The organism is Sphingomonas sp. LM7 (genome assembly GCF_002002925.1).
Lineage (GTDB): Bacteria > Pseudomonadota > Alphaproteobacteria > Sphingomonadales > Sphingomonadaceae > Sphingomonas.
This window is the reverse complement of sequence record NZ_CP019511.1, coordinates 793848-851518: the sequence shown is the minus strand read 5'-3', so window position 1 is coordinate 851518 and position 57671 is coordinate 793848. Positions and strand designations below refer to the sequence as shown.

Annotated in this window: 48 protein-coding genes and 3 tRNA genes (2 of these 51 cut by a window edge); 32 read left to right on the top strand and 19 right to left on the bottom strand. The window is 65.2% G+C overall.

Annotated elements, in window-relative coordinates; translation table 11 throughout:
* Together BXU08_RS03875 and dapA are read right to left on the bottom strand one after the other, a co-directional pair.
* Positions 1-2018 carry the 5' portion of a TonB-dependent receptor gene (locus BXU08_RS03875; RefSeq protein WP_150125405.1) on the bottom strand. 295 nt of this gene lie to the left of the window's left edge, so the window shows 2018 of its 2313 coding nt (coding positions 1-2018); it begins with the start codon at positions 2016-2018; its stop codon lies off the left edge, out of view.
* Between the two features lie 212 nt (positions 2019-2230).
* On the bottom strand, positions 2231-3112 hold the full coding sequence (gene dapA / locus BXU08_RS03870) for a 4-hydroxy-tetrahydrodipicolinate synthase (protein ID WP_077508884.1): 882 nt from the start codon (positions 3110-3112) through the stop codon (positions 2231-2233).
* A gap of 71 nt (positions 3113-3183) precedes the next feature.
* Here dapA and BXU08_RS03865 point away from each other — a divergent pair, with 71 nt between their 5' ends.
* From BXU08_RS03865 to BXU08_RS03850, 4 genes are all read left to right on the top strand, one after another.
* On the top strand, positions 3184-5190 hold the full coding sequence (locus tag BXU08_RS03865) for a lytic transglycosylase domain-containing protein (protein ID WP_077511980.1): 2007 nt from the start codon (positions 3184-3186) through the stop codon (positions 5188-5190).
* 31 nt (positions 5191-5221) lie between these two features.
* Positions 5222-5698, top strand: a complete 477-nt coding sequence (gene greB / locus BXU08_RS03860; protein WP_077508883.1) for a transcription elongation factor GreB — start codon at positions 5222-5224, stop codon at positions 5696-5698.
* Between the two features lie 109 nt (positions 5699-5807).
* Positions 5808-6086 carry an acylphosphatase gene (locus BXU08_RS03855; protein ID WP_077508882.1) on the top strand — a complete coding sequence of 93 codons (279 nt, stop codon included), beginning with the start codon at positions 5808-5810 and terminating at the stop codon, positions 6084-6086.
* Between the two features lie 105 nt (positions 6087-6191).
* Positions 6192-6575, top strand: coding sequence for a DoxX family protein (locus BXU08_RS03850; RefSeq protein ID WP_077508881.1), 384 nt, complete (start codon positions 6192-6194; stop codon positions 6573-6575).
* Between the two features lie 43 nt (positions 6576-6618).
* On the opposite strand, the gene BXU08_RS03845 is transcribed toward BXU08_RS03850, so the two are convergent.
* Both BXU08_RS03845 and ettA read right to left on the bottom strand, forming a co-directional pair.
* Positions 6619-7065, bottom strand: coding sequence for a ribose-phosphate pyrophosphokinase (locus BXU08_RS03845; protein ID WP_077508880.1), 447 nt, complete (start codon positions 7063-7065; stop codon positions 6619-6621).
* Between the two features lie 25 nt (positions 7066-7090).
* On the bottom strand, positions 7091-8770 hold the full coding sequence (gene ettA, locus BXU08_RS03840) for an energy-dependent translational throttle protein EttA (RefSeq protein ID WP_077508879.1): 1680 nt from the start codon (positions 8768-8770) through the stop codon (positions 7091-7093).
* A 170-nt stretch (positions 8771-8940) separates the two neighbouring features.
* On the opposite strand from ettA, the gene BXU08_RS03835 reads away from it, so the two are divergent.
* The 4 genes from BXU08_RS03835 to BXU08_RS03820 all read left to right on the top strand — a co-directional run bounded on the left by BXU08_RS03835 (position 8941) and on the right by BXU08_RS03820 (position 12441).
* Entirely contained in the window at positions 8941-9180 is a 240-nt protein-coding gene (locus tag BXU08_RS03835; RefSeq protein WP_077508878.1) for an MbtH family NRPS accessory protein, read from the top strand.
* Between the two features lie 42 nt (positions 9181-9222).
* On the top strand, positions 9223-10590 hold the full coding sequence (locus BXU08_RS03830) for a M28 family peptidase (protein WP_077508877.1): 1368 nt from the start codon (positions 9223-9225) through the stop codon (positions 10588-10590).
* 163 nt (positions 10591-10753) lie between these two features.
* A complete protein-coding gene (locus BXU08_RS03825; protein WP_077508876.1) occupies positions 10754-10987 on the top strand; it encodes a hypothetical protein in 234 nt (77 codons plus the stop codon).
* Positions 10988-11115: 128 nt separating this feature from the next.
* Positions 11116-12441, top strand: a complete 1326-nt coding sequence (locus BXU08_RS03820; RefSeq protein WP_253190499.1) for a dicarboxylate/amino acid:cation symporter — start codon at positions 11116-11118, stop codon at positions 12439-12441.
* A gap of 45 nt (positions 12442-12486) precedes the next feature.
* Here the strand turns inward: BXU08_RS03820 and BXU08_RS03815 are convergent, their stop codons facing one another.
* From BXU08_RS03815 to BXU08_RS03795, 5 genes are all read right to left on the bottom strand, one after another.
* Positions 12487-13035: an acyltransferase gene (locus BXU08_RS03815; RefSeq protein ID WP_077508874.1), complete on the bottom strand. Its 549-nt coding sequence runs from the start codon at positions 13033-13035 to the stop codon at positions 12487-12489.
* Between the two features lie 25 nt (positions 13036-13060).
* Positions 13061-13137 (bottom strand) — tRNA-Pro (locus BXU08_RS03810).
* A 69-nt stretch (positions 13138-13206) separates the two neighbouring features.
* Positions 13207-13282, bottom strand: a tRNA-Ile gene (locus BXU08_RS03805).
* Positions 13273-14331: a polysaccharide deacetylase family protein gene (locus BXU08_RS03800; protein WP_077508873.1), complete on the bottom strand. Its 1059-nt coding sequence runs from the start codon at positions 14329-14331 to the stop codon at positions 13273-13275. Before BXU08_RS03800 ends, BXU08_RS03805 begins: the two co-directional genes overlap by 10 nt.
* A gap of 7 nt (positions 14332-14338) precedes the next feature.
* Positions 14339-16027 (bottom strand): HAMP domain-containing sensor histidine kinase, encoded by a 1689-nt coding sequence (locus BXU08_RS03795; RefSeq protein ID WP_171982412.1) that lies wholly within the window; start codon positions 16025-16027, stop codon positions 14339-14341.
* 181 nt (positions 16028-16208) lie between these two features.
* On the opposite strand from BXU08_RS03795, the gene BXU08_RS03790 reads away from it, so the two are divergent.
* Positions 16209-16676, top strand: a complete 468-nt coding sequence (locus BXU08_RS03790; RefSeq protein WP_077511976.1) for an Lrp/AsnC family transcriptional regulator — start codon at positions 16209-16211, stop codon at positions 16674-16676.
* Between the two features lie 66 nt (positions 16677-16742).
* Here the strand turns inward: BXU08_RS03790 and BXU08_RS03785 are convergent, their stop codons facing one another.
* On the bottom strand, positions 16743-18002 hold the full coding sequence (locus BXU08_RS03785; RefSeq protein ID WP_077508872.1) for a tetratricopeptide repeat protein: 1260 nt from the start codon (positions 18000-18002) through the stop codon (positions 16743-16745).
* A gap of 205 nt (positions 18003-18207) precedes the next feature.
* On the opposite strand from BXU08_RS03785, the gene BXU08_RS03780 reads away from it, so the two are divergent.
* The 8 genes from BXU08_RS03780 (at position 18208) to BXU08_RS03745 (ending at position 28051) form a co-directional block, all read left to right on the top strand.
* Positions 18208-18813, top strand: coding sequence for a hypothetical protein (locus BXU08_RS03780; protein ID WP_077508871.1), 606 nt, complete (start codon positions 18208-18210; stop codon positions 18811-18813).
* Positions 18814-18964: 151 nt separating this feature from the next.
* On the top strand, positions 18965-21709 hold the full coding sequence (gene gyrA, locus BXU08_RS03775; RefSeq protein ID WP_077508870.1) for a DNA gyrase subunit A: 2745 nt from the start codon (positions 18965-18967) through the stop codon (positions 21707-21709).
* Between the two features lie 155 nt (positions 21710-21864).
* A complete protein-coding gene (locus BXU08_RS03770; protein WP_077508869.1) occupies positions 21865-22212 on the top strand; it encodes a DUF952 domain-containing protein in 348 nt (115 codons plus the stop codon).
* A 52-nt stretch (positions 22213-22264) separates the two neighbouring features.
* Positions 22265-22684: a hypothetical protein gene (locus BXU08_RS03765; protein WP_077508868.1), complete on the top strand. Its 420-nt coding sequence runs from the start codon at positions 22265-22267 to the stop codon at positions 22682-22684.
* Positions 22685-22735: 51 nt separating this feature from the next.
* On the top strand, positions 22736-24709 hold the full coding sequence (locus tag BXU08_RS03760) for a TonB-dependent receptor domain-containing protein (protein WP_077508867.1): 1974 nt from the start codon (positions 22736-22738) through the stop codon (positions 24707-24709).
* Positions 24709-26034, top strand: coding sequence for a PepSY domain-containing protein (locus BXU08_RS03755; RefSeq protein ID WP_077508866.1), 1326 nt, complete (start codon positions 24709-24711; stop codon positions 26032-26034). The genes BXU08_RS03760 and BXU08_RS03755 overlap by 1 nt, the downstream gene beginning before the upstream one ends.
* Positions 26035-26076: 42 nt before the next feature.
* Positions 26077-26151 (top strand) — tRNA-Glu (locus BXU08_RS03750).
* A 319-nt stretch (positions 26152-26470) separates the two neighbouring features.
* Positions 26471-28051 (top strand): LA2681 family HEPN domain-containing protein, encoded by a 1581-nt coding sequence (locus BXU08_RS03745; RefSeq protein ID WP_216352898.1) that lies wholly within the window; start codon positions 26471-26473, stop codon positions 28049-28051.
* 23 nt (positions 28052-28074) lie between these two features.
* Here BXU08_RS03745 and BXU08_RS03740 read toward each other — a convergent pair whose 3' ends face one another.
* From BXU08_RS03740 to traA, 5 genes are all read right to left on the bottom strand, one after another.
* Entirely contained in the window at positions 28075-34176 is a 6102-nt protein-coding gene (locus BXU08_RS03740; protein ID WP_077508865.1) for a hypothetical protein, read from the bottom strand.
* A 17-nt stretch (positions 34177-34193) separates the two neighbouring features.
* Complete coding sequence (locus BXU08_RS03735; RefSeq protein ID WP_077508864.1) at positions 34194-35048, bottom strand: hypothetical protein; 855 nt, start codon at positions 35046-35048, stop codon at positions 34194-34196.
* Positions 35049-35114: 66 nt separating this feature from the next.
* A complete protein-coding gene (locus tag BXU08_RS03730; protein WP_077508863.1) occupies positions 35115-36467 on the bottom strand; it encodes a hypothetical protein in 1353 nt (450 codons plus the stop codon).
* Positions 36468-36863: 396 nt separating this feature from the next.
* Positions 36864-37481: a DUF6118 family protein gene (locus BXU08_RS03725; protein WP_077508862.1), complete on the bottom strand. Its 618-nt coding sequence runs from the start codon at positions 37479-37481 to the stop codon at positions 36864-36866.
* A 10-nt stretch (positions 37482-37491) separates the two neighbouring features.
* Positions 37492-40398 (bottom strand): Ti-type conjugative transfer relaxase TraA, encoded by a 2907-nt coding sequence (gene traA, locus BXU08_RS03720; RefSeq protein ID WP_077508861.1) that lies wholly within the window; start codon positions 40396-40398, stop codon positions 37492-37494.
* 200 nt (positions 40399-40598) lie between these two features.
* Here traA and BXU08_RS03715 point away from each other — a divergent pair, with 200 nt between their 5' ends.
* The 3 genes from BXU08_RS03715 (at position 40599) to BXU08_RS03705 (ending at position 41713) form a co-directional block, all read left to right on the top strand.
* The gene (locus tag BXU08_RS03715) at positions 40599-40889 is read left to right on the top strand and encodes a conjugal transfer protein TraD (RefSeq protein ID WP_366926573.1); all 291 of its coding nucleotides are present in this window, start codon (positions 40599-40601) and stop codon (positions 40887-40889) included.
* A 19-nt stretch (positions 40890-40908) separates the two neighbouring features.
* Positions 40909-41133 carry a conjugal transfer protein TraD gene (locus BXU08_RS03710; RefSeq protein WP_077508859.1) on the top strand — a complete coding sequence of 75 codons (225 nt, stop codon included), beginning with the start codon at positions 40909-40911 and terminating at the stop codon, positions 41131-41133.
* Positions 41134-41215: 82 nt separating this feature from the next.
* Positions 41216-41713 (top strand): MucR family transcriptional regulator, encoded by a 498-nt coding sequence (locus BXU08_RS03705; RefSeq protein WP_077508858.1) that lies wholly within the window; start codon positions 41216-41218, stop codon positions 41711-41713.
* Positions 41714-41756: 43 nt separating this feature from the next.
* Here BXU08_RS03705 and BXU08_RS03700 read toward each other — a convergent pair whose 3' ends face one another.
* A complete protein-coding gene (locus BXU08_RS03700) occupies positions 41757-42074 on the bottom strand; it encodes a DUF736 family protein (RefSeq protein WP_077508857.1) in 318 nt (105 codons plus the stop codon).
* A gap of 542 nt (positions 42075-42616) precedes the next feature.
* Here BXU08_RS03700 and BXU08_RS03695 point away from each other — a divergent pair.
* On the top strand, positions 42617-43717 hold the full coding sequence (locus BXU08_RS03695; RefSeq protein ID WP_077508856.1) for an IS110 family transposase: 1101 nt from the start codon (positions 42617-42619) through the stop codon (positions 43715-43717).
* Between the two features lie 218 nt (positions 43718-43935).
* On the opposite strand, the gene BXU08_RS03690 is transcribed toward BXU08_RS03695, so the two are convergent.
* The 3 genes from BXU08_RS03690 to BXU08_RS03680 all read right to left on the bottom strand — a co-directional run bounded on the left by BXU08_RS03690 (position 43936) and on the right by BXU08_RS03680 (position 46978).
* Positions 43936-44865 carry a HEPN domain-containing protein gene (locus BXU08_RS03690; protein WP_077508855.1) on the bottom strand — a complete coding sequence of 310 codons (930 nt, stop codon included), beginning with the start codon at positions 44863-44865 and terminating at the stop codon, positions 43936-43938.
* 73 nt (positions 44866-44938) lie between these two features.
* A complete protein-coding gene (locus BXU08_RS03685; protein ID WP_077508854.1) occupies positions 44939-45178 on the bottom strand; it encodes a sigma factor-like helix-turn-helix DNA-binding protein in 240 nt (79 codons plus the stop codon).
* A 54-nt stretch (positions 45179-45232) separates the two neighbouring features.
* Positions 45233-46978 (bottom strand): ParB N-terminal domain-containing protein, encoded by a 1746-nt coding sequence (locus tag BXU08_RS03680; protein ID WP_077508853.1) that lies wholly within the window; start codon positions 46976-46978, stop codon positions 45233-45235.
* Positions 46979-47722: 744 nt separating this feature from the next.
* Here BXU08_RS03680 and BXU08_RS03675 point away from each other — a divergent pair.
* From BXU08_RS03675 to BXU08_RS03625, 11 genes are all read left to right on the top strand, one after another.
* Entirely contained in the window at positions 47723-47938 is a 216-nt protein-coding gene (locus tag BXU08_RS03675; RefSeq protein ID WP_077511972.1) for an AlpA family transcriptional regulator, read from the top strand.
* A 150-nt stretch (positions 47939-48088) separates the two neighbouring features.
* Entirely contained in the window at positions 48089-48325 is a 237-nt protein-coding gene (locus BXU08_RS03670; protein WP_077508852.1) for a DUF1810 family protein, read from the top strand.
* Between the two features lie 1587 nt (positions 48326-49912).
* Complete coding sequence (locus BXU08_RS03665; RefSeq protein WP_077511970.1) at positions 49913-50125, top strand: AlpA family transcriptional regulator; 213 nt, start codon at positions 49913-49915, stop codon at positions 50123-50125.
* Positions 50126-50322: 197 nt separating this feature from the next.
* Positions 50323-50739 (top strand): arsenate reductase (glutaredoxin), encoded by a 417-nt coding sequence (gene arsC, locus BXU08_RS03660; protein ID WP_077508851.1) that lies wholly within the window; start codon positions 50323-50325, stop codon positions 50737-50739.
* Positions 50736-51281: a GNAT family N-acetyltransferase gene (locus BXU08_RS03655; RefSeq protein ID WP_077508850.1), complete on the top strand. Its 546-nt coding sequence runs from the start codon at positions 50736-50738 to the stop codon at positions 51279-51281. The genes arsC and BXU08_RS03655 overlap by 4 nt, the downstream gene beginning before the upstream one ends.
* Positions 51278-52249, top strand: coding sequence for an arsenic resistance protein (locus tag BXU08_RS03650; RefSeq protein ID WP_150125403.1), 972 nt, complete (start codon positions 51278-51280; stop codon positions 52247-52249). Before BXU08_RS03655 ends, BXU08_RS03650 begins: the two co-directional genes overlap by 4 nt.
* Complete coding sequence (gene arsH / locus BXU08_RS03645) at positions 52246-52998, top strand: arsenical resistance protein ArsH (protein WP_077508848.1); 753 nt, start codon at positions 52246-52248, stop codon at positions 52996-52998. The genes BXU08_RS03650 and arsH overlap by 4 nt, the downstream gene beginning before the upstream one ends.
* A gap of 50 nt (positions 52999-53048) precedes the next feature.
* Complete coding sequence (locus tag BXU08_RS03640; protein WP_077508847.1) at positions 53049-53402, top strand: helix-turn-helix transcriptional regulator; 354 nt, start codon at positions 53049-53051, stop codon at positions 53400-53402.
* 454 nt (positions 53403-53856) lie between these two features.
* Positions 53857-55656 carry a bifunctional diguanylate cyclase/phosphodiesterase gene (locus tag BXU08_RS03635; protein WP_253190498.1) on the top strand — a complete coding sequence of 600 codons (1800 nt, stop codon included), beginning with the start codon at positions 53857-53859 and terminating at the stop codon, positions 55654-55656.
* 127 nt (positions 55657-55783) lie between these two features.
* On the top strand, positions 55784-57322 hold the full coding sequence (locus tag BXU08_RS03630) for an EAL domain-containing protein (protein ID WP_171982410.1): 1539 nt from the start codon (positions 55784-55786) through the stop codon (positions 57320-57322).
* 134 nt (positions 57323-57456) lie between these two features.
* Positions 57457-57671, top strand: partial view of a S8 family peptidase gene (locus BXU08_RS03625; protein ID WP_077508845.1) — the beginning only. It continues 2716 nt past the right edge of the window; the window shows 215 of its 2931 coding nt (coding positions 1-215); it begins with the start codon at positions 57457-57459; its stop codon lies off the right edge, out of view.

The window sequence follows — 57671 nt, the reverse complement described above, 5'->3', positions numbered from 1 at the left end:
GCGGCGACGTTGAGGTTGTACTCGGGCGCATTGGGCAGGCGATTGCCATCGATCCGGGCGAAGGTGCCGCGGCCGGGGATCACCACGGTGGGATCGTTGACGGTGCAAACGACGATACCGCCGAGTACACAGACCTGCGCCAGGGCAGCCTGATCGTCGATCTCGGTGTGGAGCCAGCTGCCGCCGAGCGAGAGCGCGAAATTCTCGACAGGGTGCAGGTCGAGCTCGGCCTCGACGCCATATGCCTTGGCCTTGTCGGCGTTGAGCAGCACGCCGTTGCCGTTCACGTCATTGGCGTTCAGCTGGATGTCGTCGACGGTGTAGTAGAACCCGCTCAGCCCGAAACGGACGCGATTGTCGAGCAAGGTGCCCTTCACGCCAGCCTCCCACGACAGGATCGTCTCCGAATCCGCAGTGGTGAAGTCCGAGTTGAACACTGCCGAGCGGCCCTGGATCGTCGGGCCGCGGAAGCCGCTGGCGACGCGGGCATAGACGCTGACATCGTCGCTGAGCTTGTAGAGCGCGCTTACGTCCCAGCTCTCCTTGGTGTCCTCGAGCTCGACGAAGCGGCGGCCGGTATAGGTCACTGCGCCGGTGCCGGTGTCGGCGGTCTTGAGCAGGCGGGTCGACTTGCTGTCGTTGGTGATGCGCGCACCGCCGGTGAGCGTCAGGTTCGGGACGATTTCATAGCTCAGCTGCCCGAACGCCGCCCACGACGTGTTGACGTTGTGCAGCCGCACCCAGTTATTGGGGTTGTTGCTGTTGGCGTTGGCGGGATCGAACGGCGCAGTGAGGAAGACGCGGCGCTGGTAGAAATCGGTGATGTCGCGCGAGTCGAAATAATAGCCGCCGAACTGCCAATTGAACCGGCCGGTGCCCGGGCTGGCGAGGCGCAGCTCCTGGCTAAACTGGTCGAGATCGCGGACATTGCCCTGCGACTGGCCATAGAAGGGCGCACCGGCGAACAGCGGCGCAGCGCCGCCATCGGTGTCGCCGCGGCTGAAGCCCTTGGTGGTTTCCCATGCCGAGATCGAAGTCAGCACCGCGCCGCCCAGATCGTAGCTGGCGCGCAGCGACGTCCCGTAGGTGTCATAGGCCTGCGGATTGTCCATCGCCTCGTCATACGAAACGCGATCACGCGGCTCGTTCTCAACGCTGTTCGAGCCCTTCACCAGTGCGCCGCGGTGGAAGAGGGTCGAGGTGCCCTTGTACCAGCGGCCATGGCCGGAAAGGTCGAATGTCAGCCGGTCGGTGGGGGTGAAGCGGAGCTGCAGGCGTAGGTTGCGATCGTCGAAGCCGCCCATCGCGTTGAAGCTGCCGCGGGTGCCGTCGAAGCTCGGGCCGGTATAGGTGTTGTCGACCCAGTCGTCGCGGTGCTGGTAGAGGCCGGAAACGCGGAACGACAGGACGTCGTCGACGATCGGGCCGCCGAAGCCGGCATCGATGTTGGAGCTGCCATATTCGCCGACCGACATCGCGGCGCGGCCCTGGAAGGTGTCGCTCGGGCGGATCGTGTCGAACTTGACGATGCCGGCGGTGGTGTTGCGGCCAAACAGCGAGCCCTGCGGGCCGCGCAGCACTTCAACGCGGTCGAGATCATAGACCGGGTTCGACTTGAGCACGACATGCTCGAGCACGACGTCGTCCTGGATGATCGACACGGGCTGCGAGGCGCCGAGATAGAAGTCGATATTGCCGAGGCCGCGGATGTAATAGCGCGGGAAGATGCGGCCCGTGGTGGTCTCGGCATAGAGGCCGGGGACGCGGCCAGCGAGCGCGAGCGTATCGTCGCCTGCGGCCTGGAAATCGCGCAGCGAGTCGCCCTGGAGCACCGCGACCGACACCGGCACGTCGACCAGCCGCTCCTCGCGGCGCTGCGCGGTGACGACGATGTCGCCGGCTTCGGCCTGGGTGTCGCTGGCGACGTCGGTGTCTTGCGCGAAAGCGGCGCCGGCATAGAGAAGCGCGACGACGGCCGCCCCCGAACGAAGGGCGCGGCGGGCAAATACGGTTTTCATCAATTCCCCAATCTTGTTCTTGATTTCGTCGACGCACGCAGCCGTCGCCAGGCGCTCAGGGCGCATGACGGGCTGGCGTTCGCGAAAAGGGCTGTGTTCCCTGAGCGGGCGGCTAGGCCCCGATTGTGATCGGATTGTGACAAAACATTGCTGTTGACGCACAGCAAGATGCAGAATTTGCAAGCAATGTTACGTGACAGAAAAGCCCGCGATCAGATCAGCCCGGCATGCGCCAATGCGGCGTCGACCGCGGTGCGGCTCGCCTCGGAGGCTTCGGTCATCGGCAGGCGCAGTTCGCCGGGGAAACCCGGGCGAACCTTGCCGAGAGCATACTTCACCGGGCCAGGCGAGGCATCGGTAAACATCGCGAGGTGGAGCGGATAGAGCAGGTCGTGGAGCTCGAGCGCGCGAGCATTGTCACCGGCGGCCCAGGCGGCCTGGAACTCGGCGCACAGCCGCGGCGCGACATTGGCGCTGACCGAGATGCAACCGGTGCCGCCCATCGCGTTGAACGCGAGCGCTGTCTCGTCATTGCCCGAAAGCTGGATGAAATCGGCGCCGCAGCCGGCGCGCTGCTCGGAGACCCGCCCAAGTTGCCCGGTGGCGTCCTTGACGCCGAGGAAGCGGTCCGGAAACGCCTTGGCGATCCGCGCCATCGTCGCGGAATGGATGTCGGTCACGGTGCGGCCGGGGACGTTATAGAGGACGATCGGCAGATCGGTCGCGTTCGCGACTGCCTCGAAGTGGCGGAAGATGCCTTCCTGGCTGGGGCGGTTGTAATAAGGCGGCACCATCAGCACCGCGTCCGCGCCCGAAGCCTTGGCGGCGTGGACGTTGCCGATCGCTACCTGGGTGTCGTTCGACCCGGCACCGGCGAGCACGGGCACCCTGCCCTTCGCCTGATCGGCGCACACCCGCACGACTTCGAAATGCTCGTCCTTGGTCAGCGTCGCCGCCTCGCCGGTGGTGCCGCAAGGAACCAGCGCCGCCGAGCCTTCGGCAATCTGCCATTCAACAAGGTCGCGATACGCTTGCTCTGCAAAGCTGCCGTTAAGGAACGGCGTTACCAGCGCAGGGATCGACCCGGAGAACATGGCGTGAAAATCTTCCTCAATTCCCGAGAACGGGACTGGCAGATAGTCGGCGAGTCCGTATGATGTCCAGCATGCTCGGTTCGGTTATCAAGAGCGCTGTATTGCTCGCTGGCGTGTCGGGGGTCGCGGTTTCGACGCAACTCACGCAGGATCAACTTCGGTCGGTGACGGGGGCGCTGCAGAATGCGGTCTCGCCGGTCCAGCCGGCTTATGCGCAAGGAGATCCGGTCTCCTACGCGCTGACCGAGTGGAAGCGGCTGCAACAGTCCGACAACTGGCCGTTTTCCGACTATGCCAATTTCATGCTCGCGCATCCCGGCTGGCCCGGCGAGACGAGCCGGCGCGCGGCGGCGGAGACCTCGCTCGACAGCGGCAGCTTCGCGCCCGGGCTGGTGGTGCGCTTCTTCGAGCGCTTCGCACCGCTGACCCCCGCCGGGCATCTCCGCTACGCCGAGGCGCTGGCCGCGTCGGGCAGGCGCGGCGATGCCGACGAGCAGGCGCGGAAAGCGTGGCGCGCGGGCACGCTGCGCACCTCCGACGAGAGCAAGCTGCTGGGTAGTTTCCTGTCGGCACTGTCCCCAGCGGATCACGACGCGCGCGTGGACATGCTGCTGTGGAAGGGTTCTACCAGCGTCGCGCAACGCCAGCTGGCATTCGTCTCGCCGAGCAAGCGCCCGATTTTCGAGGCGCGGATCGCCTTTCGCACCAAGGCCATCGACGCCGCGCTCAAGGGCGCGAACGTAATGGACATCGGCCGCAGCGATCCGGGCTATATCGCCGATCGCGCGCGGTGGCTGCGCGACACCGGCCAGAGCCCCGCGATGCGGTCGTATCTCGCGCAACGGCCACGGCTGACCTCTTATCCCGGCGACGGCGAGGCATGGTACGAAGTGCTGCTGATGGCGGCGCGCGGTGCCTCGGCCGACGGGCAGCACAGCCTCGCGTACCAGATCGCCAGCCAGGTCGACGATGCCTTCCCGCCGAGCACGGTCATCGCCGAACTGCCGCTGGGCGAGCGCGACGATTATACCAGCCTGACCTGGCTCGCCGGCACGACGGCCTATTACAACCTCGCCCGTCCGCGCGACGCGACGGGGATGTTCGAACGCTATTCGAAGGGTTCGAAGACCCCGACCACGCAGTCCAAAGGCCTGTATTGGGCCGGACGCGCCGCCGAAGCGTCGGGCGACCAGGCCGCGGCGCAAGCCTATCTGACGCGGGCGGCGGGCTTCTCCGACCTGTATTACGGTCAGCTTGCCGCCGAACGCACCGGGCTTTCGCTGAAGGCGCCGCCGCCGCTGGACACGCGCAGAGCCGATCCGGTGGCACGCGATGCGTTTTACCGGCGCGAGACGGTGCGCGCGGTGCAACTGCTCGGCACGATGGGCGACCGCGTTTCGCAAGGATTGTTCATCCGCCAGATCGCGCGCGACGCGACCACGGACAACGATCACGTCCTCGCCGCCGAGCTCAGCCGGACGATCGGCCGGCCCGATCTGGGCGTCATGGTCGGGCGCAGCGCGCTCGAAAACGGGTTGTCCGACTATACTGCGGCCGGCTTCCCCTCGGTAAAGGTGCCCGAGGGGCAGCGCGATTACTGGACGATGATACATGCGATCGCGCGGCAGGAGAGCCAGTTCGACCGCGCCGCGGTGAGTCATGCCGGTGCGCGCGGGCTGATGCAGTTGATGCCGGGCACCGCCGCGGAGACCGCGGGCAAGCTGGGGCTGAGCTACAACCGGGAATCGCTGACCACCGACACCGACTATAATATTCAGCTGGGCTCGAGCTATTTCCAGCGCGTATTCAACATCTACGGCAGCTATCCGCTCGCGGTGGCGGCGTACAATGCCGGGCCGGGCAATGTGAACAAGTGGATCCGCGCAAATGGCGATCCGCGGCTGCCGGGCGGCGACATGCTCAAATGGATCGAGCAGATCCCGATTTTCGAGACCAAGAATTATGTCCAGCGCGTGCTGGAGAATGCGGTGGTCTACGATCTGATGAATCCGCAATTCGCGCGCTCGCGCGGGCCGGCGAACATGAGCTGGTATCTGGGGAAGAACCGGCCGGGGTGACGACAGTGCGGAGGGGCGGTACTCCAGCACAATGGACCGCCCCAACTACATCACCCCCGCGGGCTATTCCGCCCTCAAGGCCGAATATGACGCGCTGTTCGGCGGCGAACGGCCCAAGCTGGTCGAGACGATCGCCTGGGCAGCGGGCAATGGCGACCGTTCGGAGAACGGCGATTACATCTACGGCCGCAAACGGCTGCGCGAGATCGACCGGCGGCTGGGCTGGCTCTCCAAGCGGATGAAGGCTGCCAAGGTGGTCGATCCATCGGCCCAAGAAGATCGCAGCCGGGTGTTCTTCGGCGCGACCGTGACGATCGCCGACGAGGACGACAATCACCGCGTGCTAACGCTGGTCGGCGATGACGAGACCGATGCCGGCAAGGGACTGATCGGCTGGAACGCCCCGCTTTCGCGCGCGCTGCGCGGTGCGGCGATCGGCGACCTTCGCCGCGTCACCTTGCCCGGTGGCGAACGTGAATATGAAGTAATTGCCGTAACCTACCCCTGAATCGTGCCCCGGATACGGCGAATCGAATCGCTGTGCCGCTCGCCTTTAGACGCGCCGTGCTAGACAGGCGACGGGGGCCCGCGTTCGGGTCCGGGTAAGCGTGGGGATTATGGTCACACAGCGCATATTGGTTTCCGGCCGCGTCCAAGGCGTCGGCTTTCGCGACTGGGTGGTGCGCACGGCACAGCGCAGCGGCCTGACCGGCTGGGTGCGCAACGTGAAGGACGGCCGGGTCGAGATACTCGTCTCAGGCGAAGACGAGACCGTCGCGAAGCTGGTCGAGGGATGCCATGAAGGCTCGCCGCTCGCGCGGGTCGAGCATGTCGAGGCATTCTCCGCTGAGGGCGAAAAACAGGCCAAGGGCTTCACCAAACGCTTCACCGCCTGATGCGGGAAACACAGGGTTTCGCGACCACCAGTTGATTCCCCGGCCGGGGCATGAAAGGTTCCACCTTCGAAACGGCGCGATCACGCGCGTGAACAGGAGGAACGCATGCCCATTCCCGCAAGCTGGTCCGGTCCGTTGCTCAGCGTGCTCCGCATCGTCGCGGGTCTCGCCTTCCTGCACCACGGCACGTCGAAATTCTTCAGTTTGCCGCCGTTTCCGATGCCGCTGACGCCGCTGCTCCAGGCCGCTGGCGCGATCGAACTGATCGGCGGTGCGCTGCTGGTGATCGGACTGTTCACGCGACCGGTGGCGTTCATCGCCTCGGGCATGTCCGCGGTCGGTTATTTCATGGTGCACGCCCCGAACGGCTTCTACCCCTCGGTCAATGGCGGTGAGGCGATCCTGCTCTATGCCTTCATCTTCCTTTATCTGGCCGCGGCAGGCGCAGGGCCGTGGAGCGTGGATGCGGCGCGGACACGAACGGCCTGACCTGGGGCAGGAGGCGCGCATTGCGCGCGTCTCCCGCTGTGCACTAGTCCCGCCACTCCTTGGCCTGCCAATGATCGAACGCCTGCGCCTGCAATCGCGCAACCAGCGCAGCAGCTTCCGGCCCGCTCCATTCGCCGGTGTAGCCATGGGCATCGCGCGCACCCACCCACCAGCCCTGTCCCGGAAGCCGATCGGTCTCGCGGACGACCAGAACTGCCAGTTCCGGCTCTTCCACAATCGCCGCAGCCGCATCTATTGCGTCGAGCGTCTTGCATACCGCGCGCATCTTGGGACGGGTGAAGCGGTGGCCCAGCCCGCTTAACAGCTCGGAGTAGCTGACGGCGCGCCGTTCGCGCGCAGCCGCAATCAGCAGGGCGCGCACCCGGACACTATCGGCGAGTGATCCGGCGCCTTCCGCATCAGACGCCAGCCCTTCGGCGACGAGCCAGCGGCCCAGCGTGTTGCCGAAGCCGGGTGCCTTGCGAGCCATCAGAACGCAGGCACCCGGATCGGCATCAGCGCGTCAGCTTCTTGTACGACAGCGCGGTCGGACGGTCGGCGGCGTCGCCGAGGCGGCGGCGCTTGTCTTCCTCATAGGATTCGAAGTTTCCTTCGAACCATTCGACATGGCTGTTGCCTTCGAAGGCGAGGATGTGGGTGGCAAGGCGATCGAGGAAGAAGCGATCGTGGCTGATCACCACCGCGCAACCTGCGAAATTCTCGATAGCTTCTTCCAGCGCGCCCAGCGTCTCGACGTCGAGATCGTTGGTCGGTTCGTCGAGCAGCAGGACGTTACCGCCGCGCTTGAGCATCTTGGCGATGTTGACGCGGTTGCGTTCACCGCCCGAGAGCTTGCCGACATTCTTCTGCTGGTCGGCGCCCTTGAAATTGAACGCGCCGACATAGGCGCGGGTCGAGGCGTCGTGGCCGTTGACCTTCATGTAATCCAGCCCGTCGGAGATTTCCTCCCAGACGTTCTTCTTCGGATCGAGGTGATCGCGGCTCTGGTCGACATAGCCGAGGCGGACGGTCGAGCCCATCTCGATCGTCCCGCTGTCCGGAGTTTCCTGACCGGTGATCATCTTGAACAGCGTCGACTTGCCGGCGCCGTTGGGGCCGATCACGCCGACGATGCCGCCCGCGGGCAGCGTGAACGACAGGTTCTCGAAGAGGAGCTTGTCGCCGTACGCCTTGGAGATGTTCTCGACTTCGATGACCTTGCCGCCAAGGCGCTCGGGCACCTGAATGACGATCTGGGCGCCGCTCGGCTTGCGATTCTTCTGCGTTTCAACCAGCTGCTCGAACTTGGCGATACGCGCCTTGGACTTGGTCTGGCGCGCCTTGGCGCCTTGGCGAATCCATTCCAGCTCGTTCTTGATGGCGGTCTGGCGGCTCGATTCCTCGCGCTCCTCCTGCTCGAGGCGCTTCGACTTCTTCTCGAGATAGGTCGAGTAATTGCCCTCGTACGGGAAATATTTGCCGCGATCGATTTCGAGGATCCAGCCGACGACGTTATCGAGGAAATAGCGATCGTGGGTGATCATCAGCACCGCGCCGGCATATTCCTTGAGGTGATTCTCGAGCCACTGGACGCTCTCGGCGTCGAGGTGGTTGGTCGGTTCGTCGAGCAGCAGGATCGACGGCTTCTGGATCAGCAGCCGGGTGAGCGCGATGCGGCGCTTCTCACCGCCCGAGAGGTTCTCGACCGGCCAGTCCGACGGCGGACAGCGCAGCGCTTCCATCGCGACTTCGAGCTGGTTGTCGAGCGTCCAGCCGTCGACCGCGTCGATCTTGGCCTGGAGATCGCCCATCTCCTCCATCAGCGCGTCGAAATCGGTGTCGTCCTTGGGATCGCCCATCTCGGCCGAGATCGCGTTGAAGCGGTCGACGAGGTCGGCGGTGGCGCGGGCGCCTTCCTTGACGTTCTCGAGAACATTCTTGGTCGGGTCGAGCTGGGGCTCCTGCTCGAGATAGCCGACGGTGATGTACTCGCCGGGCCATGCCTCGCCCGTGAAATCCTTGTCGACGCCCGCCATGATCTTCATCAGCGTCGATTTGCCGGCGCCGTTGGGCCCGACGATGCCGATCTTGGCGCCCTGATAGAATTGCAGGTTGATGTTCGACAGCACCGGCTTGGGGGCGCCGGGGAAGGTCTTGGTCATGTCCTTCATGACGAAGGCGTATTGGGCGGCCACGATAGGGTCTCCGATGGGTATCTGAAGTGCAGGAAAGTTGGGCGCGCATGTAGCGATCAGCCGCCCGCTTGGCAACGCGGCGGCTGGTCAGCGACCGAAACGCCTGGTCGGATCGACAAGATGGCCGGCGCCCGGCACGATGCTATCCAACCGTAGCGAAGGAGCATGCCATGTCCCGGGACGAGCCAGAGGATACCACCATCTACCTCGCGGTGGTGAACTCCGAAGAACAATATTCGATTTGGCCCGAGGAACGCGAGTTGCCGGTCGGCTGGAGCGCCGCCGGCAAGTCGGGCAGCAAGGCCGAGGTGCTCGCGTGGATCCAGGAAGTATGGACCGACATGCGGCCGCTCAGCCTGCGCAAGAAGATGGAAGAAGCCGAGGCGCTGAGACGCTCCCAAAGCGACTAGACGCATTGGCAAACGATATGGGTATGGCTAGCACCTCCGCCCATGACCAAGCGCATCCTGCTCGCGGCGGCCGCCGCGCTCGCCCTGCCCCTCCCCTCGCTGGCCCAGACCGCGCCCGACGTGGCGGCGCTGCGCGACGCGGCGCTCCAGGACGACCTCGCCTGGGAGATCACCGAAGGGCTGACCACCGAGATCGGCGCGCGGCTGGCCGCGACCGAAGACGAGGCGCGCGCACGCAAATGGGCGATCGCCAAGCTGACCGCACTCGGCTTCCGCAACGTCCGCAACGAGCCGTTCAAGATGCCGGTGTGGGTCCGCGGCGATGAAAAGGCCGAAGTCGTTGGGCCGATGGCGCAAAAGCTCACGCTGGCCGCGCTCGGCAATTCGGGATCGACCGGGGCGAAGGGCATCGAAGCGGAGGTCGTATATTTCGCCAGCTTCGCCGAACTCCAGGCGGCACCTGCGGACAGCCTAAACGGCAAGATCGCGTTCATCGACCATGCGATGACGGTGACTCAGGACGGATCGAGCTATGGCGTGTTCGGCGCTGCCCGGCGCACCGGGCCAAGCGTCGCCGCGAGCAAGGGCGCAGTCGCGACGCTGATCCGCTCGATCGGCACCGACTATCATCGCAACCCGCACACCGGCGGCACCAACTGGGCCGCGGGCGTCAAGCCGATCCCCGCCGCGGCACTCGCGCTGCCCGACGCCGAACAGCTCGGGCGGCTGCTCAAGCGCGGGCCGGTGCGGCTCAAGCTGCTGATCACGCCGCAATTCAAGGGCGAAGGCGTATCGGGCAATGTCATCGCCGAAGTGCCGGGCAGCGATCCGAGCGCGGGCATCATCCTGGTCGCCTGTCATCTCGACAGCTGGGACCTCGCCACCGGCGCAATCGACGACGCATCGGGTTGCGGCATCGTCACCGCCGCAGCGAAGCGGATCATGGACGCCGGCCAGCCGCGCCGCACGATCCGGGTGCTCTGGGCCGGCGCCGAGGAGCCCGGCGTATTCGGCGGCAAGGCGTATTTCGAAGCACATAAGGGCGAGCGCCACGTCCTCGCCTCCGAATCGGATTTCGGCGCCGACCGGATCTGGAAGTTCGACGCGACCCTGCCTGCAAGCGGCAAGCCAGTCGTCGATCGGCTGGCGGCGGCACTCGCCCCGATCGGCGTTGGCCGCGGCGGCGATCCGGCTACCGGCGGCGCCGATGTCGCGGCGGTGATCCGCGCCGGCGCGTCCGGGATTGATCTGGCGCAATCGGGATTGCGCTATTTCGACTACCACCACACTCCGGACGACACGCTCGACAAGGTCGATCCGGTCCAGCTACGCCAGAATGTGGCGGCGTGGACGACGATGCTGGCGGTTACTGCCAACGCGCCTGAGGCGATCGGGCCGGTTGCTCCCTGACCCGCGGCGCTCGCATGTCCGAATTCAGGCAAAAAAATGGCAGAAATTTTGCGACGCGGCACATTTGCGATTGACGCAAGCGCAACGACCGCTATTCCAGCGTTTCGCGTCGGGCATTCGGGCCGGGTGCGAAACGTTTAATGTTCCACAGGAGCAAACCCACATGAAGAAGATCCTCATTGTTGCTGCGACCGCCGGCCTGATGTCGCTCGCGGCTTGCAGCGGTGGCACCACCAACACCACTGCCGAGAACGTTGCTGAGAGCCACGAGGCGAACGCAGCGATCTACGAAGAAGCTGCTGACAACACCAGCAACGCAGTTGTCGAGAACGTCCTCGAGAACGCAGCTGCAGTCGAAGAGAACAAGGCCGACGCCGCTGAGGCGAACGCGCATTGATCTCTTCTCCGGTCCCAAGGGACCGGGGGCTGAAGGTTAGAAAGGGCGCTCCCGAAAGGGGGCGCCCTTTTCCGTTTGGGGGACGATCGCGACCGGCGTAGAAACGGCGCGACGATGGAGGGATGAGAATGGGGCCGGTCCTGGCGAGCGATGGGCGCAAGCAGCCATTCTGGCGCCTGCTCTATTTCTGGGTGTTGATCGGCATCATCGCCGGCGTGACCGTGGGTGCACTGTTCCCGGTATTCGGCGCGAGCCTGCAGCCCCTTGGCGACGGCTTCATCAGCCTGGTCAAGATGATCATCCCGCCGGTGATCTTCCTCACCGTGGTGACCGGCATCGCCGGATCGCGCCAGCTCGCCGCACTCGGCCGCGTCGTACTCAAGGCATTCGCCTATTTCCTGTTCTTCTCGACGCTGGCGCTGATCGTCGGCCTCATCGTCGCGAACCTGGTCCAGCCGGGCGCCGGGATGAATATCGATCCGACGACGCTCAACGCCGCGGCCGTCCACGGCTTCGAGGAGAAGGCACACGAGACGACGGTTACCGGCTTCCTGCTCTCGGTGATCCCCACCACCTTGGTCTCGGCCTTCACCAGCGGCTCGATCCTGCAGGTGCTGTTCGTAGCGGTGCTGTTCGGCGTGTCGCTGACGCTGGTCGGCGAGCCTGCACGCCCGGTGACCGACATGCTCGAGCGTATCGCGCTTGTGGTTTTCCGGCTGGTGACGATAGTGATGTGGGCGGCACCGGTGGGCGCGTTCGGGGCGATGGCGTTTACCATCGGCAAATACGGGCTTGGCAGCCTGCTCAGCCTCGGCGCGCTGGTCGGCACTTTCTACCTCACAGCAGCGATCTTCGTGCTGGTGATCCTGGGGGCGGTCGCGGCGCTCAACGGCTTCTCGATCCTCAAGCTGCTCCGTTACCTCAAGGCCGAATTGCTGCTGGTGCTCGGCACTTCCTCGTCCGAAGCTGCCCTGCCTGCGCTCATCCAGAAGATGGAGCGCGCCGGGTGCGACAAGGAAGTCGTCGGCGTCGTCGTGCCCACCGGCTATTCGTTCAACCTCGACGGCACCAACATTTATATGACGCTGGCGGCGCTGTTCATCGCGCAGGCGACAGGCGTCCAGCTGACGCTGGGCGAGCAGGTTGCATTGCTGGGCGTGGCGATGCTGAGCTCGAAGGGGGCGGCGGGCGTGACGGGATCGGGCTTCATCACTCTGGCCGCGACGCTGGCGATCGTGCCCAAGGTGCCGATCGCGGGCATGGCGCTGATCCTGGGTGTCGACCGGTTCATGAGCGAGTGCCGCAGCCTGACCAACTTCATCGGCAACGCAGTCGCGACGATCGTGGTAGCCCGCTGGGAAGGCGCGCTCGACCGTGACCAGCTCGCCCGCGCACTCAACGGCGTGCCCGACGAGTTCCCGGCTGCGCCGCCGGTGGAGAGCGACCCAGACTGAATGGCCAAGAGTTTTGGGAAATCCGTCGAATGGGCAAAATAGCCCTTATTCGGCCCGCTGACCTGGCTGGCTGACACCAGGGTTTCCAGAGCCCGGGCGAACCTGTTTCATCACCCGCGCCGGAATGCCGCCGACGATGCTGTTTGCCGGAACGTCCTTCGTGACCACTGCACCCGCCGCGACAATAGACCCCTTCCCGATGCGGACCCCCGCAAGGACCGTGGCCTTGGCACCGATCCAGACATCGGACTCGATCACGACCGGATGGCGGGACACAGGCTGGCGCTTGATCGGCACATCCGGATCGTCGAAGCCATGTTCGGTCGTCAGGATCGAAACGCCATGTGCGATCGAAACGTCATCGCCGATGGTGATGCCGCCCGAGCAGGAGATGTTGCAGCTCCGGTTGATCGAGACGTTGTCGCCAAGCTCAAGACCATCAACATCTTCGAGAAACACGTCGGGGAAAACGTTGAGGCCGATATGCCGCTTCCCCAGCATTACGTTCAACAGCACGCGCCGGATCTTGACGAACGTCTGCGATTCTCCACGCAAGGTGAGAAGGTACAGACGATAGGCGATCCGGCGTTTCACGCAGCGACGCTCCGCGCAATGGGAATGGTCGGGGAGACAGGATTCGAACCTGCGACATCCTGCTCCCAAAGCAGGCGCGCTACCGGACTGCGCCACTCCCCGACGATGGGCCGCTTAGAGCCTCCCGGCCCGACGCACAAGGCGCGTCGCAAACTATCCGGGGATTGCCGCTGGTGGGCCCGGCAGGACTCGAACCCGCAACCTAGCCGTTATGAGCGGCCAGCTCTAACCGTTGAGCTACAGGCCCCCAGCGCCCGGGGCAGTAGCGGAGGTTGGGGGCGTGCTGCAAGCCGCGTCGAGGATCTCGGCGAGCGACGCCGGCGCCACGTCGAGCTGCACCAGCAGCGCGAACATCGCGTCCCACCAGCGCCAGAACGCCGCCAGGTCCGCCGCGTCGCGGACATAGGGCGTGTGGCCAGGCTCGACCGAGGGCGAGTGGAAACTGAAATTGAGCAGCCGCAGCCCCTCTCCTACCGCGACGCGCACCGCTTCGAGCGCTTCTTCGAGCGGCATGTCCTCCGGCGTGAGCGCGACGCGCGAGAGCAGCTTGAGCCGGGACGCCACGCCGCGGCCGCGTGGCACCCGTCCAAGCCGGGCGTGAAGGCCGGCACCTCCGCGGCGGAGCACCCCGGTGAAGATGGTGGTCAGCGGCAGCTCGACGATCGAATCCGCGGGCCCGGTGTGGAAGGCGTGATTGGGGATGGCGGCGAAATCGGGACCGCCTTCGCCGGAATAGTCATAGCCCGATCGCATCGAAGTATCGGCGCGATAGCCGAGCCGCGCCAACGTGCCGAGCGTATTGGGACCGATGCCGTACCGCCCGGCGCGATAGACCAGCGGTCGCGCGCCGAACGCCGCAGCAATCGCATCGGTCAGCACGGCAAGCTTTCGCTCTTCCAGCCCGGCAGGCAGGTTGCCGGTGAAGCTGTTGCGAACGCAGAGCTCCTCATCGAATGGCGGGTTGACCCAGGGGTGGAGCTGGGTGCCGATCGCGGAACGGCCATCGTCCATCAGGCTGCCCAATATCTCGATCGAGCGCGGGCAAGTCGCGATCGGGTGATCGACCAGCCAGGTGAGCGGGACGCCGTGCGCGGCGAAGCGGGCATGCGCGTCGGGCATCGCCGCCATATGGCTGGTGCCGCGTGCGTCGCGGCGGAACGGAGCGCCCCAGTCGAATTCCTCTTCGGTATCGACGAAGATCGTGAAGCGCGTGCGGAAGCTGTCGGGCCATTGCACGCGCGCGGCGGGCACGGGCGCAGGCGGGCGATAGCCGCTGCCGGTAACCGGGTCCCCCACCCTCAGCTCAGATCGCCTGTCCCACCTGGCTGGTTACGGCGGCGGGAAGCCGCAAAGTCAAGGTCGCGGGCCCGATCACCAGGCTGCCCCCCAGCTCGCGGGCGAGATTGCGCGACAGCCGCAGCGCGAAGCCGGTGCCGAGCAGCGTAGAATCCTCACGCTCATCATCGATGCCGAGCACCGAATCGCCCGGATAGTCCGCCAGCGCCTTGGGCCGGTCGATCGAGACGGCTACGCGCCGCTCGCTCTCGGTCACCATGTTGACGCCGATCCGCTCGCCGAGGCCGCTGGCCGAGACCAAAGTCGCCATCAGCCGCGAAAGCAGCCGTTCCACTGCGCGGCGATCGCCGGTGACGGTGATGTCTTCGGCGGGCAGCGCGATCATCGAGCCGCGAAGCTCGAGCAACTGCGCAAGATCGTCGCTGATCGTGACGAGCAGCGGGCGCAGCGCCACCTGCCCCGGCGTCAGCGCGAGCGCGTCGCTCTCGATCCGGGCGGCGAGGTCGAGATCGTCGATCGCGCCCAGCAATTCTCGCGCCTCGCTTCGGATTACGTTCGCGCGCTGGCGATAGACGTCGGAGACCGGGCCGAGCATCTGCGTCTCAATCATCTCGGCGAAACCGGCGATCGCATTGGTCGGCGTGCGCAGTTCGTGGACCAGCTGGCGCAGCGATTCGGCCGGCGAGCCGGTCGGCGCACGCATCGGCTCGGCGCGCTCGTCGGTGCGTGGGCGCCGCGCCGTGCCGCGATAGCCGGTGAATCGGCCATTGGCCGGATCGAATACCGGCACCGCCGAGATCAGCCAGTCGCCCGCGGCGTCCGAATTGCCCTCTATCATCATCCGCGCAGTCGAGAAGCCGGCGCGGCGGCGAAACGCGCCGGCGGCGACGCCATCGACCTGCGAGCCGTCGGTCACCCCGCTCAGGTCCAGCGAAAGCCCGATCACCGGCGCGCGGCTGACGCCATCCACCCAGCGGATCATGCCCTTCTCGTCGGTTTCGAAGCGGAATTCCTCCGCGGGCGGCGGCGCGGACGGGACGATTGGCCCGGTCTCCTCGCGATGTCGCCAGAACGCATCGATCCGGGCGACGACTTCGGCGATCTCGAACGGACCATCGCCCTCGGCAGGCGGCGCGACCGGCTGCGCCGCCGCAGTGATCCTGTCGCTATGGTCCATGTCGGGGTTGTGCGCGTCGGGGGACGGTTCCGCAATCGATCCGGCGGATCTATCCACAACTTCCGTCAACGCTTCGCCGCGTTCGGCCACGCCGTCAGGCAGGACGAAATCGACCGAGCCAAAGCTTTCGAGCGCACGCTGCACCGGCGGACCTAGGTCGCGGCGGTTGCGCAGCACGCTGCGCGCGGCGGGGGCAAGGTCGGGAAGCAGCTGGATCCATTCCGACGATGTGAGCTGCGCGCTACGCAGCACCGGGACCGCGATCGAGATGTTGTCCTGCGCAAACAGCCGCACCAGCGGCGCAGGCGGGTTGGCGAATTCGAGCGCGCGGGCGCTGGCGGCACGGACCGGCGGGGGCACGTCCCCCCGGATCGCACGCAGCGTCGCCATCGCGCGCGTGGCAGGCGGAACCCGGCGGCGGCCGATCAGGTCGACGAGTTGCCGCCATGCCGAATGCACGCCATAGGGCGTGGTCAGATCGGCGGCGAGAACCGTCTCCAGGGTATCGTCGAAGCGCACGCGCCAGCCATTGTCCCAACGACGCGGAAGCGCGTCTTCAATATTTATTAACGTTCAAAGGCGTCGCTCGAAACATGCCATTTCGGCACGTCGCATTGTGGGACAATTGCGTTGCGTTGAAATTATCTTATAGTCTAGCAACCCAATCATGCAACGAATCCACAACGAAAGTGACGACCTCATGCGATTCGACGAAATCGACGTGCGGATCCTCGGGCTGCTCCAAGATAATGGCCGGATGACCAATGTCGAGCTGGCGGAGCGCGTCGGCTTGACTGCGCCGCCCTGCCTGCGCCGCGTGCGTGCGCTCGAGCAGCAAGGCGCGATCAGCGGCTATCATGCCGCGCTGGATCCCGCCGCGCTCGGCTATAACCTTACCGTGTTCGCGATGGTCAGCCTGAAGAGCCAGGCGGAGAGCGACCTGCGCGCGTTCGAGCAACTGGTGGCCGACATTCCCGAAGTCCGCGAATGCCACATGCTCAATGGCGAGATCGACTTCATCCTAAAGATCGTCGCCCCGGACCTGCAGAGCTTCCAGCAGATCCTGACGACTCAGCTTACCACCGCGCCCAATGTCGAGCATGTGAAGACGTCGCTGACGATCCGCACCTCGAAGGCACTGCCGGGCGTCCCCGTCCCAGAAATGTAAGAACCGGAATATGAAAAGGGGCGGCACGACGGCCGCCCCTTTCTTTTTCCGTTCTGCGCCCGCGGCTCAGGCGAGCGGCGGGAAATCCACCGACGCCTGCCACAGCAGCGCCGTGTTGGCATAGGCGCCCTTGACTGCCTGGAACGCAGTGCGCGCCTCATCCTTGCGGCCCAGCGCGCGCAGCGCGACGCCGCGGTTGAGGTTCACTTCATCGGCATCGACGCTGCCCTTCTGGAGCGCCACGTCGTAGAGCTCGACGGCGCGGGCGTAATTGCCCGACGCGAGGAACGCGTCGCCGGTCTGCTGCGCGGTGCGGCCGTCCTTGGCGGCAGCCGACTGCTTGGCGAGTGTCTCCAGCGAGCCCTCCGACTTAACGGCCGCCTGCGAGGCGGTGTAGGTCCGTCCGACATCGGCGTCGCCCGCCGGGATCTTGCCCGACTTGCGGCCTTCGTCGATCACCGAAACGGCTTCCCAAGGCAGGCCGGCCTGCTGCGCGGCGAAGCCGTAATCGGCATAGTCGCCGCGATCTGCCAGCGCGTTGGTGGCGCGCATCAGGCGGTACAGGTTGAGCTTGTCGGTCTTGCCGGCGCCCGCCGGGCTGGCGAGGCGCGTGATCTGGATCGCCCAGCGCCAGTTCTGCGCGGTGGGATATTCGGCGATGAAGCGCTTGAGCCAATCGGCCGTCGCCACACGATCGCCGGTGGCGTTCACCTTCGGGATCGCGAACTTGTACCAGTCGGCCGGCGGCTTGCGCCCGGCGGCCTTGGTCGCTTCGATCGCGCGGCTCACTTCGGCGATCGCCTCTGCCGGCTTGCCGGTGGCCGAATAGGCATTGGCGAGCAGCACGGGCAGGTCGCTCTCGGTCGAGCCGAGCTCGCGCGCCTTGAGCAGCGGCGCGATAGCCTCGGAGGCCTTGCGCTGCTTGATCAGCTCGGCGCCGACCATGTAATTGTAGATCGCGCCATAGACCTTGATGCGGTCGGGCGGGGTCTTGGGGCTGCTCGCGAGAATGCTGAGCGCCTTCATCTGGCCGGTCTCGTTCTTGCGCTCGAGCTCGAGCAGAAGGCGGAGATAGGCCGAGTAATATTTCTCGTCGTCATTCTTGGCGACGGCCTCGGCGGCGCTGATCTGGGTGTCGGCGGTCGCGAGGTCCTTTGCCTTGAGCGCGACATCGGCTGCGGCAGCCGGCTTGCGGAACTCCTCGCTGACCTTCAGCTCGGGCGCCGCGGCCTGCTTGTCCTTCTGCGCGAAGGCGGGGGCGCTGCCCAGCGCGGAAGCGCCCAGCGTCAGCACAGTGGCCATCGCGAGCTTCGAAACGAACGTCATTTACTACTCTCCTCGTGGGAACGGCAGACGATTTGGGGGTCCTGTAAATGCCCGCCGCGCGCCGTTCAAGCGGACGCGTTCGATGAGCCGGATGCCAAGCGCGCCCTGAACGACGATTGAACGCGGTTCATCGTTCCAGCGCTGGCGTTCGTCGCGCAAAATCGCTTAAGCTGTCGATGGTATTATTCGGGGGGAATTTTTCTTCATGTTGACGATGTTCGCGCTGATGCTTCAGACGCCCACGCTCGAAGCCGACACTGCCAAGGCCGCGATGAAGTGCGCCCAGGTCGTCGCGATCGCAGGCGCGAACGTGGATTCGCCGATGCGCCTGACTTCGCAATTCACCCATCTGTCGATGCAGGCGGCGAAGGCCGAAGGCGCCAGCGAATCCTTCTTCGCCCGGCTGCAGGCGCTTTCCGAGGAAGCCAGCAAGGGCACGGTGCCCACGCCCGAAGCCGCGAAGCAGCTCGCTCCCCTCTGCCACGCGCGCTTCCCGCTCGCGCGCAGCACCAGCCCGGTGCGTCTGCCCGCCGATCCGTTCAAACGGACGATGCTGTGCTTCGGCACGCTTTCGGTACTGCAGGGTGCAGCCGAGGAAATCAGCAAGGAAAGCGGCGACACCGCGGTTCTCACGAGGATCAAGGCAGGGCTGGCACCGCTATCGGACAAGCTCACCGACGACGAGCTCAAGAAGCGCAACCTGGGCAGCGATGCCAGCTTCCTGAAGGCGCTGAGCGACGAAATGATCGCGTCGGTCTCCATCGGCAATCCGATTTCCGTCGCGGCAGCCTGCGGTGTGACCGGCCTCTAGGTCGAGCACCCAGGCGAACTATCGATATACTGCCGCGAAAGCTCTCCGGCCTCGCGCGTACGTACGCGCGGGCGCAGGTGCGCGGGGTTGGCAGGTGGTATCGGGCGCGCTAGAGCCATAGCAACGTAACAAACTCCGAAAGCACCATCCTTTGACCGACGAGACCATCCTCGCCGACCCTTCCGACATTACCCCGATCTCGATCGTCGACGAGATGAAGACCTCGTACCTCGATTACGCGATGAGCGTGATCGTGGCGCGCGCCCTCCCCGACGTTCGGGATGGTCTCAAGCCGGTCCACCGCCGCATCCTCTATGCCGCGCAGGAAGGCGGCTATGTCGCTGGCCGCGCCTATCGCAAATCGGCGCGCCTCGTCGGCGACGTGATGGGCAAATATCATCCGCACGGCGACAGCTCGATCTACGACGCGATGGCGCGCATGGCCCAGGACTGGGCGATGCGAGTGCCGCTGATCGACGGCCAGGGCAATTTCGGCTCGATGGATCCCGATCCGCCCGCGGCGATGCGCTACACCGAAGCGCGCCTTGCCAAGGTCGCCTCGGCGCTGCTCGACGACATCGACAAGGACACGGTCGACTTCCAGGACAATTACGACGGCTCCGAAAGCGAGCCGACGGTCCTGCCCGCCCGCTACCCAAACCTTCTCGTCAACGGCGCCGGCGGCATCGCGGTCGGCATGGCGACCAACATCCCGCCGCATAATCTCGGCGAAGTGATCGACGCGTGCCTCGCCTATATCGAGAATGGCGCGATCACGATCGAAGAGCTGTTCGAGATCGTCCCCGGTCCCGATTTTCCCACCGGCGGGATCATTCTCGGCCGTTCGGGTTGCCGCAGCGCCTACCAGACCGGTCGCGGCTCGATCATGGTGCGCAGCCGCCACACCACCGAACAGCGCGGCGAGCGCCGCTCGATCGTGCTCACCGAGATTCCGTACCAGCAGGGCAAGAACGCGCTGGTCGAGAAGATCGCAGAGGCCGCCAAGGAAAAGCGGATCGAAGGCGTCAGCGACATCCGCGACGAATCGAATCGCGAAGGCGTGCGCATCGTCATCGACCTCAAGCGCGACGCGACTCCCGAAGTCGTGCTCAACCAGCTGTGGCGCAACACCCCGGCGCAGTCGTCCTTCCCGGCGAACATGCTCGCGATCCGCGGCGGCCGCCCCGAACTGCTCAACCTGCGCGACATCATCGAGGCGTTCGTCAAGTTCCGCGAAGAGGTCATCACGCGGCGCTCGAAGTTCGAGCTCGCCAAGGCACGCGACCGTGCACACATCTTGCTCGGCCTCGTCATCGCAGTCACCAACCTCGACGAAGTTGTGAAGATCATTCGCAGTTCGCCGAGCCCCGCGGTTGCACGCGATCGCTTGCTGACCCGCGAATGGCCGATCGCCGAGATCGCGCCGTATATCCGCCTGGTCGAGGCGATCGACACCGAGGTTAGCGGCGACAACTATCGCCTGAGCGAAGTCCAGGTTCGGGCGATCCTCGACCTGCGCCTGCATCGCCTTACCGCGCTGGGCCGCGACGAGATCGGCGAAGAACTCGCCAAGCTCGCCGAGACGATCGCCGAACTGCTCGAGATCCTCGGCAACCGCGCCAAGCTCTACGAAGTCATCGTCGAGGAATTGACCGCGGTCCGCGACGCCTATGCGACGCCGCGCCGCACCGAAATCGCCGCCGCCGCCGACGGGATCGAGGACGAAGACCTGATCGAGCGCGAGGACATGGTCGTCACCGTGACCATGGAAGGCTATATCAAGCGCACCCCGCTCGACACCTTCCGCGCGCAGAACAAGGGGGGCAAGGGCCGCGCCGGCATGGCGACCAAGGACGAGGATGCAGTCACGCACCTCTTCGTCACGTCGACGCACACGCCGGTGCTGTTCTTCTCGACCCACGGCAAGGTCTATCGAATGAAGGTCTGGCGCCTGCCCGAGGGCGGTCCGGCCACCCGCGGCCGGCCGATGATCAACTTGCTCCCGCTCGCCAGCGGGGAGACGATCTCGACCGTGCTGCCGCTGCCCGAGGACGAGAATGAATGGGGCGCGCTCCACGTCATGTTCGCTACCGCCAAGGGTTCGGTGCGCCGCAATTCGATGGACGCATTCGCCAACATCCGCACCAACGGCAAGATCGCGATGAAGTTCGAGGAGGGATCGGAAGATCGCCTGATCGGCGTGTCGCTGCTGACCGAAGACAATGACGTCCTGCTCGCCACCAAGCAGGGCAAGGCGATCCGTTTCGCCTCGACCGACGTCCGCGAATTCCAGAGCCGCGATTCTACCGGCGTGCGCGGCGCGCGGCTGGCCGAGGGCGACGAAGTCATCTCGCTGTCGGTGCTACGCGGCTTCGCCGCCACGCCGCAGGAACGCGAGGATTACCTCAAGGCCGCTCCGTGGAAGGAAGGCGACCGCGAAGTCACCCTCAGCGCCGAGCGCATGGCCGAATTCGAGACAGCGGAAGAATTCGTCCTCACCGTCACCGCCAACGGCTATGGCAAGCGCACCTCGGCGTACGAATATCGCCGCACCAACCGCGGTGGCCAGGGCATCACCAACATCGTCAGCTCGGACCGCAACGGCCCGGTGGTGGCTAGCTTCCCGGCTCACAATGGCGAGCAGCTGATGCTGGTTACCGATCAGGCCAAGCTGATCCGCACCACGGTGGGCTCGGTGCGCGTCACCGGGCGCAACACCCAGGGCGTGATCCTCTTCCGCGTCGCCAAAGACGAACATGTCGTCTCGGCCGCGCGGATCGAGGAGAGCGAGGACGAAGCCGAGATCAACCTCGCCGACGGCCCGACTGGCGGCGAACCGACTCCGGATGCGACCACGAACGAAGACTTGGCTGCAGGCCCGGAAGACGGGCAGTAAAACCACGCGTCACCCCGGCCTCGTGCCGGGGTCGACCGGTCGGAAGCGCTTGCGCTGATCGCGGACGCCTCGGCTGCCGCACGGTGGCACCCGGAACAAGTCCGGGGTGACGGGGTATTGCTTGGCAAGTGCAGCCCAGTTTCACGGAGGACAGGATGCCCGATCCCATCGCCTATAAAGTGCTCACTGCCGAGCAGATGAAGTCATTGGAGCAGGACGGCAGCTTCGTCGGTGCGCCGGTGGACCTCGCCGACGGGTACATCCACCTCTCGACCGCCGCGCAGCTGCAGGAAACGCTCGACAAGCACTTCGCCGGCCAGGACGGGCTGTGGCTCGCCGCGGTCGATCTCGAAGCGCTCGGGGAGGCGATCAAGTGGGAGCCCTCGCGCGGCGGGCAGCTGTTTCCGCACATCTATGGGCCGCTGCCGCTGGACGTGGTCACCGCCTATAGCGAAGTCCATTACGAGCCTGACGGCAGCCTGCGACTGCCCATCGCCGGCTAACTGGGACAAATTGTCCGCTTGCCGATGCCCGCTACATGGGCGACGAAGGCGCGTGACCGAAAGGACGGATCTCGGGCGAAACAGCTGGCAGCGTCTCGCGCTGCTGCTGGTCGGCTGCGCGCTGCTCCTGCGCATCGCGGTTCCGGCCGGGTGGATGCCGCAGGTTTCCGCCGGGCATGTCACGCTGTCCTGGTGCGCCGATAGCGGCTTCAGCGGCGGCGGCGCGCTCGCCGAGGCCAAGGCACTGCTCGCCGACGCCGTCGGCAAGCCCGCCCCCGCCGAGCACAAGGCTTCCGACCAGCCCTGCGCATTCGCGATGGCCGCGCAGCCTATCGCCCCTCCGGCGCCGGTCATACTCCCGCAGCTCCTGCCCGCCGCCGAACCGGTGCGCCACGTCCGCTTCGAAGCCGCTCCCGGCCGCGGGCTCGCTGCGCCGCCGCCGCTCTCGACCGGCCCACCCCGCCTCGCCTGACGCCGTCCGCGCCTTCGCGCGCGCTGTTCGTTCAGTCGAGGAATCCCTATAATGTCGTTTGTTCTTCGCGCCGTGTTCGGCGCACCGTTGCTCGTCGCCGTGCCCGCGCTCGCGCAGGAAACCCCGTCCGCCAACACCGAAATCGTCGTCACTGCCGAGCGGCTGGTCAAGGAAGCCATCCAGCGCGTCGGCGAGACGCCTGGCGGCGCCAATGTCGTCCCCGCCAGCGACTATGACGCGAAGCTCGCGGTCTCGCTGCGCGACGCGCTCGCCTTTTCCCCCGGCGTCTACGCCCAGCCGCGCTTCGGGCAGGAAGTGCGCCTGTCGATCCGCGGATCGGGAATCAGCCGTGGCTATCACATGCGCGGCCTGACGCTGCTCCAGGACGGCATTCCCATCAACCTCGCCGACGACAACGGCGATTTCCAGGAGCTCGACCCTGCCTTGCTCCAGCATATCGAAGTGTTCCGTGGCGCCAACGCGCTGCGCTTCGGCGCCTCGACGCTGGGCGGCGCGATCAACGGAGTCACGCCCACCGGCCGCTCATCGAACGGGGCGCAACTGCGCCTCGACGGCGGCAGCTTCAACACGATCCGTGGCCTAGCCAGCTTGGGCTATGCCGACGAACGCGGCGACGCCTGGCTGGCGATCGCCGGCGACCGTTCCGACGGCGACCGCGACCATGCCCGCCGCAAGGCGCTGCGCGTGAACGGCAATGTCGGCTTGCGGCTCGGCGAAGGCATCGAGACGCGTTTCTACGCCAGCGCACAGTCTATCCGGCAAGAACTGCCCGGCGCGCTTACCTACGCCGTGGTACGATCGGCACCACAGACCGGCAATTTCGCCGGCGACCAGGCGCGCGACATCGACTCGCTGCGGCTCCAGAACCGCACCAGCTTCGTGATCGGCGACGGCAAGCTCGATGTCGGCCTGTTCCTCAACGCCAAGCAGCTCCATCACCCTATCTACCAGCTCGTCGACCAGAAATCGTTCGACTGGGGCAGTTATGCGCGGCTCGACCAGGATTTCGGCGCATTCAGCTTAACCGCGGGTGTAACCGCGCGTTTCGGCGACGTCGCCTCGCGCCGCTTCGTCAACCTCAATGGCGAGCAGGGCGCGAAGACGTTTGCGGCAGACCAGCAGGCGCGAACTATCGACGCCTATGCCGAAGCGCGGGTGCGTCCGCTCGATCGGCTGACGCTTATCGCCGGCGCAGTCTACACCTCTGGCCTCCGCCGCCAGGACCAAATCTTCCCGATCGTCTCCAGCGGCCGCGCAACCTTCGATCAGCTTTCGCCCAAGCTGGGGCTGTTGTTCGAGCCGGGATACACCGTACAGCTATACGCCAATCTCAGCCGCAGCCACGAACTGCCCGGCTTCATCGAGCTCGCCCAGATCTCCAGCTTCGTGCCGCTCGACGCCCAGCGTGGCTGGACCGCGGAGATCGGCGGACGCGGCCGGATCGGCCCGCTGCGCTTCGACCTCAGCGTCTACCGCGCTGATCTGGACGGCGAACTGCTCCAATATAATATCGCGCCGCCGACGATCCCCGCATCTACCTTCAACGCCGGACGCACCCGGCATCAGGGTGTGGAGCTCGGGCTCGACCTCGATCTTACCGCATGGGCGCGGTTGCGGCAGGTCTATATGTGGAACAACTTCCGCTTCGTCGATGACACCCAGTTCGGCAACAATCGCCTGCCTGTGGTCCCAGAGCATTTCTACCGTGCCGAACTGCGGCTGGGCGGCGAGACACTGCATGTCTCGCCGAATCTCGAATGGACGCCACGAGGCGCCTGGACCGACTATGCCAACAGCTTCCGGACCGACGGCTATGTGCTGGTCGGACTGAGCGCCGAGGCCCAGATCGACGATCGCTTCACGCTGTTCGCCGACGCGCGCAATCTCGGCGGTCGCAAGGCGGCAGGGGATATCTCCGCGGTGATCGCCTACACCTCGGCGAGTGCGATCTTCTACCCGGTCGAGCGGCGCAGCGTGTTCGCCGGCGTACGGGCGAGCTTCTGATGGCGGCCGCTCCGGGCATGCGCTGGTACAATGCGGTGTGGCGCTGGCATTTCTATGCCGGGCTGTTCTGCATGCCCTTCGTCCTGTGGCTCGCCGCGACGGGGACGATCTATCTGTGGAAGCCGCAGATCGAGGCGTGGCTGGAGCGGCCCTACAATAGCCTGACGCCCACCGGACCGCGCGCAAGCGCCGAAACCCAGGTCAGGGCGGCACTCGCCGCGGTGCCCGGCGCGACGCTGCACAGATATCAGCTCCCCCAGGCGCCCGGCGAGGCCGCGCGGGTGATCGTTGGCAAGGATCGCGCCGAGACCCGCGTCTATGTCGATCCCTATCGCCTGCGCGTGCTGCGCATCGAAGCCGAAAGCGAACGCCCGATGCGGGTGATTTCCGACCTCCACGGCAAATTCCGCGCAGGCAATCCGGGCAGCTACCTCGTCGAGATCGCCGCCTGCTGGACGGTGACGATGCTGTTGACCGGCCTCTATCTCTGGTGGCCGCGGCGTGTCCGCGGGCTCGGCGGCGTATTCTATCCCCGGCTGGGGCGCGGAAAACGCCTGTTCTGGCGCGATCTGCACGCAGTCGCGGGTATCTGGGTCGCTGTGCTGGCACTGTTCCTGATCTCGACCGGGCTCCCCTGGGCGAAATTCTGGGGCAGCTATTTCAAGGAGGTCCGCACCGCCACCGGCACGCTCGACGGACCCCAGGACTGGCCCACCGGTGCGCGGCCGATGCTGGGCGACCATGCCGAGCATGGCGGCATGGCGATGCCGCATACCGTGGCGCCGGGCGGCGCGCTCGATCGCGTGGTCGCAGCCGCCTACCCGCTCGGGATCGCCGCGCCGGTGCTGCTCGCCCCGCCCTCGCAGGGCACGGACTGGACGATCACTTCAGACGCAGCCAACCGTCCGCAACGCACGCGGATTACCGTGGACGGTACCACCGGCGCCCTCACCTCGCGCCGCGACTTCGCCGATCGTCACTGGCTCGACCGCGCAGTGGGCTATGGCATCGCCGCGCATGAGGGCGCGCTGTTCGGCCTCGCCAACCAGCTGCTCGGCACGCTCACCGCGCTGCTGCTCGCCACGCTGTCGGTTTCGGGTACGGTGATGTGGTGGCGCAGGCGCCCCCAGGGCCTGCTCGGTGCGCCGGCGCCGCTTTCGCGTCCGCGCTATGGGCCGGTGCTGATCGGCGCGATCCTGCTGCTCGCCGCCGCGATGCCGTTGTTCGGCGCGACGCTCGCGCTGGCGGCAATCGGCGACCGTCTGCTGCTCCCCCGCTGGCCCGCCGCACAACGTTGGCTAGGTCTCGCGCCGATACGCGCTTGACGGCACCGGACGCGCTGCGTAAGTGCGCGCCTTCCGCTGCACGGCCCCTTCGTCTAGCGGTTAGGACGTCGCCCTCTCACGGCGAAAACACGAGTTCGATTCTCGTAGGGGTCACCAAGCGATTTCAATCGCTTAGCGGTAAAATGCCAGGCTCAGTAGCCGTTTTCGGTAACGGATCGGTTATAAACCTCCTGAGCCGCTAAGGCATTTCCCCAGACAGATGCGCAAATGGCGGCCATCAAGACACTCTGGTGATGGGACACTCCGCAGCCTCAGCAGGCCCGGTTCAACGGCTGGACGTGGGCAGACTGCTGACTATCAGGTTTCAGGCACCATCCTAGCCAAACCGGACGTTCGAACCACCGACTCTCTTGGTGTAATGTCCGTAATCATCAGACGTGACTGCACCGCGCATCATCGGGGGGGGGATCGATCCTTGGCAAGGCAGGAAGGACTGGAGAAGCTGCGCGAACGTTCGATCACGAAGCTAGGTGCCGAGGCCGCGCTCGAGCATATCGGCACGCTGATCGACCTATCACACGACGCTGGATTCGGCCGCGGCGCTGACCGCGCCCTCTATCTGCTCGACGAACTGGCGAAGCGCGAACTGACCGCCAAGCAAGGCGTGCTGATCGAATATTTCCGCGCCAATGCGTGGAGCTTGAAGGAAGAAGTGGCGGGAGAGCGCGGCTCTTGGGCGTGGGAGCATCCCGAGCGCGAACAGCAGGTGCTCGCGCTGTCGCGCGCCGCAGTGCATCCAGGGTTCGTCGAACTCGACCTGATCCGCTGCTGCCAGATTCTGACCAACCGGGCGAGCCAGCTCGACACGATGGGGCGCTTCATCGATGCGATCGAAGGATGGGATGCGGCGCTCCGGATCATTCCTAGATTCGCGATGGCGCAGGCAAATCGCGGCTATGGCCTCAAACATTATGGCGGACTGCTGGACGACATTCGGCAGCGCGCGATCTTACTCCTGCACGCCCATGACGGGCTCGCCGCTGCCAACGCTCCCGGCGCGGTCTATGATTCGGTCTATCCGGACGCGGTGCTGCAGCAGATCGCCGACGCCGCAGAGGCGTGCACGCGGGCCGGCGACCTCGAGCGGATTCGTGCGATCCAGGACCTGGATGGGCCGCCGCTTGGGCGCAGCAAGGCGGAACGCGCCTATCGGCTATGGTGCCTCCAGCGCCGTCTGTTCCTCAGCCCGCTCAACGATCTTGGCGCGTATTCGGCGGCGGCTTCGGATGACCTGGTTCTGCCGCCGATCCGCGAACGCTTCGACGAACGCCCCGGCGTGGTCACGCCGCCGCCGGTCATCGGCTTCTTCAACCAAATGAAGCAGGAATATGTGTCGGCGCGCTTCATGCTCTACGAGGGACTGCACGATACCCGCGTGCACTTCTCGGACCGCGGCGTGCAGCTGTTCGACACGCTCGATTATCCGCTCCACGGTCTCGCCGCGGAGCGGGTTCGAACGGCATTCCGCATCGCTTATTCTCTGCTCGACAAGGTAGCCTTCCTGGTCGATCATTATTGGAAGCTCGGGAAGATCGCCGACCGGATCAACTTCAAGAATGTCTGGATGGTCGAAGGCAAGCCGCGGCTGCTCGACCGCTTCAAGGCTTATGAGAATTGGCCGCTGCGCGGGCTCTACTGGTTGTCCAAGGAGCTGTTCGACGACGAGCTCAAGCGAACCACGGGCGCGGATGCCCGCGAGCTGCACGACATCCGCAACGCGCTCGAGCATAAATATCTGCAGGTCCACGAAGGCTGGGCCTGGCAATTGATGGGACCGAAATCGAGCGCGGAGGGGCTGGGTCTATCGATCGACAGCGACCTGCTCGAAGCCAAGGCGCTCCGCGTGATGAAGATAGCGCGGTCCGCGCTGATCCAACTCACGCTGGCGATCGGCGTGGAGGAACGGACTCGTGGGCGAGCGGACCCGGACACCATTATCGGATCGATGTCACTGTTTGGCCTGGAGGATCGTCGCAAGCGGCGCGATCCGCTCTAACGCGGGGCGAACGGCTGGGAAATCTAGCGATCGAGCAGAAGTCGCAGCGACGCAACCGCGCTGCCTGCCTTGGTCCTGAAGATCGGATCGATTTCGCACAGGGCCTCGGTCCATGTCAGCAACTGCGTGCCATAGTCGCGATCCTCATTGCGCACCACGAGTTCGGCGATCCAATTGCCGAGATAGCGGCGCCAATCGCTGGGTGCTTCGCGCGAGGCGGCCGCGTACAGCGCAAGCTGCATCTCCTCGGCGACCGGCCAGCGGACTTGCAGCCGCGAGACCCGGGCGAGCACCTGCACCGCATCGGCGAGTGGCTCGGCGCGATGCGAGGCGGCGACATGCGCCAAGCCCAGCAGCTGGGCGTAGACGCGCTCGGTCGGGATCAATGCCAGCAACCGCGGTCCCGCGGCGCGAATGCGAGCCACCGCCCGCTCGACCAGATCATCGGGGATCGCGAACATCGCCGCCAGGTTGGCCAGGAGCATCAGCGCCTCGAGGTTCGGGGTCTCTTCGGCGAAGGCGCGATCGAGATCCTCGCAAAGAGCCTCGGGCAGCGGCTGCAGGCGACTGCCGCCTTCGAGCGGACCAGGCCAGAAGACCATCGGATATGCCATCCGCGCGCGCAGGCTGTCTTCCTGGCCCAAGAAGCGGGATCGCAACTTCTCCGACATGTCGGTTTCGGGCATCGCGCCGGCAGCGTTGACGATCCGGCCGATCAGTTCGTGTTTGAGTTGCCCGGCGGTGATGAAGTCAGGGCGCCAGCGCGGCTCGCGCTGTAGGTCGAGAAGGTTCTGGACCAGGAATCGCCAGCCGCGCTGGGCGGTGCAGAATGCTGCGAAATGCTGCGTGTCGATCTGGCCGTCGACAATCCGGGCGATCAGCGCCGCCTGGGCAAGTGACGCCAGACGCCGGCGAAAGGGCGGCCAATCGGCGAGCACGCCCAATCGGCTCAGCTCGCCATCGACGAACATCGCCAGGCTCGAGACCAGGTGCAGCGCGCCCGAAGCGTCCTCGGGGTCGAGTGCCTCGATCTGATCGGCGAGCGTGACGATCAGTGCGTCGAGCGCCGCATCCCTGCCGACATGCGGCAACGCGAGCTCGATGAAACCCGCCTTGGCCATCGGGTCCCCTGCCTCAACCGCCCAGCGTCCCAGCGCATGCCATTCCTCGGCGGTGCGCGACCCAAACCGGTCCTCGCCGAGGATTCGCGGATGCGCCGCGAGAAGAAGAAGCCATCTATCCGGATTCTGATGTTCGGCGCGGAGCCGGGCAAGCTGGCCGGGCAATACATCGGTCACATAGGTTTCGAGGTCCTCGGCCGGGCCGTCTCCCAGCAGCGCGCTCCAATAGGCACGCGAAGGCGGGACGAGCAGCGAGATCGAGGCCTCGTTCGCCGACAGGCTGTCGACGATCGCGGCGGCGCCTGCGCCAGGCAACCCGCGCAAGGCGAGGTCGAGCGCTTCGATGCCGGCCGCGTCGAGCGGCCCTTCGAGCAGCCGGCGATGCCAGTCGCCGAGCGAGGCGGGCGTCTGGCCATAATCCGCCAACAGGGCGTCGAGCATCGCTACCCGCTCCGAGGCATCGGGATGCAGCCCCGCCAGGCCCCGCGTTCGATAACCCATTTTCTTGCGCCGGAGCAGCAGGGGCCAGCTTCCATCACCTTGCTCGGTGCGCAGCGTCCAGCGGTTGCCGGCGATATCGGCGATACGCCGTTCGGCCTCGGGTTCCGCATAGACGACCTGTGCGACGCGCCAGAAGGCACTGCGGAGGAACGACGCCTTGCCGATTTCGACAGTGGCCTCGAGCGCATGGCCCGTCCTGGCGCGGAAATTTTCGTCCTGAAGAAGCGCCACCTGCAGAAAATCCGGCAAGGCGTGGAGCGACAGGAGCAGCGCCCGGCGTTCGCTCACCTGGGGCTCGTCGCGGTGCAGATCCGCGGCGACTGAGAGCAGCAATTCGCGCAGGTGCTGGTGGAAGATCGCCTCCAGGCGCGGTTCGCTATCCCAGAGCGGGGCGAGCACGTCCTGCTCAAGCCACGCTGCGAAGCGCGGTCGGGCATCGGTCTCGACTTGGCGATAGCTGCCGACGAGCTTGGCAAGATCGAGGACCATGCCGTTGCAGGCCAACCCCTCCAACGGCGCGCCGACATCGGTATCGGCCCAGTCGCGCGACTGCATGCAGACGAACAGCCAGTCCGAACGAGCGCGGGCAAGCGGGTCGGGGATATCGTTGCGCCACTGCCCGACGAGTGCCTCGCCGAGCGCTTCTTGGAAGGCGACCAGCCAGCCGATCTCGACCTTGGGATCGAACCAGCCGCGCATCTGGGCGAGCCGCAGATTCTCGCGGATCGCGCGGAGATCGCCGGTCTCGCGAAACGCCGCATCGGGCACTGTCGGCCTGAGTAGCCCGAGCAGCTCGTCGCCGCGGGTGCCGACCAGGATCGCGCCCGCCCCGCGGAGCCAGGCACGCATGGTCTCGAGGTTCGCCGGTTCGATTCTGCCGCCGCGCGACAAGAGCTCGACCAAGTCGAGCGAGCTCAGGATCCGCCGCTTGCCGCTCGGATGCTCGAAATGGGCGTAGCGGTTGAAGAACCGATCGTCACTGACCAGGGTATCTGCGCGAAAGATCAGACTCTCGAAGCCGGCGATATAGGAAGCGGCGCCCTCCCCCTCCTCGTGCCGCGCCGCGGCGCCGAGGCAGAGCCGGCCTTCGGCAAGTGCCGGCGCTAAGGTAGCGCGCAGGCCATCGATCACGCGGGTGACCGCCTGTGCCAAGGCATCGACGCCGCGCAGAGCCTCGGCTTCGGCGAGCTCGGACTTGGCGACCACCACCGTTAATCCGGCCGCCGCGATCTTGTCGATCAATCCGGTGTAGCGGAAATAGTCGACCGCCAGGTCGCTGAGATACAGAGTCGCACCCGCCTCGATCACGGGCTCGTCCGGCCAGCGGCGGTCATGCTGCTCGAGATAGGCGCGCGCGCGGTCGAGCTCGGACCGGCTGAGCCGTCCGGCACGCTCAAGCGCATCGAGCACGCCTAAGCAGCTGCACAGATGCGCGGCATAGCGGTCGAGCGGCACCGGTTCGGAGAGCAACGAGCCGACTCGGGTGATCGGATGAGGATGGACGACGACATGCTGGCCGTCCGCTTGCGCGACCGCCTCGCTCAGCAACGCCGCACGGCTCTCGCCGATCTCGGTGATGAGACCGACATCCGCGACAGTGCCGGGCTCGAACGGCTTCACCCGACCGCGCGCCAGTAGTTCGAGCAGGCGGTGCGCGAAGGCAATCTTGCTTGGCTGATGGAAGGCGACGCGGTGGCACTGCTCGAACAGGTCGCTGAACAGGTCGTGCGGTACGTGGAGACGGTCGAACGCCGCGACGACGGCATCGAGCGTGCCGGCCGCCGCCAAGGTGACGATCGCGTGGCGGTCGAGCGCGATCTCGCGCGCCTCGAACGTCTCGGCGGCATCGATACGCTGGCGTCCGCTGAACAGCGGGGCGGCGCGGCGGCGCTTAGGAAAAGGCTGTTCCGGATTCTCGAGCAGGGGCGCGAGCTGCAGCTCAAGCCAGGGCTGGCGCAGCAGCATCGCGACGCCGGCGAGCGGCATCTCCGCATCGGCCCGGCCGCGCCGCGCGTCAGCTACACGCGCTTCCCATTCGGGTTGATCGTCGAGCAGTTCGGCGAGCGACCGCTTCTGGATCGGCCCGTCCGGATCCGAAAGCTCGGCCGCGCGCATGATCCAGGATCCCGCCTCGGGAATAGCCTCTTCGAGCCCGGCGGCGGTCGCTGCACTATAGGCGGCGACGAGAACCTGGGGATCGTCGGGCGCGCGCGCCGCCGCCTCACGCACCAGGTCGGTGACGCGCTTGGCGCGGGTCTGCGCGGCGAGCGTCGCGCATTGGGCCAGCTCGAGCGGCGAGCGCTGCGCGCGCGCCTGCCATTGCTCCTCAAGGAACGCGTCGATCGCCTCCCAGCGACCGCTGGCGACTAGTAGCTGGTAACGCAAGATTCGCGCCTGGCCGGTGCCGGGGGGGGCCTCGGCAACCCGCAGCATCGCTTCGGCATCGCCGAAGCGACCCAGCCAGAAATAGATCCAGCCCGCCTGAAGGGCGAGCAGTGGGTTCTGGGTAATGAGGTCGCCCAGCAACTCGACCAGCTCGAGCGCTTCGGCGTAGCGCCCCTGCTCGCCGAGAAAAACCAAGCATTCAAGCGCGGACTGATGGGTAGGCAGCTCGGCGAGCAGACGCCGCGCCAACTCGAGGAAGCGGGGCGAATAGTCGAGTTCGCGATAGCGCTCGACCAGATGGGCTAGCGTCGCGGTCTGCGGATCGGCGCCATAGGCGGCTTCGAGCACTTCGAGCGAAGGCTCGGCGTCGCTTTCTTCTACCGCGCTCGCGAGCAGGGTCCGGAAAGCCTCGGACAGGACGGTGCCGGGGCCGGCGAGCAGCGCGCGCGCTGCGTCATGGCGACCCGCGCTGGTCAGGACCCCAATCTCAAGCCGGACGAAGCTCGCGGGATCGAGATAATCGACGAGTAGCGTGCGCTGCCGGTCAATGAACGCGGCGGCTTCGCCGGGATCGCTATGAGCATAGTCGAGGAGCAGCGCCACCGCCGCGCCGGCGAGCTCGGGATCGTCGGTTGCGCCGCGCGCGACCCGGCGGCGGATCGCCGCCTCGGCACGGACGCGATCAACCCCAGTCTCGAAGCCGAGCGCCAGCGGCAAATAGAGAAGCTCGCTTCCGGGCCGGTCGATCCGGCGGCGCAGCTCGGCGCGCGCTTCCTCGCGGGTTCCGGGGTCGCGCAGGCCCAGCCACAGGCTGTAGCGTTCCGCTGCAGCGGCCTCGCGGGCGAGATCGAGCCCGGCACAGACTTGGGCGGCACGATCCATGAAGTTTCGGGCGAGCTGGCGCTGTTCGCGCGCGACCTGGTCGTCACGCAGCGGAAACGCGGCGGGATGCGCCGGAATATCCTGGAGGATGCTGCGCTTGAGATCGTCGGGCAACTGCGCCGCGACCAGCGCTGTGCCCGCCACCCACAGCAACGCCGGGGTCGTCTCGAAATCGTCGGCGGCCAGCATGCGCGTCGCGTCCACCGCCCCTGCCCAATCGCCGGTCTCGACCAGCGCGGTGATGTGCGAATAGCGCCCGTCGCTATCGAGGTTCGCAAAGTCGAGCCCCGCTTCAGGTGCCCGGGCAAGCGCGCCCTCGGTGCCGAGCCCGCGCCGCAGGATCTGGAACGCCGCAGTCGCGACCGCCGGTCCCTGATCGACATCGAGGAGCGCCAATCCGGCCTGGTAATCGTCGATCGCGGCGATGAATGCCTGGGCGATCCTGAGCTCGGGCATTGCAGCATCGCCAAGCACGGACGCGCGGGCCAGCGCCGCACGGGCTACCTCGCTTTCGCCAAAGGAGAGGATACGGGCACACCAAGCGAGCGCCGAAGCGCGGGTCTTCGGGCCGGCGCCTTGCAGCCGGCCGTCGATCAGCGCCGATACCAACGCCGCAGCGTCGCCCCTGCTGTCCGCGGAGCGGAAGAAGCGCTGCGCACGGAGGCGCCGGATCGCCGCCTCGACATACGCGTCGATGATGTCGCTCGTGTCCTCGGGACGGATGCGCTCGATCTCCTCGCGCAGTCCGTGAACCGCTTGGAGGATCGCCCGGTCGCCGGGTGTCAGCGCGCGGCGCAGGCTCGCCAGCAGGAACTCGAGCGCCGCGGCATAGGCAGTCGCGGCATCGGCCGCGGTTTCGTCATCCTCGTCCAGGAAGAGCTGGTAATGGGCGACCGCGCGCGCGGCATGCGGGCCATCGTCTTCACCGCGAATGGCAGCGCGCGCAGCGAGCTTGAGGCTGAGCTGGGCATCTTCTGTCGCGATCCATGCGCGCGGCACCGCCTCGTCGAAGAGCGCGGGCCGGGTCAGCGCGCCCTTTGCGGCGACCTGCACCGCCTTCCATAGGCCGTCGGCCTCACGAGCGAGCACGGCGATTGCTTCATCGAGCACGTCGTCGAGGCCGATGAGCCCCTGATCGCCAGGCCGGCGCGCAAGCTCATGGCGCAGCGCGCGGTAGCCCGCGAGCACCGCGGGCGCCGCGACCTTGAGGCCGAGCGCGGAAAGGGCCGGGTCCATCGCGTGCAATCGCTGCGTCAGCGGGCCGGCAACAGCGTAGTGACGGGAAGACGGCCGTGGCGATAGCCGAGCGGAGTCGGCGCGGGCACATGGCTTCCGCCCCCGAACCAATGCGGCACCGCCACATGCGTTACCGAGGCGCCCTGCATGAGGTCCCCAATGGAGACCGGGCCGTGCAAGCCCTTGGGCAAGGCCAGCGACGCCAGATAGACGCCGTGTTCGAACCAGACATTTTCCCGCGAGGGGGTATGCATGTCCGTGCCGAGCAGCCTGGCCAGCAGATCGACGTCCTGGACTAGCGCCTGGGTGGCGGATTTGGCGGTGGGCTTTTCCTCGCTCTCAAGCATCTGCCGCCCGAAGCGCGTCAGGCGGAATTCGGCTTCCTTGCCCTTGTCGCGCCGCTCGACGAGATTGTGTGCGAGCAACAGCGTCAGGACATTCGAGAGATTGGCCGAGCGCAGGCCGAGCGCATCGAGCAGCTTGCGGCGCGGCACGAGTCCGTCCTCCTTGGCGAGCATTTCCAAAATCCGCCTGGCATTGGGACGGCGGGCAACCTCGCGCGCCGGGCTGGTCTCGGAAAGGCTGATCGACTCGCGCAGCAGGTCGGCAAGCGCTGTAACCCGCTCGGCCGCCGCCATATCCTCGCTGCGGATATGCGTTTTCACCTGGTGCAGCAGCGCGTGCCAGTCGCGGATCTCGGCGTCGAAACGACGCTCCACCAGCAGTGACCACACCTTGTACGCCAACGCCGCATAGACACGACGCGCTGCCTTGGGCTCATCGGCGAGCGCCTCGCGGATCGCCGTCCGCGCCGCCTCGGGCGAGGCCGCGGCGAAATCGAGTCCCCGCGCCTGCGTCAATGCCACCATCATTGATTCTCCCGGCCGCCCGCAGCGACCATACACTACATTACACTACACGCTACAATATGCGTACGCTCAGCGGGTTTCCAATATGCAAAGACGAAAAGCGGTCTCGACGGTGTCGCTGTTTTGCTTGAGCGGCTTTGCCGGAAACGCGAGCACCTCGCCGACAGGGCCGGCGGCCGCAAAGGCGGGCTGGGCGACGACGAGTGTGCGCGTGCCGAAGCGGACACGCATCGTTTGGGCGGTCGCTGCATGGCCCTGCATCGTGTCGGGGTCCGGCACGCCGGAGGTCATCGAGGGGACGATGGCGACATCGACGTTGAGGTTGCGATAGGGCACTTCCCTGGTCTCCTGGAGGAAATCGCGGCAGATCGCGAACACGACGAGTTCGTCCTCATCGATTAGGATGTGGATCTCGTCCCCGGGCTCGATCGCCTCGCGCTTCCCATCGATCTTGAACTTGGCCCATTTGAAGACCTCAAACAGCGGCTCGCCCAGCCCGTCCAGGACGGGCGCAACGTTGCGCATCCTGCCCGCGACCGGCCGATGCCAGCTGCCCGCGACCAGATAGCGGAGCGCGATTCCGCCATCGAGCGCGCGTTCGGCGAAACGTCCTCGAAGCCAGGCCGTGCTCGTCTCAGGCATAGTCAGCTCGCCCCAGACGATCGCCGAGCAGCTTTCCCTGCCCGCTTCGTCAAGATGCGCCTCGATCACCGAGGCGGCGTCGAACCCGTCCAGCCCGTCGACGGTGAAGAGGCCGTCGCCCGGAAAGCCGAGCGTGACCTTCAGCCCCGGGAACAGCGCGGCGCCGTAGCGGCGGCCGGATTCCGCGCGCTCCTGTGCCGCTGCCGACGTACCGGCCGCGAGCGGCGAGCGGTGCAGCCTGACCCCGAACCCGTCGATCGTTGTCGGAATTACCCGGTGATGGCGGAGCGCGCGGCGTAGGAACGGCTTGCCGTCGGCGGCAGCGAGTGGCGTCACGCGGGGGACGACATAATGGCGCCCGTCGCTGGTCCGCCACGCCGCCTCGAGATCCTCCCCCAGGTCGCTTTCGACATAGCGGCCGAACTCGGCCAGATTGGCTTCGAGCGCCCGCAGCAGGTGCGACGCGTCGAGCAGAGCGGCGAGTGAATCCGCGCCGCCGGCGACCGCGATGTCGCCGCGAGCGACCCGCGCCGCCCGGGCGTCGCCGCCTTGCGCGAGCTCGGCTTCGCTGAACGCCTCGAAGTCCTGGAGCAGCGGCTCGAAGGTGCCGGCTGCCGTTTCATAGAGCGCGGCGACTGCATCCCGCAGAGCCTGCCCGTCCTGCGGATCCGTTCCGGCGAGGCGCGCATTGAGTTCGGCCCATGCACCGCCTTCTTCGCCACTGACCTGAATACCGGCCTTACCCGATCGGCGGGTTCCCCCGCTGCCAGCTCGCGCCATCCCCTTTCACTCCCCTCGGTAACTTCGAAGCCGAAGGGTTTCGCACAATTGGCGAGCGTGGCAATATTCCTCGGCCTGCACCGCGGAGGAATTGGCGGCGGTCATTTAGTCCGAAATAGGACAACTATATTGTAGACCTCCTCTTTACCGCCAAATCTACCCAAACTTCTCACTCGCAAACGATGTATCGAGGTCACTACGGGCACACGTGAAGTCCGGTGACGAGGTCACCGTCGATCGGTGCTTTCGGTGAGCCCCGGTAGATTAAGCGACGAGGTCGATCCGCCGCCGAATTTCGTCGGCATGCGCCACGAGCGGATCGACGCATAAGCGGTAGATGAACCAGCATGCGTAGATTGCATCACGGCCGATGAAGGACCACTGGCTTAGCTGTCTCTACTTTCGAGTTGGCGCCTTCGCCTGCTCCCGGGCGACAATCTCGCTCCATCTATCCGGGTCGGCCTTCGCCATCATGCTCTGTCCGGCGCTCCACATGTCAGTCCCCAGCACGCGGGCTGCAATCCGCTCGGGCACGGCCCAACTAACCGGCAATGATCGCGCAACAGCCCCCGGCAGAATGGCGAACGTCACCATGCCAGCAACCGCAAACCCGACGCGGTTCCTGAGCAACTCGCGATTTTGCTCGGCCACGGAGCGAGACCGCGCGATCATCGCATCGATACGACCGGTGGCTGCCTCCATGCCGGCGGCTGCACTCTTCATCAGACGCTGATCGTCCGCGCGACTGTTCTCGGCCGCCGCGGTGATCTGGCTCGCCAGGCTTGAGGGCGTCAGCTTCAACGCCGGCCTCTCGGATACGCGCTCTGCCCAGACGCAAACATCTTCCAGCCGCTTGCTGATCGCCTCCAGGCTTGGCGCATAATCGGGCTGCGATGTCCGCTCGTCGGTGAGGCGTTCCACGGCCCGGCGAAGCAGGCTGATCTCGCCACGTAGTTCACCGAACGCGTGAGCGGCGAGGTTCGTGTCGGCGTGGAGGGCGCTGTCCTGTGTCATGTTGCAGGTTCTATCTCCCCAGCCCGCGACCACGCGAGAGGCCGAGCCAGTCCTGGATGCTGTGGGATATCGAAACCCCTTCGCGTGCCTGGATTCCAAGCTCGGGAAGCCGCTTCCGGATCAGCGACTCGGCCTGCGCGTCACGCTCCATGCTCTTGCCAAGCGCGGTCATCTGTTGCCCGATCGCGCGAGCGCCAGTCAGGTCACCGCCATGACGAAGCGAGCGATGGGCCTTGGCAAGCCTCTGCCAGTCTTCCACGAACCGATCCGCACGGCGCTGCGGGCTGGCGCGCAGCTCAGCTTCCAAGGTCATCGCGCGGATAGCGCCGCTGGTGCGGCCCTGCCCTGCCTCTTCGATCAGGCCCATGTCCCGCACGAACGCTGCGCGAACATCGCGCGTCGCGTCCGGCCGCACGGCGTCGAGCGCCTCTCGCGCCTTGTCATAGGCAATCCGCTGGTGCGGCAACTCGCTATAGCCATCCTTACGCATCCGCATGATATCGGCGGTCGCACGCGCGAACCGCTGCACGGCATTGTTCAAACCGGTCGGCTCGACGCTGCACGCCGGCGACTGCCGGCTGAGTGCCAGCCCATCGAACATGCTCCGCGCAGGCGGCGGAGTGACCGGCCGGAGATCAAGCCCGGCGAACGGATCGCAAGTGGGCGTCGGCCGCCGTCTCTCCACAAGCGGCTGCGGCAGCCGGATCTGACGCCTCTCCGCGAAGTCCTGCGTGTAGTCGGACGCCAAATCCTTGCTGCGCTCACGTGACAGCGTGCGCACCAGCTTCGATTGGTCGGCAAAGTCATCGCGGCCATAATGGAGTTCGACCTGATCGCGGTGGCGCGAAAGCGCGACATAAGCCGCATGCCGATCGAGCCCCGGCGTGGCCAGCACGTGCACTCGATCGACCGTGACGCCCTGCGCCTTGTGAATCGTGGCCGCGTAGCCATGATCAAGCTGGGCATAGTGCTTCAGGTCAAACGCTATCGCACGTCCATCATCGAGCATCACTGCCATGCGAGCACTGGTGACGCTCTGGACAATGCCGAGCGATCCGTTCTTCACCCCCATGCCGCGCTCGTTCTTGAGGAACATGATGCGGTCGCCGGCTGCAAACGTGCGCGAGCCTCGCTCGGCATGCACATCGACATCTTCGCCCAGTTGCCCAGCGATACGCAGGCGCTGGCGCGCGGCTTGGTTGAGTGCCTGCACCTCGTCATTGGTGTGGGTCAGGATTATCCGCAACGCGGCCGGTGCAGCGGCACGATCGCGATCCCAGCGTTCGATCAGGTCGGCGCGCGACTGCTCCCGCGTTTCGGCCGCCTGGATATGTCCGCGCTCTTCGTAGGCGGACAGCGCATCACCGGTCCGGCCGGTAGCGAGCTGGCGCGTCGCATCACGCTGCCAATCCTCGCGCTGGCGACGAATGTCGGTGATCTCGACGCTGCCGTGTCGCTCGGCCACCGAGCGGAACGCTGCGCCGGCTTCGATCGCCTGCAGCTGCTCGGGATCGCCGACCAGCACGACCTTCGCACCGCGCTTCTGCGCTTCGGCAACCACGCGCTCCATCTGCCGCGAGCCGATCATGCCGGCTTCATCGATCACCAGCACATGGTCACGGGTCAGCAACTCGCGGTCCTGCGCCCATTGATGCTCCAGGTTCGCGATCGTGCGCGACGCAATGCCGGACCCACTCTCCAGATTTTCGGCAGCAATGCCGGATAGCGCCAGACCCTGCACCTGATAACCGGCGCGCTCCCAAGCCCCGCGGGCGACGCCGAGCATCGCCGACTTGCCGGTGCCTGCGTAGCCGACAACGATGCCGAGATCCTGCGCGTCGGTGACGTGCTCGAACGCCGCGCGTTGTTCGGCAGAGAGCACCAGACCGCGCTGCTCGGCATGGGCGAGTGCATCCTCGCGCGCTCGATGAGGAACGCGATGTCGGTCTCGCTCCATCAATGCCTGCGTATTGCGGGCAAGCCGCTGCTCGGTGTCGATCATGTCGCGGCTGGTGAAGCGATCCTCACGACGCCCGTCCTTGCCGAGTGCGACCAGGTCGGGTGAGCCGCGCACCGCGGCCATCACATGGTCAAACTGCTCTTTCCCGTCACTATGCCGATGCGCGAACATCGCCAGGTCGCGGGTGGTGAATGTCGCCTGGTTGCGGGTGATCGCGTCGAGCGCGATCCGCGGATCGGCGATAATCTTCTCGCCGTTGGATCGCGCTATCTCGCGATGCTCGTCGACGCGCTCAAGCTGGAGGCCCTTCGCCGCCATGCCAGCGGCAGCGGGGCCGATCTTGTGCTGCGGCTCTAGGTCGATGCCCTGCGCTTCCAGCGAACGATGATCGACGCGCGCATCGATATCCAGCTCGGCCAGCCGTTCATTGACGTGCTCGGCCCAGCGCTCGCGCCATTTCTCCAGAAGCTCGGTGCGATTCCAGTCGCGGTTCTTCTTGCCGAAGCCGTTCTCGTCGACATCACGCGTGGTGAGCATCACGTGCGCATGCGGCTTGGGCTCGCCATTCGCGCCGATGTCCCAATGCACATTGAGATCGGCGATCATCCCGCGCGCGACGAACTCCCCTTCGACGAACTCGCGCGCAAGCCGGATGCCCTCTGTCTGGTCCAGCTCGCGCGGGATCGCGAACTCCACTTCGCGCGAGAGCTGCGCGTCCTTGCGTAGCTCGACCCCCTCGACGGCATTCCACAGCGTTTCCCGATCGCGGAACTGGTCCGGTGCGCCGTCCGGCAGCAGCACTTCCGAATGCACGACACCCGCCTTGTTCGAGAAGTCGTGATGGCGATCGAGCCGCTGGTCGTGCAACCGCGAAGCAGAGCGATAGGCCGCAGACGCCAGCGCCGACGACCCGTTGGCGCGTGAGATGATCTTCGCCGAGAAGTGGTAGATCGCCATGACGGCAATCCACTTACACTACACAAGCGACGTCGGCACGACGTATAAGCGCGCCCTCAAGAGATTTCATCATTATCGGGAAACGTGTGTCCCACGATGTTTCACGGCATTTACACTGATCGTATCCGCCCATAACTGCGCATGCCGGAAAGCTTTCTAAGGGCAGTACAATGCGAAGACCGCGCGACTATGACTCGGAATTGAAGCAGCTCGACGCGAAGGCCAAGCAGTTGCGCGCACGCAAGATCCAGCAGCTCGGTGACCTGGTGGTCGCCGTAGGCGCGGACACCCTCACGCTCGAAGTGCTGGCCGGCGCGCTGCTCGCCGCGGTCGATACCAAGGAAAGCAGTGCGAAGGAGGCGTGGCGCAAGCGAGGCGCGTCCTTCTTTCAACGCACATCGCATGGCCGTAGCGGCGCTGGCGGCAACAGCCGCGGCGCTACAGAAAGTCCAGGTGATGCGGCATCGGCGAGAGATGCGGATCGCCCGTGACGACCGACGAACTTGGGTGATGAAACGACGCGAGCGGACACGCCAGCTCATCGAGCTTGGCGGTCTCGTCGCCAAGGCCGGGCTCATCGAACTGATCGATGATGACCGCGCGGTGCTGTTTGGCATTCTCAGTGAAGCGGCGGCGAAGATACGCAGTGAGGACAGCGAGCGACTGACAGCGATCTGGCGGCGGCGCGGCATTCGCGCGTTTGCGAAAGCAAAAGTCGGTTCCGAAGATCTGTAGATTCGACTCCCGCAACAGTTTGCTTATGACGTTCGCTCTACCGATGTGTGGTAGATTTTGCGTCATCGGACGAGGGGTCGAAATGTCTGAAGAGAATTCATTGAATGCGGTCGAGCTTGCGACTGGACTAACGATCGCGTGGCTGGGAAATCAGAACAACCGGACATCGGCGGAGGACGTCCCGGCTTTTCTCCGCACGATGCACGCGACGCTTAGCGAACTTGCTGGCGGATCATCGGCAACGGCGAGCGACGAAACGCAAGTTGCCGAGGAAGAATTTACGCCGGCAGTTTCGGCGCGCAAGTCGCTTGCGTCCAAGGATCACATCATCTCGATGATCGACGGCAAGCCCTACCGTACGCTGCGCCGGCATCTGAATACGCACGGCCTCTCTCCAGAACAATATCGGGCGCGCTACAAGCTCAAGGCCGACTACCCGATGGTGGCGGAAAGCTATTCGGCGCAGCGGCGCGAAATGGCGCTCAAGATCGGTCTTGGAGCCAAGGGGCGCGCGGCAAAAACTGCTGCAGCAGCTCCGGCACCGGCGCCGGCGCGCCGCGGGCGCGCGAAACCTGCTTGAGTAAAATGGAAGGCGCACCGCGGGGCGGCGCGCCTTCCAGCCATCAATCGGCTGCATTCCAGATGACCGCGAAGCGGTCGGTTTCACCGGGCACTGCCCCCAGATTGGCGTAGAGCCGGCGCGGCCCGAACTCGGGCGCCGCAAGGCTGAGCGACACATAGTCGCGACCGCTGCTCTCGGCGCGGCGATTCCAGCCGGCGCCGATCTCGACATCGCCCGAAAGCACGCGATAGTCCGGCTGGGTTTCGGCGCCTTTGCCGGCGTTGGGGATGATCGAAACGTCGGCGCGAATGCTGAGCGTCTTGAGCTGGCCCTTGAAAGAACCGTTGTCGTCGCGGGTGACATATCCGATGGCAGGCATGGTCTTTCTCCACTTTCTCGCGGGAACCGTTCCCGTCGATGCGACCGGAATTGGCCGGCCCGAGGGGCGGCGCGCACCGGCACGGCCGAAGCGGAGCGGAGGACCTGAAGCGGACGCTATTCTTGTCTCGCGAGGAGGCGCAAAGCGGCGGGGAAGAATGGCGGAGGCAATGGTTTCGCGTGGTCCCGACCGGCCATAGGTCGAGGCATCCAAGACGGGGATGTTTTTGCCTGAAGGTGGCGCACCATTTGCTGCCCGCGTAATGCCGCCCAGCGGCCGCAACGGCGAGCCATGGTCCACCGGTGATGATCGCGGCGCCTTCGCAGCATACTGATTGTCCCCGGACAGAAAACGTCAGTGAGGCCGGCGTCATTGGAACTTGGCGGGTCACTTTCGTTGCCGGGAATGGTATAATGCTAGCAGGCTCGATTCGAGCCAGGGAGGCGGAACTCCGAAACCTCGTTCTTTAGGAGCGAAGATGCCGTCGCTACCTAGATCCCAAGCTGGAGCCCGTCTCCCAATTGAATGCTGGGAGCCGTATCATGGAACCATTACCTCGGTGGGTCGGCCTAGACGTTGGCGAAATCTCTACCAGCATCTGCGTGTACGGGGCAGGAGAATACCCCGAACTGGAGTGCGAAACCGCGTCAAGCTCAGTTGCGATTGCGGATGTGCTCGCACGCTTCCCGCTAGACTGCATCGCATCTGTCGTAATGGAGAGCGGCGCCGAACAAGGGTTGGCGCGACGACTACGGAAACTGGGCTTCCCAGCCTTCATCCTAGACGCTGGAAAGGTCCACCGTTTTCTATCAATCCGCTACAACAAAACTGACGGCAACGATGCCCGCGGACTCGCCGACATCGCTCGGTTGGGTCGAATAGGCCAATTGGGAGTGTTCGTCCGGAGCACTGAATGTCAGCTCGTCAGAAGCGAGCTCGTCGTGCGCCATCATCTTGTTAAGCAACGGGTCGCAGTCCGCAACGGCCTTCGCTCACTTCTCCGAAGTCATGGAAGTGACGTAAAGAAAATCACTGGGGGAAAGCAATATCGGTCGACGGTCGAAGGACGACTTAGCGCGATTGGCTCCGAACTCACCAGCCAAGCAGCGGAACAGCTGCAACCGATGTTGGACGTTAGCGAAGAACTAACGACACATATTGTGCGAGCCGACAGGCGCATCGCCCAATTTGCGCAGACCCACCCGGCCACGAAACGATTCTTGCAGATTCCCGGTGTCGGGCCCGTTTGTGCGGTCTCTTTCTACACGGCTATCGAGGATCCGCATCGTTTCAGCCGGTCCGTCAACGTCGGCGCATATCTTGGGATGGTGCCTAGGCTGAAGCAGTCTGGCACTTCCCTTCGACATTCGTGCATTTCGCGAAAGGGAAACGCGATGACACGCGGACATCTCTTTTTGTCCGCTGGAGTGATGTTGTCACGGGCAGCCGGTCAATCCGCGATCTGCGACTGGGGTAAGGCGCTCGCCGAGCGCAAGGGCTATAGAAACGCCCGCATGGCGGTCGCGAGAAAAATTGCGGTTGCGATGCTCAGCATGTGGAAAAGCGGCTGCGACTTCGAGCCTTACCCGGATATGCCTGTCTCCCCCGGGAGCGGCGGATCTGGACTCCGCGCAAAATCGTAGAGCAATGTCTCTGTGTGACATGCTGGAGCCAGGTTCGCCGATATGGTGTCAAGCAGCTGCGTGCTATCGTGCTGCATAAGGGCCGGGTGGCCGATGTGTATGTCCAAGTCTTTTAGGCTAAAGACATCGGCGCGTCGTCTTCCAACGCCGTTCTCATCGCCCGGCTTTATCGTGAATCGCTCTACTCAGGGGACTAATACCCCGTAGATTTTGCCTCACTAAGACGGGCTGGCATCGACGACTCTCTGCATCAAATCCCGCAACCGCTCTTCACAGAGGCGCGAGACGATCTCACGCAGCGACAGGATGGGCTCAACCAACGCCTTCAAGTCATCACCCGTGATAGCGTAGCTCGCGGAATAACGCGCCTCGACGTAGGCGCGCTTCAGCCGCTCAAACCGGGCACGATCCTGCTTGGTTTCACGAGGCCAAGCAGCAACAAGACGATCGTCTTTGTCCTCGGAAAGCGACCGCAAGAATTTGATGTTGTGCGAACGCGGAAAGTAGAGCGTCTCGACGAGTAGGAAACAGATGTACGCACGCTCAGCTGACTGGTGGAGATCGAATGCGGCTGCCTTTCGCCACTCCGGATCTTCTGATTTGGTCGCAGCGATTTGGGCACGCTCGATCCAAACATCCAGCGAGTGTGACCACTGATCATAATATTCTTTCGCCATTCGATATGCATCGGTTGCGGTAAGAGGCTTGGGAGCAGCGAGAGCATGACAGGGCAATTCGTAAAGCGCGACACCATCGCGCGCGATGTCGGTCCAGAAATACTCCCCGCGCGTGAGCGCCTGATTCACCTCATCAAGCGAATGCACGATGATGTTCACGGGCCGGTCGATCAGCGGATCGCGCGCGATCCGGTCCTCGGCGACATACCAATAATCGGCAATGTCCGTCAGGTCGCCATGGCTGACGACGATCAGCAGATCGAAGTCGGACTGATAGCCGTTCTCGGGCTCATCGACCCAATCATCCCGCGCATACGATCCAAACAAGATGATCTTGTAGACCTTGCCATTGCGCCTGTGCGGCTGGGTCGCGCGCGAAATTGCCTTGTGGAATTCCTCGAGCAGTACCTCGCAGGCACGCGCAAGTTCGCGCTGTTGCTGTTCGGGCAGATGATCGAGGTCGGTACGCATGTGCGGCGATCCTATCCGAGCCAATCGACAAAGCGAAGCCTCACGGACTTGTCCGCGAGGCTTCGCGCTCCGGCTACCAGAAGCGCCACCAGCGCCGGGGCCGACGGTCGAGGTTGGACATGAAGTTGCCGAGCGCTCGTGCGAACAGGCGCTCGACCATCGCGGCGCTGACCCCGAGCCGCACGCCAAGCTCGGCATAGGTCAGCGCATCGTCGGAGCGCAGTGCGAGAAATATCTCGCGCTCGGCGCGAGGCAGCTTGCGGATCGCACGCCGGATATGCCGGGCACGGGGGGGATCGGTGGGTTCGGACATGGCCTGTCTCCCAAGCGAAAGAGAGGCTGGCGACCGAAGCCGCCAGCCAACGGATTACGCCGCGCGGCGCAGCGGCAGCGGCTCGGGAGCGGCGGCAAGGCCCGCCACCGTCGCAGCGCGCGCAACGGACCCCACCCCGCCGCGCTGGGTGTACGTGGAAGGCGGATACGCCATCCAGCGGGGTACCCAGCCCTCGACCTTGGCGCGGCCATTGGTGCCGTTGAGGCAATCGCGGACGATGGTGCGCTTAACCTTGCCGGTCGCGTCCTCGTTGGCGTTGGCCACTGCCTCCCCCGCCACCTCGGCGAGGACGTGGCCAAGCACCGCGCGATCACGGATGAGATCGAGCAAGGCGTCGTCGGCCCTCCAGACCTTGGCCATGTCGGTGCCAAGCAATGGCCCAAGAACTTCAATGAGCGCGCTGCCAGATTCGAGCGTCTCGCCCATCACCACCGCCGCCACATCGAACACCGCAGGATCGGGAAGCTGGAGCAGCCGCACGAAGAGCCCGGCAAGCCCATGCTCGCCATCATAGCCACCGCGCACGGTCGGGGTCTCGGGATCGAAGCCGAGCAGCGCCAGCACCGCGCGGCGCTTCTCGTCAAATACCGCTTCGGATGCGCAGCCCGCGACGCTCTCGGCAATCGCGTCGCCGTGCGCGCGCTGCTCCTCGATACGGACACTCCAGAGCGATGATCCGACGAGGGCATGCGCCACCATCAGCCGCAGCGCGACCGAAGGCTGGCCGACAAGGTCCGCGCGCACCGCGGCATGCCGGTGAAGATCGATATAATTCTGGATCGGCGCGTTGACCTCCGGGCGCACCGGCTTCTCGCCCGTCCCGGACGCCTCGCCCTTCTCGCGCTTGCGCGCCTCCTTGCACGACACATAGCCCTCATGGACCGTGACATCGCCGCGCGCGCCGACCACGAGGAACACCTTGCCGCCCTTGCGCTTGGGGCAGCGCTCATGCTCCCAGCCGTGGAACGCCTCGCCGGTCGGGAGCACGACGACCTCGCGCCACCCCGCCTCGCGATAGTTCTCCGCCCTGGCCTCGATGGCGGCGGTCTGCGCGGTCCAGAAGGAGGCGGCATCGGCAAAGAAGCGCTCATCCCCGAACAGGTCCGAGACGATCTCGCCCGCATAGTCGGCGATGTCGAACAGCGCCGCGCCGAGCGGTATCGACGCGCCGCCGAACAGCCACGCCTTGAGCTGATGCCCGGTGGGGCAATAGGCGTCGGGGTCGTCGAGCAACGCCAGCCAGTCGCGCTGCCGCGCCCTAGGCGCAAGGGTGAGATGCCGCACCGTCGCGACGTCGATGTCGCCCTTGCGGTAGAGCCCCCGGATGCGCGGCAGCAAATTGCCCAACGCCAGCGTCCGCTTCACCTGCAGCTCGGTCAGCCCGAACGTGAGCGCGATATCCTCGGGCGAGCGGCCCTCGCGCACCAGCCGGGTAAAGCTCTCCCAGCGGGTCACCTCATCCGGGTCGAGCCGCGCAATGTTCTCGATCAACGAGGCTTCGAGTGCCGCTGCATCGTCTCCCGCCGCGATCACCGCGCACGGCAAGGCCTCCCCTTCCCCGCTCTCCTCGGCAACCACCAGCGCCGCATGGTAGCGCCGCTTGCCCGCCACGATCTCGAACTCCCCCTCTTCCTGCGCATGACGCACGATCAGCGGCACCAGCACGCCGCGTGCCCGCACCGATGGCAGGATGTTGGCGATGTCCGGCTTGCTCCCCCTCGCCCGCATGTTGGCAGCCGAGACGGAGAGATCGGCGAGTGCGATATGCCTGAGTTCCATTGTCCTTCTCCTCAAACTACCGCAACCGGCGCCGGAATGGCGGGGTGGGCGGCAGGAGCGCACCGGCAGTCCCGCCGACAGAGGCGGGCTGCACCCGCAGGGCCGCAACGCAGAGAAGGACTTGGGCGAAGCCCAGGTTGCGGCACGCCGCGGCGGGACTAGAGGGTAGCGACGCCCACCCCGCCAGATCGAGTGCCGGAGGCCAACGCCGCCGCGCCTGCGCGGCGTCCGCAGCGTTTCAGCGCGCAGCGCTGCCCGAGCTTCACCGAAGCTCCCACAAAGCAGCGCTCTCGAAGCCGGCCGGCCGTCGTGGCGGCGTGCGCGCGGGCCTGTGGGCCAGCCACCGCCGCGCCTTCCGGCCGGATCGAGTGCGCCACGCGGAAACCAAAAGCGCCGCGACCCCTGGCGGCTTCGCAAGAAGCCCCAGTGCGCGCTCAGCTAATCCCTGCGTTCCACTCGCCGGCACCGCCGGCACACGCGTCAGCCGATCGTGATCCGAACGGACCGAGACGCCGCAGAGCGACTCGGCGGCGCGTCAGCGGCGTAGAGCGCGGTCACGTCGCGAACGTGAGACGCCCTGACACTAGATAGCTTGATCCGCCGGCCCGACCATCCGCGTCCGATAGTCATAGATGGCCAAAGAACGACAATCCTGGCGCTTCAGGGCCGTTCCGTCGCAGTCGATTCCATCTCACTCTTGCCAAGGCCGCATCCCGGCGACGCACCAGATGCAAGGTGATGGCAATGCAGACCGAGACAACTGACCGCATACTCCGGATCAAGGCCGTGCTCGACCGCACGGGTCTCAGCCGGGCGACCCTGTACCGCAAGATCCAGCAGGGTAGCTTTCCCAGCCAGCTTAAGATCAGCACGCGCTGCGCCGGCTGGCGCGAGTCAGCCATACAGGACTGGGTGAACAATCCGATGTTCTACAGGGCGGACGAGCGTTCCGGACGGTGACCCGCGGCGGCGTTCTGGGACAGGCCGTCTTGGACCGACACCCAAATGTTGATGACGTCCGAGCGTGCTTGGCTATGGCGGCCGATCGTGGGCATGTCGATGTAATGGGCAGCGCCGACGCGGCCGACCCGTTCGACTTGGGACCGCTTCGTGCAAGCCGAGCACACCAGCTACGAACGGGCGCTGGGCGAAATAGGCTGCGGCGCTAAGCGAACGCGTTGGACGTGGTACATCTCCCCCGGAATCGCCGGCCTCGGCTCCAGCCCCACCGCGCAGCGCTATGCGATCCGATCGGTCGACGAGGCGCGCGCCTATCTCGCGCATCCGCTGCTCAGCACACGCTATGCGGAATGCGTCAGCGCCCTCCACGCCTACCCAAAGGCTTGACCACAAATGCTCAATGGACGGACTGTTCATACCGCTCAGTAGCCGGGGCGTTAGCGGTCCGGCAGCTTTGGGCGGCCGCTTCGCCCCCGCGATTGTCCTAGATTGGGTGGAAAGCGGCCGCCCGCTGTTCTAGCCTGAGCCTTATGGAAGACCGCAACCGATGGATACTCCTCATCAAAGATCTTCGGGTCGAGCACGATACGAGCATACTCGGTGCAGAGCGCCTTGCGGTGGGAGATCCCGCGTGGCGTCGTTGGGTCGAGCGGCAGATCAACAACGTAAGCAATGTCGGCGGATGGCGTTGAACCATATCCGCTACAACGGCGAAGCGAGCTTGATCGAACGCGACGGGGACATACTCAAGGTCCGCTAGTGGGGCGTTAGCTGCCATGGCAGAGAATGGATGATAACGAACATCCGCTCATTGGAGAGGCACGTGCGGAGGCTCGTACGGGTCGCTTCGCCGATATGATATTGCAGCATCGCTTGCTGTCGCAAGCTGCTTGAAGACTCTGGCTCTTGTCGCATGCGCAATGGATAGTTGGCGCGGCGCCACCCACGTAACGCTGGTCCAGATTCCTCCACCTGAGCCCTTTGTCGCCGTTTGGTGATTGGAGTCTGCAACAAAGACTTCCATGATAGTCGCGCGCTTCTCACCGGTGCGCCCGACCCGCACAATCGTGGCGACATCTGCCGTCGCGCCGCAATCTCTAACTTCCGTCGTGGCGTAGAGTCTGCTGCCGGGATCACGAGAAACTTGAATAATCTCCGACGAACAAGGGGAGACTGTGCTGCAGCCGCCGATAGGCAGCAGGAATGCAAGGAGCCGCATCATCTATCGAGGATAGCAGCTAGCCTGAAGCCGGCAACTGGTGCGTTTCCCCTCGTTGCGAACGGGCGTCCGCTTTCGGGCGATGGGAGCGCGGACCTAAACGCCCGCTATTGGGGCGTCTCCTGCCGTTCCGCTTTCGGCGGTAGGTGCCGATAAGCAGACCTTCAGTGCCGGGTGGCATCCATTCCCCCCGCCACAGGCGGGCGACTGGCATCTCCACAAAAGATCCTTCGGGAGCTCGGGAGCCGCCATCAAACCCTTGCGAGCGGGTGCCGGACCGTGGGACCCGCAGGACGAAACGGAAAGGAGGAGTTGCGCGCAGCGCAGCTTGCGGCACGCCGCGGCGGGCCTAGTGGGTGGCGACGCTCACCCCCCGGCTAGATCGAGTGCCGGGGGCGACCGCAGCCACGCCGCGCGCAGCTCTGCCCAGCTCCAACGGAGCTGCGCCAGAGCTGCTCTCTGCGAAACCGGCCGGCCGCCCAACGTCAGCGATCGCAACCCGAACGGGCCGAGACGCAAGGCGACTCGGGGCCGCGATTCGCGGCGTAGAGCACGGTCACGCGCAGCGTGAGACGCCCTGACACGAACTCACGAGAGTCAGCCTTGCGACGCTATTCTACGCCAGCGCTTCTTTTTGCAGCCGATGGCCCGAGGTTCCTCCAGGTGCACCAGAGAGGCTCTTTTCTCCCCGGAAATTCCTGTTCAACCTTGCCTTAGGAGCCCCCACTCCGAAGCACAGGATGCAAGGTGATAGCATGCAATCTCAAACCTCCGAACGGATCCTCCGCCTCAAAACCGTACTCGAGCGCACCGGCCTTTGCCGCTCGACGCTGTACCGGAAAATGGACAACGGCACCTTCCCCAGGAACATCAAAATCAGCATGCGCTGCGCCGGTTGGCGAGAATCTGCCGTCGCGGAATGGCTGAAGAACCCGATGTTCTACAGCACCGACGACGCCGCGCGCTGACCGTCCCAGCTTCGCGGCTCGCGGTCGGAGTTTCTCCAGCGCGACCGCGAAGCAGCCACGCCAAAGAGCAGGCTTCAAGACTCCATATTTCCATGATAGTGGAAATATGGAGTCGGTGATCGAGCAGGGAAGTTGGCTTTGGCCAGCAAGCTGCGCGCGATCATCGGCAGTGAGGGCGCAACCAGCAAGGCGAGCAGATGCCAACCGACATCATCATCTACCACAATCCCGAATGTGGAACGTCGCGCAACGCGCTGGCGATGATCCGGAACGCCGGTATCGAGCCGCACGTCATCGAATATCTCAAGACGCCCCCGTCGCGCGCGCTGCTGGTACAGTTGATCGAGCGCGCCGGGCTCACCCCTCGCACGCTGCTGCGCGAGAAAGGCACACCCTATACGGAGCTTGGTCTTTCGGACGAGGGCCTGCCCGACGAGGCGTTGATCGATGCGATGATGGCGCACCCGGTCCTGATCAACCGCCCCCTGGTGGTGAGCCCGCTCGGTGTACGGTTGTGCCGCCCCTCGGAAGAGGTCCTCGCCCTGCTTCCGGAAGGAATGAGCGTTCGTTTCGTGAAAGAGGACGGCGAGGTCGTCGGGGGCAGCGGTCGATGACGATCGCCATCCGATCGGCGGTGCCGAAGGACGCCGCTGCCGTCGCCGGGATATACGCCCATCACGTACTGTATGGGACCGCCACCTACGAGCTGGTGCCTCCGAGCGAAGTCGATTTCGAAACCAGGATCGGGGCCATAACCGAACGGGGATGGCCGTTCCTCGTGGCGTGCGAGGGTCAGGACGTCGCCGGCTATGCCTATGCAACCCAGTTTCGCGACCGCCCGGCCTACGCCTACGCCTGCGAGAACGGCATCTATGTCGCGCACGACCGGCGCGGGCTGGGCGTCGGCCGCCTGCTGCTCACGGCTCTCCTCGCCGCGGCGGAGGACTATGGCTTCCGACAAATGGTGGCCGTGATCGGAGGCGCCGAGCCTGCCTCGATCGCCCTGCATCGCGCCTGCGGCTTCGGCGAGGTTGGACGCATGCCGGGCATGGGGTGGAAGGCCAATCGGTGGCTGGAGAGCGTCTATATGCAGATTGCGCTCGGCGGCGGCATCGCGACGCCCCCGTCCGCACGCGTACGAGAGGATCGCGCGTGACGCTGTTCGAACGTTATCTGACGCTGTGGGTGGCGCTTTGCATCGTCGCGGGCATCGCGCTCGGCTCATGGCTGCCCGATGTCTTCGCGGCGATTGCCGGGGCGGAAATCGCACGCGTGAACCTCGTGGTGGCGGTTCTGATCTGGCTGATGATCGTGCCGATGCTGCTCAAGATCGACTTCGGCGCGCTGGGCTCGGTCAAGCAGCACTGGAAAGGCGTCGGCGTCACCCTGTTCATCAACTGGGCGGTCAAGCCGTTCTCGATGGCGCTGCTCGGCACCGTCTTCATCGGCTGGCTGTTCGCGCCGCTGCTCCCGTCAGGCGAGATATCCTCCTACATCGCCGGGCTGATCCTGCTCGCAGCCGCGCCATGCACCGCGATGGTGTTCGTCTGGTCGAACCTCTGCGGAGGCGAGCCTAACTACACGCTCTCGCAGGTCGCGCTCAACGACCTGATCATGGTCTTCGCTTTCGCGCCGCTGGTTGGATTGCTGCTTGGCGTGGCCTCGATCACCGTGCCGTGGGACACGCTGCTGATCTCGGTCGTGCTCTACATCGTGCTGCCGGTGATCGCAGCGCACGTCCTTCGCCGGGCGCTGCTTGCGGGCGGCGGGCAAGCGGCGCTCGACCGGGTGTTGCGGGCGCTGGGACCGCTCTCGCTTTGCGCGCTTTTGATCGGACTCCTCGCGGTGCCGATCCTCATCCAGGTCTACTTTAATGCCGGGCTCGCCTATTGGCTGTCGAAACGGCTCGGCGTGGCCTGGTGCGTTGCCGCGCCCGCGGCACTGATCGGCGCTTCCAATTTCTTCGAGTTGGCGGTCGCAGCGGCGATCAGCCTGTTCGGCCTGAATTCGGGGGCGGCGCTCGCAACCGTTGTCGGCGTGCTCGTCGAAGTGCCGGTTATGCTGTCAGTAGTCGCGATCGTGAAACGCACGCGGCCCTGGTACGAGCGGGGGGCGATCGCATGAGCCGCCTGCGCCAGATCGCGGATCCCGACCATCTGCCGGCGCTGGATCCGCGGTTCGTCCGCACGCGCCCGGCGATCGGACTTGGAGCGGACCAGCCGCCGCCCCGCATCCTGCTGCTTTACGGGTCGCTTCGCGAGCGCTCCTTCTCGCGCCTGGCCACAGAGGAGGCCGCGCGGCTGCTGCGCCTGTTCGGAGCGGAAGTGCGGATATTCGATCCTTCGGACCTCCCCCTCCCCGATCAGGTCCAGGGTGACGACCACCCGGCGGTCCATGAGCTGCGCGAGCATGCGTTCTGGTCGGAAGCCATGGTCTGGTGCAGCCCCGAGCGCCACGGCCAGATCACCGGCATCATGAAGGCGCAGATCGATCATCTGCCGCTGGAGATGAAAGGAATGCGGCCAACACAGGGCCGCACGCTGGCGGTGATGCAGGTGTCGGGCGGATCGCAGTCGTTCAACGTGGTCAACACGCTGCGTCTGCTCGGCCGGTGGATGCGGATGTTCACGATCCCCAATCAGTCCAGCGTGGCAATGGCGTACAAGGAGTTCGACGAAGCCGGGCGAATGAAGCCGTCGAGCTATTACGACCGGATCGTCGACGTGATGGAGGAGCTGGTGCGGTTCACGGTGCTGCTGCGGCCGCACGCCGACCAGCTCGTCGACCGTTATTCGGAGCGCAAATCTGCCGGCGTCGAAGTCGACCCGGCCAGCGACCTTTCGGCGGTCGCCATCGGTCGAGCGACCGCCTAGCGCGCCGCCAGTCGCGTTGTCGCAACTCGCATTTCCGGTAGAGTAGTAGTATGGAACCAAGGAAAGCCGTAGCCAGCCTGTCCGCCCTCGCCCATGAGGGCAGGCTCGCTGTTTTCCGCATGCTGGTCCCGGCCGGCCCCGAAGGCTTGTCCGCAGGCGAGATCGCGCGTCGTCTCGACACTCCACCGAACACGCTGTCGGCCAATCTCAACATTCTGTTCAACGCCGATCTTGTCGACAGCAGACGTGAGGGGCGCTCGATCATCTACACGGCGCGCTACGAACATATGAGCACGTTACTGGAGTTCCTGATGCAGGATTGCTGTGGTGGTTCGCCCGCGATCTGCGAGCGCCTTTCAGCCATTCTCGCGCGCAGCCGATGCGTCGATGCAACCCCGGTGTAATCGGCAAGCTATCCCCTTCGGCCTTGGCTGACCCGCGCCGGGCCGACGGACATTCATCCAGCCTGCAGCACCGCTCAGCCCGTTAACCTCGATCAGGCGGGACCTTCACGACTTCGAAGGATTAAGTGGCCGATAAGCAAGAAAAGGGTCGCTCGTGGGTTCAATAAAAAGGCTGGCGCGGCTGCTTGAAGAGCAGCGGGCAAAGGGGCATGTCGAGCATCCGGGTCAATCGCTACAGAAACCCTCAGACCAACCCGGAACAACTCAAATCAAGACGGCAACCCATCCGGTGTTGGACCGCAGCGATCAGAATTCCGGAGCGCCCGGCCCAGGTAGACGGCCGATCTCCGCTGCAGCGCTCAGAACGACGCCGCTACGTAAATATCCGGAACGGCACTATTAAATTTTGCGAAACCGGCTCGCGGTTAGATGGAGACTCCCGGAGGCCGCCACGTTGCTAGAGCTGCAGAATGCGATTCTCGAGATGGTGGCACGCGGTGAAACACTTCCCGTCGTGGCGGATCAGCTGTGCCGGAGAGTCGAGGCGCTGGCTCCCGATGCCCTATGCTCCGTCCTCGAAGTTGACGCAGCAGGCATTCTCCACCCGATAGCGAGCCCAAGCCTCCCTGCGCATTATTCCGAGGCACTCGACGGCCTCATGATCGGCCCTCTGGTCGGATCGTGCGGTAGCGCGGCATATCTCGCTACTCCGGTTGCCGTGCTCGACATCGAGCATGATCCACGCTGGGCCGAATTTGCCTCGCTTGCGTTACCGCTCGGCCTGCGCGCTTGTTGGTCGAGCCCGATCATCGACGGCACCGGCACGGTCGTCGGGACCTTCGCCTTCTATTATCGCGACCGACGTGGCCCCACCGCAAACGAGCGCCTGCTGGTGCGCACCTGCGTCCACCTGTGCTCGATCGCGATCTCGCACCATCGCTGGAAAAGCGAGCAAAAGCGTCGGGCATTGCAGGACGACCAGACAGGTCTGCCGAACCGTTCCGCATTCGGCGCGGCGCTCGCTTCCCTGCCCTGCGACGTGCCCGGCTCCTGGGCCCTGCTGGTGGTAGATCTCGACAATCTGAAAATCGTCAACGACACCTTCGGCCACCAGGCGGGTGACCACCTCATCGAGACAGCGGCGAAGCGGATCGCGGGCGCAGTTGCGCCTGACAAGACGTACCGGGTCGGCGGCGACGAATTCGTCGCACTGGTCCAGGCGCCAGCCGCGCTCGCAGATCTGAAAAGCGCGGCGGACGCTATCCTGAGTTCGCTGCACATACCGGCCGATTGCGGCGGACATCTGGTGGTGCCGCGGGCGACGATCGGAGGCGCCCTTCTCGCGACCAAGGGCCACGGTCCCGAACGCGTGCGTCAGAACGCCGATTTCGCGCTCTACCACGCCAAGGAGACCTCCCGCGGCGGCTTCGTTCTATACTGGGACGAGATCGGCTCAAAGATAACAAAGCGTCTCGAGGCGATCCGGCGCGTGGATGCCGCGCTGTGCGACGACCGGCTGTTGGCGCATTATCAACCCGTCTACCGGCTCGACACGCGCGAGATCGTCGGTTTCGAGGCACTCTGCCGAATTCGCGAAGGTGACGTCTTGCTTCCGACGCAAGAATTCAGGGAGGCGATGACCGATCTGGCCGTCGCAACTGCGCTGACGGAGCGGATGCTGCGACGGGTGGCAGCAGACATGCGCGCCTGGGACGAGCTCGGGTTGGCGGTCGGCCACGTCGCAATTAACCTGTGCTCCGCCGATTTCCAGGGCGGGAAACTGGCGCAGCGCCTGTCAGCAATCTTGACCGCGGAAGGCGTATCGCCGGCCAGGCTGATGCTCGAAGTGACAGAGGCTGTGGCGATGGGATCGTCGAGGCCGATCATACTCGCGCAAGCCGCGATGCTCCGCGAGCAGGGCGTGCGGATCGCGCTCGACGGCTTCGGCAGCGAGTTCGCGTCGCTTGTTCACCTCGTCAAGCTTCCCCTGGACGTGCTCAAGATCGACAGGGCGTTCGTTCACAAACTGGCCGACGACAGCGTCAGCCGCGCGATCGTCGAGGGGCTCCTCCACTTGGCAAGAGAGTTGAAGATCGAGGTGATCGCCGACGGCGTGGAGACCGCCGAGCAGGCCAGCCTGTTGCAGGCGGCCGGATGCAGACTGGCGCAGGGCTATTTGCTTGCCCCACCGCTGGACGTCGCGGCCGCGACCACACTACTCGCCAATCAGGCCCGGCAGTGGTCCGTCGCCTGATGTCAGAAGCGGATATCACGCTCCGCGATTCCCGGCGCTTGGCCCCCGAAGAAACGGATCCAGATCAGGCATTTGGTCCCGTCGGGTTACCCTTGCTTAATGCCGCTCGATTATTCTGTAGAAGATGATGTGGCTTGTATTCTCGGCTGCGGTGGCAGCAGCGCTGCTTCTGGCGCTGTTCTGGCGCGGCCGGCGTCTGCGGGAGATCATGCCGGAGCATCCCGAGATCGCGGAGGCGTTGGCGCGCGTCGCCCGCGGCGATACCAATGTACGCATCGAGCCCTTGCGCTGTGGCCGTCAGGCGCGGTTGGCAAGCCGTTTCAACGACCTCGTCACCCGGATCGATGCGGGCGCGCTCGACTGGACGGACGCAGACCGCCAGGAGCGCGCGCTGTTTGACAGCCTGCGAAGCGCCGCAGCAGTCCGTGATAACCCCCTGACCTTCGTCGCCATCGCAGAGGTCGAGCGCTTCACCTTTCTGCGGCAGAGCATCGGCTTCGAGCTTGCCAACGGGCTGCTTGGCCAGATCGGGCAAAGGATCGCCGGTGCCCTGTTCGGTGCGGAGATCGGTCGCATGGGCAGGACGAACGTCGAGTTCGCGTTCCGCGCGAACTCGATCGGCGAAGCGCAGCTCCGCCTGCTGGAGGCTGTGGGCATGATCGAACGCGAAATCGAGATCGATGGTTATGCCTTCGATCTGTCGGTGACGATCGGCTTCGCGGACGCTGCGAGCAGTTCGATTCGGGAAGAGCTGATCGACAGGGCAGCGGCAGCGCTTGCGGCGGCGCAAGGCAAGCGCGTCAAGGTCGGCTTCGCAGATCCGGTCGAACTCGAGCAACATAGCCGGACAGATCTCGATCTAATGCGGGCTCTGCCCAAGGCCCTCGCCGCAGGCGAGGTGCAACTTTACTATCAACCCAAGCTCGAAGCGCGGACCGACACGTTCAAATCGGCCGAGGCCTTGATCCGATGGATTCGGCCCGACACCGGGCTGGTTCCCACCGAACGGTTCATTCAGGTGGCTGAGGAAAGCGGCGCAATCCGCAACCTCACAAAATGGGTGATATCGCGTGCGATAGATGACCAGAAACGCATGATAAGAGAAGGGTTTAACCTTGATATCTATGTGAACATCTCAGGTCAGCTACTGCATGATCGCAGCTTTGCGCAGGAAGCGCTTGAACTCGTTCGAGGCGCCGCCGGCAAGATCGGCTTCGAGATCACCGAAACCGCGGTTATCGAGGACCCCGAAGCCGCGCTCGCCAATCTGCGGGACTTCACCAGCGCCGGGATCCGCCTCGCTATCGACGATTACGGATCGGGTCTCTCGTCGCTCGCCTATCTCAAGCAGCTGCCGGCCAACGAGCTAAAGATTGACCGTATGTTCGTCAGCGGCCTCACTGAGAGCCATCGCGACCCGTTGCTCGTCCGGTCCTCCATCGACCTAGCGCACGCGCTCGAGATGGAAGTCACCGCGGAAGGCGTTCACGACGCCATGTCGCTCTCGTTGCTGCGGATCATGGGCTGCGACCTGCTGCAGGGCTATTACATCTCGCCTCCTTTGCCGCTTGCCGAGTTCATCCATTTTCTCGGAGACGACGAGCAGCTCCAGCGCATCGCGCGATCACCGCAACCCGGTGAATGGTTGCGTTCGGGAAACGTTTGATCCGCAAGCGATAATTTTGTGCTGAACGCCGATTTAACGGTCTCTGTTTGAACTTGGCTTACGCAAGTTTGCGATAAGGCAGGTTCACATTCCAGACGAGGCGACAGGGCGCCACGTCGACAGGGGCCTCAGCCATGGATCCGCGATCCGTAAATCGTCTTTGCCTGCATCTCTCGACCGCCCTCGCCGCATTCACAGCGGCCGCACCCACGGCGCACGCACAAACCGCGCCGGTTCCGGTGGCGTCGCCGACGCCCACTGCTGCGCCGGCAGCCTCGGGAGGTTCGGCAGAAGCACCAAAGCCGGTGCGTACGCTGAGTGGAACACTGACGCCCTATATCGGCAATAT

Bases quoted from the DNA above. Each gene is read 5' to 3' on its own strand.
- traA (WP_077508861.1), bottom strand. From the start codon at position 40,398: ATGGCGATCTACCACTTCTCGGCGAAGATCATCTCACGCGCCAACGGG.
- BXU08_RS03710 (WP_077508859.1), top strand. From the start codon at position 40,909: ATGAAACGACGCGAGCGGACACGCCAGCTCATCGAGCTTGGCGGTCTC.
- BXU08_RS03820 (WP_253190499.1), top strand. From the start codon at position 11,116: ATGGGGCCGGTCCTGGCGAGCGATGGGCGCAAGCAGCCATTCTGGCGC.
- BXU08_RS03770 (WP_077508869.1), top strand. From the start codon at position 21,865: ATGCCCGATCCCATCGCCTATAAAGTGCTCACTGCCGAGCAGATGAAG.
- BXU08_RS03690 (WP_077508855.1), bottom strand. From the start codon at position 44,865: ATGCGTACCGACCTCGATCATCTGCCCGAACAGCAACAGCGCGAACTT.
- arsC (WP_077508851.1), top strand. From the start codon at position 50,323: ATGCCAACCGACATCATCATCTACCACAATCCCGAATGTGGAACGTCG.
- BXU08_RS03755 (WP_077508866.1), top strand. From the start codon at position 24,709: ATGGCGGCCGCTCCGGGCATGCGCTGGTACAATGCGGTGTGGCGCTGG.
- BXU08_RS03665 (WP_077511970.1), top strand. From the start codon at position 49,913: ATGCAATCTCAAACCTCCGAACGGATCCTCCGCCTCAAAACCGTACTC.
- BXU08_RS03740 (WP_077508865.1), bottom strand. From the start codon at position 34,176: ATGGACCCGGCCCTTTCCGCGCTCGGCCTCAAGGTCGCGGCGCCCGCG.
- BXU08_RS03855 (WP_077508882.1), top strand. From the start codon at position 5,808: ATGGTCACACAGCGCATATTGGTTTCCGGCCGCGTCCAAGGCGTCGGC.
- BXU08_RS03705 (WP_077508858.1), top strand. From the start codon at position 41,216: ATGTCTGAAGAGAATTCATTGAATGCGGTCGAGCTTGCGACTGGACTA.
- BXU08_RS03725 (WP_077508862.1), bottom strand. From the start codon at position 37,481: ATGACACAGGACAGCGCCCTCCACGCCGACACGAACCTCGCCGCTCAC.
- BXU08_RS03700 (WP_077508857.1), bottom strand. From the start codon at position 42,074: ATGCCTGCCATCGGATATGTCACCCGCGACGACAACGGTTCTTTCAAG.
- BXU08_RS03790 (WP_077511976.1), top strand. From the start codon at position 16,209: ATGCGATTCGACGAAATCGACGTGCGGATCCTCGGGCTGCTCCAAGAT.
- BXU08_RS03785 (WP_077508872.1), bottom strand. From the start codon at position 18,002: ATGACGTTCGTTTCGAAGCTCGCGATGGCCACTGTGCTGACGCTGGGC.
- BXU08_RS03835 (WP_077508878.1), top strand. From the start codon at position 8,941: ATGTCCCGGGACGAGCCAGAGGATACCACCATCTACCTCGCGGTGGTG.
- BXU08_RS03780 (WP_077508871.1), top strand. From the start codon at position 18,208: ATGTTGACGATGTTCGCGCTGATGCTTCAGACGCCCACGCTCGAAGCC.
- BXU08_RS03630 (WP_171982410.1), top strand. From the start codon at position 55,784: ATGTGGCTTGTATTCTCGGCTGCGGTGGCAGCAGCGCTGCTTCTGGCG.
- BXU08_RS03695 (WP_077508856.1), top strand. From the start codon at position 42,617: ATGGAACCATTACCTCGGTGGGTCGGCCTAGACGTTGGCGAAATCTCT.
- BXU08_RS03730 (WP_077508863.1), bottom strand. From the start codon at position 36,467: ATGGCGCGAGCTGGCAGCGGGGGAACCCGCCGATCGGGTAAGGCCGGT.
- BXU08_RS03845 (WP_077508880.1), bottom strand. From the start codon at position 7,065: ATGGCTCGCAAGGCACCCGGCTTCGGCAACACGCTGGGCCGCTGGCTC.
- BXU08_RS03865 (WP_077511980.1), top strand. From the start codon at position 3,184: ATGCTCGGTTCGGTTATCAAGAGCGCTGTATTGCTCGCTGGCGTGTCG.
- BXU08_RS03640 (WP_077508847.1), top strand. From the start codon at position 53,049: ATGGAACCAAGGAAAGCCGTAGCCAGCCTGTCCGCCCTCGCCCATGAG.
- BXU08_RS03685 (WP_077508854.1), bottom strand. From the start codon at position 45,178: ATGTCCGAACCCACCGATCCCCCCCGTGCCCGGCATATCCGGCGTGCG.
- BXU08_RS03830 (WP_077508877.1), top strand. From the start codon at position 9,223: ATGACCAAGCGCATCCTGCTCGCGGCGGCCGCCGCGCTCGCCCTGCCC.
- arsH (WP_077508848.1), top strand. From the start codon at position 52,246: ATGAGCCGCCTGCGCCAGATCGCGGATCCCGACCATCTGCCGGCGCTG.
- BXU08_RS03680 (WP_077508853.1), bottom strand. From the start codon at position 46,978: ATGGAACTCAGGCATATCGCACTCGCCGATCTCTCCGTCTCGGCTGCC.
- BXU08_RS03735 (WP_077508864.1), bottom strand. From the start codon at position 35,048: ATGATGGTGGCATTGACGCAGGCGCGGGGACTCGATTTCGCCGCGGCC.
- BXU08_RS03760 (WP_077508867.1), top strand. From the start codon at position 22,736: ATGTCGTTTGTTCTTCGCGCCGTGTTCGGCGCACCGTTGCTCGTCGCC.
- BXU08_RS03850 (WP_077508881.1), top strand. From the start codon at position 6,192: ATGCCCATTCCCGCAAGCTGGTCCGGTCCGTTGCTCAGCGTGCTCCGC.
- BXU08_RS03655 (WP_077508850.1), top strand. From the start codon at position 50,736: ATGACGATCGCCATCCGATCGGCGGTGCCGAAGGACGCCGCTGCCGTC.
- BXU08_RS03825 (WP_077508876.1), top strand. From the start codon at position 10,754: ATGAAGAAGATCCTCATTGTTGCTGCGACCGCCGGCCTGATGTCGCTC.
- BXU08_RS03675 (WP_077511972.1), top strand. From the start codon at position 47,723: ATGCAGACCGAGACAACTGACCGCATACTCCGGATCAAGGCCGTGCTC.
- dapA (WP_077508884.1), bottom strand. From the start codon at position 3,112: ATGTTCTCCGGGTCGATCCCTGCGCTGGTAACGCCGTTCCTTAACGGC.
- greB (WP_077508883.1), top strand. From the start codon at position 5,222: ATGGACCGCCCCAACTACATCACCCCCGCGGGCTATTCCGCCCTCAAG.